53 protein-coding genes, 2 tRNA genes and 1 pseudogene (2 of these 56 only partly in view) are annotated in these 56858 nt (G+C 62.8%); 29 read left to right on the top strand and 27 right to left on the bottom strand.

The features are described from left to right. The 4 genes and pseudogenes from CK220_RS07020 to moaA form a co-directional block, all read right to left on the bottom strand. Nucleotides 1-770: the 5' portion of a DMT family transporter gene (locus CK220_RS07020; protein WP_095810844.1), read on the bottom strand. Its footprint begins 151 nt before the window's first position; only the first 770 of its 921 coding nucleotides appear in the window; the start codon lies at nt 768-770; its stop codon lies beyond the left edge, outside the window. 122 nt (nt 771-892) lie between these two features. Next, nucleotides 893-1200 (bottom strand): annotated as a pseudogene (locus tag CK220_RS32915) (hypothetical protein). A gap of 113 nt (nt 1201-1313) precedes the next feature. Continuing rightward, on the bottom strand, nt 1314-1808 hold the full coding sequence (locus CK220_RS07010; protein WP_095811153.1) for a hypothetical protein: 495 nt from the start codon (nt 1806-1808) through the stop codon (nt 1314-1316). A gap of 55 nt (nt 1809-1863) precedes the next feature. Beyond that, nucleotides 1864-2859 carry a GTP 3',8-cyclase MoaA gene (moaA, locus tag CK220_RS07005; RefSeq protein ID WP_095810843.1) on the bottom strand — a complete coding sequence of 332 codons (996 nt, stop codon included), beginning with the start codon at nt 2857-2859 and terminating at the stop codon, nt 1864-1866. A gap of 195 nt (nt 2860-3054) precedes the next feature. Between moaA and CK220_RS07000 the strand changes: the two genes are divergently transcribed. Further along, nucleotides 3055-3408: a DUF971 domain-containing protein gene (locus tag CK220_RS07000; protein WP_066989863.1), complete on the top strand. Its 354-nt coding sequence runs from the start codon at nt 3055-3057 to the stop codon at nt 3406-3408. Between the two features lie 82 nt (nt 3409-3490). Next, complete coding sequence (locus tag CK220_RS06995) at nt 3491-4102, top strand: pyridoxamine 5'-phosphate oxidase family protein (RefSeq protein WP_095810842.1); 612 nt, start codon at nt 3491-3493, stop codon at nt 4100-4102. Nucleotides 4103-4263: 161 nt separating this feature from the next. Here CK220_RS06995 and CK220_RS06990 read toward each other — a convergent pair whose 3' ends face one another. Beyond that, on the bottom strand, nt 4264-4716 hold the full coding sequence (locus tag CK220_RS06990) for a MarR family transcriptional regulator (RefSeq protein ID WP_095810841.1): 453 nt from the start codon (nt 4714-4716) through the stop codon (nt 4264-4266). A 47-nt stretch (nt 4717-4763) separates the two neighbouring features. On the opposite strand from CK220_RS06990, the gene CK220_RS06985 reads away from it, so the two are divergent. Beyond that, complete coding sequence (locus CK220_RS06985) at nt 4764-5672, top strand: alpha/beta hydrolase (RefSeq protein WP_095810840.1); 909 nt, start codon at nt 4764-4766, stop codon at nt 5670-5672. Between the two features lie 53 nt (nt 5673-5725). On the opposite strand, the gene CK220_RS06980 is transcribed toward CK220_RS06985, so the two are convergent. Then, nucleotides 5726-6127, bottom strand: a complete 402-nt coding sequence (locus CK220_RS06980; RefSeq protein WP_095810839.1) for a rhodanese-like domain-containing protein — start codon at nt 6125-6127, stop codon at nt 5726-5728. Between the two features lie 344 nt (nt 6128-6471). On the opposite strand from CK220_RS06980, the gene CK220_RS06975 reads away from it, so the two are divergent. Continuing rightward, entirely contained in the window at nt 6472-8346 is a 1875-nt protein-coding gene (locus CK220_RS06975) for a murein L,D-transpeptidase (RefSeq protein WP_095810838.1), read from the top strand. Here the strand turns inward: CK220_RS06975 and CK220_RS06970 are convergent. Both CK220_RS06970 and CK220_RS06965 read right to left on the bottom strand, forming a co-directional pair. Then, nucleotides 8338-8814, bottom strand: a complete 477-nt coding sequence (locus tag CK220_RS06970; protein ID WP_095810837.1) for a hypothetical protein — start codon at nt 8812-8814, stop codon at nt 8338-8340. The two genes, CK220_RS06975 and CK220_RS06970, sit on opposite strands and share 9 nt — an antisense overlap. Nucleotides 8815-8920: 106 nt before the next feature. Beyond that, entirely contained in the window at nt 8921-9178 is a 258-nt protein-coding gene (locus CK220_RS06965) for a PepSY domain-containing protein (RefSeq protein ID WP_095810836.1), read from the bottom strand. Nucleotides 9179-9586: 408 nt separating this feature from the next. Between CK220_RS06965 and CK220_RS06960 the strand changes: the two genes are divergently transcribed. Then, the gene (locus CK220_RS06960) at nt 9587-11368 is read left to right on the top strand and encodes an adenylate/guanylate cyclase domain-containing protein (RefSeq protein WP_095810835.1); all 1782 of its coding nucleotides are present in this window, start codon (nt 9587-9589) and stop codon (nt 11366-11368) included. A 120-nt stretch (nt 11369-11488) separates the two neighbouring features. Then, nucleotides 11489-15763, top strand: coding sequence for a cytochrome P450 (locus CK220_RS06955; RefSeq protein ID WP_095810834.1), 4275 nt, complete (start codon nt 11489-11491; stop codon nt 15761-15763). A gap of 16 nt (nt 15764-15779) precedes the next feature. Here CK220_RS06955 and CK220_RS06950 read toward each other — a convergent pair whose 3' ends face one another. After that, nucleotides 15780-16466, bottom strand: a complete 687-nt coding sequence (locus CK220_RS06950; protein ID WP_095811152.1) for a Crp/Fnr family transcriptional regulator — start codon at nt 16464-16466, stop codon at nt 15780-15782. Between the two features lie 459 nt (nt 16467-16925). Between CK220_RS06950 and CK220_RS06945 the strand changes: the two genes are divergently transcribed. Beyond that, nucleotides 16926-17132 (top strand): hypothetical protein, encoded by a 207-nt coding sequence (locus CK220_RS06945; RefSeq protein ID WP_095810833.1) that lies wholly within the window; start codon nt 16926-16928, stop codon nt 17130-17132. Nucleotides 17133-17171: 39 nt separating this feature from the next. Beyond that, entirely contained in the window at nt 17172-17342 is a 171-nt protein-coding gene (locus CK220_RS31815) for a hypothetical protein (RefSeq protein WP_176479013.1), read from the top strand. 84 nt (nt 17343-17426) lie between these two features. Here CK220_RS31815 and CK220_RS06940 read toward each other — a convergent pair. Together CK220_RS06940 and CK220_RS06935 are read right to left on the bottom strand one after the other, a co-directional pair. Further along, nucleotides 17427-17501, bottom strand: a tRNA-Val gene (locus CK220_RS06940). A gap of 125 nt (nt 17502-17626) precedes the next feature. After that, nucleotides 17627-18307 (bottom strand): phosphoglycolate phosphatase, encoded by a 681-nt coding sequence (locus CK220_RS06935; protein ID WP_095810832.1) that lies wholly within the window; start codon nt 18305-18307, stop codon nt 17627-17629. 152 nt (nt 18308-18459) lie between these two features. On the opposite strand from CK220_RS06935, the gene rpiA reads away from it, so the two are divergent. The 3 genes from rpiA to gor all read left to right on the top strand — a co-directional run bounded on the left by rpiA (nt 18460) and on the right by gor (nt 21317). Continuing rightward, nucleotides 18460-19191, top strand: coding sequence for a ribose-5-phosphate isomerase RpiA (gene rpiA / locus CK220_RS06930; RefSeq protein ID WP_095811151.1), 732 nt, complete (start codon nt 18460-18462; stop codon nt 19189-19191). Next, nucleotides 19178-19813 carry a DUF2059 domain-containing protein gene (locus CK220_RS06925; RefSeq protein ID WP_095810831.1) on the top strand — a complete coding sequence of 212 codons (636 nt, stop codon included), beginning with the start codon at nt 19178-19180 and terminating at the stop codon, nt 19811-19813. The genes rpiA and CK220_RS06925 overlap by 14 nt, the downstream gene beginning before the upstream one ends. A gap of 115 nt (nt 19814-19928) precedes the next feature. Next, nucleotides 19929-21317, top strand: coding sequence for a glutathione-disulfide reductase (gor, locus tag CK220_RS06920; protein WP_095810830.1), 1389 nt, complete (start codon nt 19929-19931; stop codon nt 21315-21317). Nucleotides 21318-21369: 52 nt separating this feature from the next. Here gor and mgtE read toward each other — a convergent pair whose 3' ends face one another. The 4 genes from mgtE to CK220_RS06900 form a co-directional block, all read right to left on the bottom strand. Beyond that, complete coding sequence (gene mgtE / locus CK220_RS06915; protein ID WP_095810829.1) at nt 21370-22734, bottom strand: magnesium transporter; 1365 nt, start codon at nt 22732-22734, stop codon at nt 21370-21372. A 278-nt stretch (nt 22735-23012) separates the two neighbouring features. Then, on the bottom strand, nt 23013-24905 hold the full coding sequence (locus CK220_RS06910) for an ABC transporter ATP-binding protein/permease (RefSeq protein ID WP_176479012.1): 1893 nt from the start codon (nt 24903-24905) through the stop codon (nt 23013-23015). A 502-nt stretch (nt 24906-25407) separates the two neighbouring features. Next, nucleotides 25408-26088 (bottom strand): DsbA family protein, encoded by a 681-nt coding sequence (locus CK220_RS06905; protein WP_095810827.1) that lies wholly within the window; start codon nt 26086-26088, stop codon nt 25408-25410. Nucleotides 26089-26128: 40 nt separating this feature from the next. Next, nucleotides 26129-27949: an extracellular solute-binding protein gene (locus CK220_RS06900; protein ID WP_095810826.1), complete on the bottom strand. Its 1821-nt coding sequence runs from the start codon at nt 27947-27949 to the stop codon at nt 26129-26131. Nucleotides 27950-28233: 284 nt separating this feature from the next. On the opposite strand from CK220_RS06900, the gene CK220_RS06895 reads away from it, so the two are divergent. Further along, nucleotides 28234-28863 carry an invasion associated locus B family protein gene (locus CK220_RS06895; RefSeq protein WP_095777677.1) on the top strand — a complete coding sequence of 210 codons (630 nt, stop codon included), beginning with the start codon at nt 28234-28236 and terminating at the stop codon, nt 28861-28863. A gap of 73 nt (nt 28864-28936) precedes the next feature. On the opposite strand, the gene hspQ is transcribed toward CK220_RS06895, so the two are convergent. Together hspQ and CK220_RS06885 are read right to left on the bottom strand one after the other, a co-directional pair. Continuing rightward, nucleotides 28937-29260, bottom strand: coding sequence for a heat shock protein HspQ (gene hspQ, locus CK220_RS06890; RefSeq protein WP_066989816.1), 324 nt, complete (start codon nt 29258-29260; stop codon nt 28937-28939). 218 nt (nt 29261-29478) lie between these two features. Continuing rightward, nucleotides 29479-30690: a UbiH/UbiF family hydroxylase gene (locus CK220_RS06885; RefSeq protein ID WP_095810825.1), complete on the bottom strand. Its 1212-nt coding sequence runs from the start codon at nt 30688-30690 to the stop codon at nt 29479-29481. Nucleotides 30691-30788: 98 nt separating this feature from the next. Between CK220_RS06885 and CK220_RS06880 the strand changes: the two genes are divergently transcribed. The 8 genes from CK220_RS06880 to CK220_RS06845 all read left to right on the top strand — a co-directional run bounded on the left by CK220_RS06880 (nt 30789) and on the right by CK220_RS06845 (nt 39085). Then, entirely contained in the window at nt 30789-31682 is an 894-nt protein-coding gene (locus CK220_RS06880) for a DUF2182 domain-containing protein (protein WP_095811150.1), read from the top strand. A 13-nt stretch (nt 31683-31695) separates the two neighbouring features. After that, a complete protein-coding gene (locus tag CK220_RS06875) occupies nt 31696-32310 on the top strand; it encodes a DUF1326 domain-containing protein (RefSeq protein ID WP_095810824.1) in 615 nt (204 codons plus the stop codon). Beyond that, the gene (gene pcsA, locus CK220_RS06870) at nt 32307-33125 is read left to right on the top strand and encodes a phosphatidylcholine synthase (protein ID WP_095811149.1); all 819 of its coding nucleotides are present in this window, start codon (nt 32307-32309) and stop codon (nt 33123-33125) included. Before CK220_RS06875 ends, pcsA begins: the two co-directional genes overlap by 4 nt. A gap of 41 nt (nt 33126-33166) precedes the next feature. Continuing rightward, nucleotides 33167-34144 carry a quinone oxidoreductase gene (locus tag CK220_RS06865; RefSeq protein ID WP_095810823.1) on the top strand — a complete coding sequence of 326 codons (978 nt, stop codon included), beginning with the start codon at nt 33167-33169 and terminating at the stop codon, nt 34142-34144. 215 nt (nt 34145-34359) lie between these two features. Next, on the top strand, nt 34360-35937 hold the full coding sequence (locus CK220_RS06860) for an ABC transporter ATP-binding protein (RefSeq protein WP_176479011.1): 1578 nt from the start codon (nt 34360-34362) through the stop codon (nt 35935-35937). After that, nucleotides 35934-37046, top strand: a complete 1113-nt coding sequence (locus CK220_RS06855; RefSeq protein ID WP_095810822.1) for an ABC transporter permease — start codon at nt 35934-35936, stop codon at nt 37044-37046. The genes CK220_RS06860 and CK220_RS06855 overlap by 4 nt, the downstream gene beginning before the upstream one ends. Further along, nucleotides 37046-37966, top strand: a complete 921-nt coding sequence (locus tag CK220_RS06850) for an ABC transporter permease (protein WP_095810821.1) — start codon at nt 37046-37048, stop codon at nt 37964-37966. The genes CK220_RS06855 and CK220_RS06850 overlap by 1 nt, the downstream gene beginning before the upstream one ends. Nucleotides 37967-38017: 51 nt before the next feature. Further along, nucleotides 38018-39085 carry a BMP family ABC transporter substrate-binding protein gene (locus tag CK220_RS06845; protein ID WP_095810820.1) on the top strand — a complete coding sequence of 356 codons (1068 nt, stop codon included), beginning with the start codon at nt 38018-38020 and terminating at the stop codon, nt 39083-39085. A gap of 69 nt (nt 39086-39154) precedes the next feature. Here the strand turns inward: CK220_RS06845 and rimO are convergent, their stop codons facing one another. The 6 genes from rimO to CK220_RS06815 form a co-directional block, all read right to left on the bottom strand. After that, the gene (gene rimO / locus CK220_RS06840; RefSeq protein WP_095811147.1) at nt 39155-40468 is read right to left on the bottom strand and encodes a 30S ribosomal protein S12 methylthiotransferase RimO; all 1314 of its coding nucleotides are present in this window, start codon (nt 40466-40468) and stop codon (nt 39155-39157) included. 142 nt (nt 40469-40610) lie between these two features. Next, on the bottom strand, nt 40611-41270 hold the full coding sequence (locus CK220_RS06835; RefSeq protein ID WP_095810819.1) for a TerC family protein: 660 nt from the start codon (nt 41268-41270) through the stop codon (nt 40611-40613). A 278-nt stretch (nt 41271-41548) separates the two neighbouring features. Continuing rightward, a complete protein-coding gene (locus CK220_RS06830) occupies nt 41549-41956 on the bottom strand; it encodes a DUF930 domain-containing protein (RefSeq protein ID WP_176479010.1) in 408 nt (135 codons plus the stop codon). 824 nt (nt 41957-42780) lie between these two features. Continuing rightward, nucleotides 42781-42939 carry a hypothetical protein gene (locus CK220_RS31810; RefSeq protein ID WP_176479009.1) on the bottom strand — a complete coding sequence of 53 codons (159 nt, stop codon included), beginning with the start codon at nt 42937-42939 and terminating at the stop codon, nt 42781-42783. Nucleotides 42940-43605: 666 nt separating this feature from the next. Next, nucleotides 43606-44004, bottom strand: coding sequence for a hypothetical protein (locus CK220_RS06820; protein ID WP_095810817.1), 399 nt, complete (start codon nt 44002-44004; stop codon nt 43606-43608). Nucleotides 44005-44161: 157 nt separating this feature from the next. Continuing rightward, a tRNA-Ser gene (locus tag CK220_RS06815) sits at nt 44162-44251 on the bottom strand. Nucleotides 44252-45039: 788 nt separating this feature from the next. Between CK220_RS06815 and CK220_RS06805 the strand changes: the two genes are divergently transcribed. The 8 genes from CK220_RS06805 (at nt 45040) to CK220_RS06770 (ending at nt 53336) form a co-directional block, all read left to right on the top strand. Then, nucleotides 45040-46308 (top strand): septal ring lytic transglycosylase RlpA family protein, encoded by a 1269-nt coding sequence (locus CK220_RS06805; RefSeq protein WP_095810815.1) that lies wholly within the window; start codon nt 45040-45042, stop codon nt 46306-46308. Between the two features lie 83 nt (nt 46309-46391). Then, a complete protein-coding gene (locus CK220_RS06800; protein ID WP_095810814.1) occupies nt 46392-47570 on the top strand; it encodes a D-alanyl-D-alanine carboxypeptidase family protein in 1179 nt (392 codons plus the stop codon). A gap of 72 nt (nt 47571-47642) precedes the next feature. Next, nucleotides 47643-48317, top strand: a complete 675-nt coding sequence (tmk, locus tag CK220_RS06795; RefSeq protein ID WP_095810813.1) for a dTMP kinase — start codon at nt 47643-47645, stop codon at nt 48315-48317. Continuing rightward, nucleotides 48314-49369, top strand: coding sequence for a DNA polymerase III subunit delta' (locus tag CK220_RS06790; protein WP_095810812.1), 1056 nt, complete (start codon nt 48314-48316; stop codon nt 49367-49369). The genes tmk and CK220_RS06790 overlap by 4 nt, the downstream gene beginning before the upstream one ends. A gap of 134 nt (nt 49370-49503) precedes the next feature. After that, on the top strand, nt 49504-51051 hold the full coding sequence (gene metG, locus CK220_RS06785) for a methionine--tRNA ligase (RefSeq protein WP_095810811.1): 1548 nt from the start codon (nt 49504-49506) through the stop codon (nt 51049-51051). Next, nucleotides 51051-51845, top strand: a complete 795-nt coding sequence (locus tag CK220_RS06780; RefSeq protein ID WP_095810810.1) for a TatD family hydrolase — start codon at nt 51051-51053, stop codon at nt 51843-51845. Before metG ends, CK220_RS06780 begins: the two co-directional genes overlap by 1 nt. A gap of 1 nt (nt 51846) precedes the next feature. Next, on the top strand, nt 51847-52668 hold the full coding sequence (locus CK220_RS06775) for an MBL fold metallo-hydrolase (protein ID WP_095810809.1): 822 nt from the start codon (nt 51847-51849) through the stop codon (nt 52666-52668). A 74-nt stretch (nt 52669-52742) separates the two neighbouring features. Beyond that, nucleotides 52743-53336 (top strand): chloramphenicol phosphotransferase, encoded by a 594-nt coding sequence (locus CK220_RS06770; RefSeq protein ID WP_095810808.1) that lies wholly within the window; start codon nt 52743-52745, stop codon nt 53334-53336. A gap of 249 nt (nt 53337-53585) precedes the next feature. Here CK220_RS06770 and CK220_RS06765 read toward each other — a convergent pair whose 3' ends face one another. Beyond that, nucleotides 53586-53813, bottom strand: a complete 228-nt coding sequence (locus tag CK220_RS06765) for a hypothetical protein (RefSeq protein WP_095810807.1) — start codon at nt 53811-53813, stop codon at nt 53586-53588. Nucleotides 53814-54014: 201 nt separating this feature from the next. Here CK220_RS06765 and CK220_RS06760 point away from each other — a divergent pair, with 201 nt between their 5' ends. After that, complete coding sequence (locus tag CK220_RS06760) at nt 54015-55532, top strand: winged helix-turn-helix domain-containing protein (RefSeq protein WP_245429014.1); 1518 nt, start codon at nt 54015-54017, stop codon at nt 55530-55532. Nucleotides 55533-55554: 22 nt separating this feature from the next. Here CK220_RS06760 and CK220_RS06755 read toward each other — a convergent pair whose 3' ends face one another. The 3 genes from CK220_RS06755 to CK220_RS06745 all read right to left on the bottom strand — a co-directional run. Next, nucleotides 55555-55947: a GFA family protein gene (locus CK220_RS06755; protein WP_095810806.1), complete on the bottom strand. Its 393-nt coding sequence runs from the start codon at nt 55945-55947 to the stop codon at nt 55555-55557. Between the two features lie 177 nt (nt 55948-56124). Beyond that, on the bottom strand, nt 56125-56535 hold the full coding sequence (locus CK220_RS06750) for a hypothetical protein (RefSeq protein WP_095810805.1): 411 nt from the start codon (nt 56533-56535) through the stop codon (nt 56125-56127). 3 nt (nt 56536-56538) lie between these two features. Next, nucleotides 56539-56858: the final stretch of an aldose 1-epimerase family protein gene (locus tag CK220_RS06745; RefSeq protein WP_095810804.1), read on the bottom strand. 556 nt of this gene lie beyond the right edge of the window; 320 of the gene's 876 nt are visible here — the last part of the coding sequence; its start codon lies off the right edge, out of view — the gene reads right to left on this strand; it ends in the stop codon at nt 56539-56541.

Genomic DNA, 56858 nt, shown 5'->3' with positions numbered 1-56858 from the left:
ATGACCAGGCCGAGAAGGATCGACCACAGCAATGCGGTGTAGCGGAAGGGCGCGATGAAGGAGATGTCGCCCGAACGCATCGCCATGATGATGAACTGATAGCCGATGAGCACGAGCACGGCGGCCAGCGCCAGCAGCCCGGTCGCCTTGGCGGTCATCGGCGTCCAGCCGCCCATCGGCGAGAGCAGCAGCGCACCCAGGATCGTCATGGCCAGTGCTGTCGCGGTCGATACCAGCATGGTCGGGATCGCTTGCGGGATGCGCTTGGTGGCGAGATCGCGTACCGCGCAGCAGGCAACGCTCGTCAGCGCCAGCAGCGAATAGACGCTGAAACCCTCGAAGCCCGGCCGCACGATGATCAGCACGCCGGCAAAGCCGACGCCAATGGCGAGCCAGCGGCGCCAGCCGACGCCCTCGCCGAAGAACAGCGCAGCCCCCATCGTCACGGCCAGCGGCAGCGCTTGCAGAACGGCGGAGACGTTGGCGATCGGCAAATGGGCAAGGGCAACCAGGAACGACACAGTCGCGCCGGCTTCGCCGGCGACGCGCAACGCGACCATCGGCTGCAGCATGGCGCGCGGATCACCAAGCGCGCCGCGGCGCCAGGCGAGCAGGCCGACGAAGAGCGAGGCGAAGGCGCCGCGCACCAGCATGACCTGCGCCATGTTCATCGATTCGGAGGAGAATTTGGTGATCGCGTCGTTCAGCGTGAAGCCGATCATGGCCACGACCATGAACAGTGCGCCGCGAAGATTTGGCGAAAGGGGCAAGGGCGCTTCCGGGTTATGTTCTCTCGCAAGCGTCTAACAGCCAGCGGCAAAACAGCAACGTCAAAGAAATGGGCCACAGGAGGATCCTGCGGCCCTCAATATCGGCTGCAATCCCGGAGCGATTATTTCGGCGTCAGCGTCTCGGTGCCGTTGCCGTTCTGGGCGATGGTCCACAGGCCGTGCAGCGAGCCGTCCTTCTCCACCTTGTAGACGACGAGGCCGATTTCCCTGCCCATCACATAGCCGGCGGAAAAGGCATTGTCGTTGCGCATGCAGATGCCGTCGGAGGACGAGCCGCCTGTTTCCCAATGGATCGTGCAGGTTGTGTCGCTGGTCAGCCGGCGACAGTGTAGGTGCCACCGATCGACTGAGCGGCCGCAGGCGCCAAGGCAAGTCCGAGCATTGCAAGCGAAGCCAAATATTTGCGCATGAGAATTCCCCCTAAATGCGAAAATCGCTTCGTGAGGCTAGGCCGGAACAAGTCGGTGGTAAATCGGGTGGGAGTCGGCGCCGATGGTTTATCTCCACCGCGCCGGGCGCAGCTCAAGGGCCGCGCAGGCTGGCGGCGATCGCACCGGTCAGCGGATCGTATTTCGCCTTGAGCGATGCAGGATATTCGATCCAGACGGTGCGGATGACGCCATCCTTTCCGAACAGGCGCCGATCGTAGAAGACCTTGTCGCCCTTGATGCCCGAAACCACCGCCCAATTCTTGCCGGTCTTGCTGTAAGTGATCTTGTAGCCCGGCCCGGTGTTTGCCTTTTCTTCGGCGACGAAGCCCTTCGGAGTGTCGTTGTCGATGTTATAAATGCCGGAGCAGGTCAGGCTGGCGCCGTCGGGCGCGCTCCATTGCTGCCCATCGCCGTTTTCTGGCTCGGGCAAGCGGTCGCTGAAAATCTCCTCGGGAAAGGTGCAGGACGTGCCGAAGCGCGCATTGACGTAGGTGAACGGCTTCGTGATTGCCGTTGTCGTTGCAATCGTCAGCAACGAGAAGGCGATCACCAAAGGCGCGCCCTGGACCAGATGAAAACGCTTCATGATGCCCCCCACGGTCCGTGACCGTGGCTGATCCTGCACCAAATCGGAGCAAAAATCAGCCGCCAGTGACGCTCATATGGCGCGATACGGAGGGGCGGCTGGTGCGGCGATCGATGACGAAATCATGGCCCTTCGGCTTGCGCCCGATAGCCTCGTCGATGGCCTCGCCGACCAGGTCGTTGCTTTCGGATGCTCGCAGCGGTGCCCTCAGGTCGGCGGCGTCCTCCTGGCCGAGGCACATATAGAGCGTGCCGGTGCAAGTCAGCCGGACGCGGTTGCAGCTTTCGCAGAAATTATGTGTCATCGGCGTGATGAAGCCGAGCCGACCGCCGGTCTCGGCGACATGGACATAGCGGGCAGGGCCGCCGGTCTTATAAGGAATGTCGGTCAGCGTGAACTGGCGCTCAAGCGATGCGCGCAGCAGCGACAGCGGCAGATACTGGTCGGTGCGGTCGGCGTCGATCTCGCCCATCGGCATGGTCTCGATGACCGTCAGATCCATGCCGCGACCATGCGCCCAGCGCAGCATCTCCGGTATTTCAGCGTCGTTGAAGTCGCGCAGCGCCACGGCATTGAGCTTGACCTTCAGGCCCGCCGCCTGCGCGGCGTCGATGCCTTCGATGACCTTGCCGAGATTGCCCCAGCGGGTGATCCGGCGAAATTTGTCGGCGTCGAGCGTGTCGAGCGAGACGTTGATCCGCTTCACGCCGCAATCGGCGAGCTCGACGGCAAAGCGCGACAGCTGCGAGCCGTTGGTGGTGAGCGTCAGCTCTTCCAGCGCGCCGCTCTCAAGATGCCGCGACAGCTGGCGAACCAGATGCATGATGTTCTTGCGCACCAGCGGCTCACCGCCGGTCAGCCTCAGCTTCCTGACGCCCTTTTCGATGAAGACGCTGCAGAGCCGGTCGAGCTCCTCGAGCGAGAGCAGATCCTTCTTCGGCAAGAAGGTCATGTCCTCGGCCATGCAATAGGTGCAGCGGAAGTCGCAGCGGTCGGTGACCGACACGCGCAGATAGCTGATCTTGCGACCGAAGGGATCGATCATGTCCATTGCAAGCGCTTCCCGTGGCCTGAGCGGCGTCGTTATATACGGCTATGTGATACGATCCAACCGCGCATTCAAGATAGAAGGTCCCGATCTTTGGTAACATTCCCCGACCGACATTGCATGTCGGCTGCCTTCTATCACCTTTCCGCACTGCGCGAAGCGGCGTAGGGAAGGGGCGCAACGCATATAGGAAGAAACATGACGGCGCCGAAGGAACTCAGGGTCTCTAAAGACCGCAAGCTGCTCACTGTAACCTTTGCCGGGCATCAGCCGTTCGAATTGCCGGCAGAGTTCTTGCGCGTTGCCTCGCCTTCTGCCGAGGTGCAGGGCCATTCGCCGGATCAGCGCGTGACTGTGCCCGGCAAGCGTAATGTGGCGATCCTGAAGATCGAGCCGGTCGGCAATTACGCGGTGCGCATCACCTTCGACGATTTCCACGACACCGGCATCTTCACCTGGAACTATCTTCACACGCTCGGGCATGAGAAGGACGAGCGCTGGAACGCCTATCTCGCCGAGCTGGCCGAGAAGGGGCTCAGCCGCGACCGCTAGCCTGGCGCCAAGACGTTCGACTGGCTGTCGTCAAAGCGTCATGGACAAAGAGTAGCGCCACATAAGGTCAGGAGGCGAAAAGATGTCGCTCATCACATCGGTCGAACAGCTCGAAGCCCTCTACGGCCTCCCTGGCGAGGCCTCGGTCGTCAAGGAACTCGACCATGTGATTCCCGAATATGCCGCCTTCATCGAAGCCTCGCCTTTCGTGGCGCTGGCGACCTGCGGGCCGGAGGGGCTGGACTGTTCGCCGCGCGGCGATCTTGCCGGCTTCGTGCGCCTGGTGGACGAAAAGACGCTGATGATGCCCGACAGGCGCGGCAACAACCGCGCCGATTCGCTGAAGAACATCATTCGCGATCCGCGCGTCGGGCTGCTTTTCCTGGTGCCGGGTTCCGGCACGACGCTGCGCGTCAACGGCCGAGCCCATATCACAGCCGATGCCGAGCTTTGCGCGTCCTTCATGGTCGATGGCAAGCCGGCACGGTCGGTCACCGTCGTCGCCGTCGACGCGGTTTATTTCCAGTGCGCACGAGCCATCGTGCGCTCGGAGCTCTGGAACCCGGCAAAGCATGTCGACCCGAAGTCGCTGCCGACGCCCGGCCAGATCCTCGAGATCACCAGCTGCAAGAATATCCATGGCGCCACATATGACCAGGAATGGCCGGAGCGGGCAAAGAAGACCATGTGGTGACAGGTGCACCGAGGTGAGGCCGGCCTGTAAATGTCGGGCACCTGCGCTTCCGGCGGCTCACGTACCTTAGGTACGCTCCGCTCCGCTCTCGGAACCCGCCGTTTTCGACGCGGCCTGACCGAAATCTCGGCACACCTGTACTAAGTCTCAGCAAAGCAGGCTCAGGCTTCCTTCAGGACATCGGCGATCTTGCGCATCTGCTCGCCGATCATGTCGCACTGCTCCGGCGTCGACTGGCTCATCGCCTTCTCGATGAGGGCCATATGCACTTTCAGCGCTCGCATCAGCAGGGCCTCGCCGGCTTCGGTGAGGTTCAACCGCAGCACGCGCCTGTCCTTTTCGTCGCCCTCGCGACGCAGCAGGCCGCGAGTTTCCAGTTGCGGCAACAGCATCGTGATGTTGGAGCGGCCGACCAAGAGCTTGCGGGCAAGGTCGTGCTGCGACATCCCGGGATGACGGTAGAGATTCATCAGCACGTCGAGCTGCGCCGGTTTTAGGTCGAGCGGCACCAGCTTCGCTGCCAGCGTGCGCTCCAGCACATGGCAGGCGAGTGCCACCGCAACCCAGTTGCGAAAGCGCGGATTGTCCCAGGGCAGCTCTTGCTTAATGTTCATGTTTGAACTATTATGTTCACGCTTGAACGAATGGTTGGACCGACACTATGGCATCATTTGGATTGAAGGTCATCCGAGGCGTCTTCGGCGCGGCCGAGCATGTCGCGCCGCGTCTCGGTGGCCGCGCCGCGTTCGAATTGTTCTGCCGCACGCCAAACGTCAAGGCCTTGAGCGATGGCGAGCGCCGCGCGGTCGAGCGCGCTGCAGGTTTCATGGCCGAGGCGCGCCATCACAGGCTGAAGACGAAGGCGGATTGCGTTGCGGTGCATGAGTTCCGGCCGGGGCCGGGCAGGGGCTCTCGGGGCACCGTTCTCGTCATCCATGGCTGGCGCTCGCGCACCGAATATATGCGAACTCTGATCGATGGGTTTCGCGACGCCGGCTACAAGGTGGTCTCGCTCGACCTGCCGGGCCACGGCCGTTCGCTCGGCCGACATCTCAACATGGTGACCGCGGTCGACGCCGTGCGAGTCGCCGGCGAATGGTTCGGCCCCTTTGCCGCCGCCGTCGGCCATTCGTTCGGCGGCGCTGTCGCGGCCAATGCGGTTGCCGCTTCGGTCAAGGGCACGCCGCCGCTTGCGGCCGAGAAACTGGTTCTGATCGCGGCGCCGAGCTCGCTGCCAGCGATCTTCGACGATTTCAGCCACCGGCTCAATGTGGGGCCGCGCTCCCGGGTCGCCATGGCGGATCGGGTGAAGCATTTGTCGGGACGGCCGCTCAGCGACTTCACGGGCGACCGCCAGCTCGCCGAAGCTCCGGTGCCGACGCTGATCATTCATGCGCCGGACGACAGAGAAGTCCATGCCGATCACGCAAAGCGCTACGCGGGAGCCGGCGATCATGTGAGCCTGCATTGGGCCGAAGGGCTTGGCCACCGCCGCATCCTTGCCGACAAGGATGTTGTCGCGCGCGCCGTGCGCTTCGTCGCCGAGGAACGGCAACCGGCGCTGCATTGAAAATGACTGCGGGAGAGGCTGCTGCCGTCTTCCGTCCGTAGTTGCGAATGGGCTCAGTCGGCCTTCTTCTTCTGCCCTGGCTCGACCGGCAGGCCGGCAGCCTTCCAGGCTGTGTAGCCGCCAAGGATGTGTTTGACCGGCGCGAGACCCATGTCCTGTGCCGTCTTGGTCGCCAGCGCCGAACGCCAGCCGCCGGCGCAGAAGAAGACGAAGGTCTTGCCGGAGGCGAAGAACGGCTTGTGGTAAGGGCTTTCGGGGTCGATCCAGAATTCGAGCATACCGCGCGTCACATGCTTGGCGCCAGGGATCTTGCCGTCGCGCTCGACCTCGCGGGGGTCGCGCAGATCGACGAAGATGGTGCCGCCATCCTCCAACAGCCCGGCCGCTTCCTCAGGCGAAACCACCTCGATCTCGGCATTCGCCTCGTCGAGAAGTTCGCGATATCCCTTCCTCACTGCGCATCCTCCAGGCCATGGCTCGCGGCCGCCGGAATTTCGATCACAAAGACCGCTGTTTGTCACGGGCCGATGTTTGTCAGGCCTGAGCGCAGGCCATGGTCGCCCAGGCCGCCATGCGCCAACGCCTGATAGTTACCGAGGCGTCTGAAACCGGGAGCGGCCCTGCCGCATTGTGTCTCACAGGGATGTGAAACTGTTCTGCAACACGGTCGCGGAAATTTATGGAAGCTTAACGGAATCAGTATGAATCGGTACAGTCGCGCCTTACATCCGCCATGCGGAGGGCGGGACCGTCTAGCGGCGCGGAACGGGAAACCGGTTTCAACCGGTGCGGGTGAAGCATGAAAATCCTCGGGAACAAAAAGGCCGTCATGCCGATTGCGATCGCGGCGGCACTTGCCTTCGGCCAGCAGCCGGCGAGCGCGCAAGGGCTGTTCGACATGCTGTTCGGCGGCGGCATCCGGCACAATCCCCAAAGAGAATTTCCGCCGCCGCCGACACCGCGCAAGGTGCAGCCTGGCACAGGCGGTGGCGTCAGGATCAGCAGCCCGACCTACAATACCTACAGGGCCGACAAGCTTGTGCGCGTCGACTTCAAGTCGCTGCTGCCCGCTCCGCCGCCCGCGACCGCGCAAGATGCTGCCTTTGTGCCATCCGTGACTGGAAGCGCGTTCCGCGACGCGCTGGCAGGCCTGAGCGACTATGAACTCTTTGCCGAGCCTGATATCGCCAAGGCGCTCATCGCCTACTATTCGGCCAATCCGGATTTCATCTGGGTGACAGGGGATGCACCCAACAGCAGGGCGCAGGATGCCGTGCGGGTGCTTGGCGAAGCGGCGACCTACGGCCTGACGCCTGCCGATTACTCCGTCGATGTTCCGGCGGCGGCCATGAATGCCGCCTCGCCAGAAGAGCGGGCCAAAGAACTGGTTCGCTTCGAGATGGCGCTATCGGCGCGCGTGCTGCGCTACGCCCATGACGCCCAGAGCGGCCGAGTCGATGCGAACCGCATGACCGGCTATTACGATTTTCCGGCCAAGCCGCTCGATCTCGAAGGCGTGCTGAAGACGCTGGCGCACACGCAAGAGGTGCGCACCTATCTCGAATCGCGGCACCCGCAGAACCCGGAATATCAGGCGCTGCGCGTTGAATTGGAGTCGCTCCAGGCAAGCGAGGAGAACGAGATCGTCGTCGATCCGAAGCTGCTCCTGAAGCCCGGCGAAAGCAGCCCGGAACTGCCCAAGCTTTTGACCTTGATCGCGCGCAACCTCGATGACGAGATGGGCGGTGACTTTGGCGAGACCCTCGCCCGGCTCGGCAAGAGCGAGGTTTACGATCCTGAACTGGTGCCGGTGATCAAGGCGGTGCAGAAGCGGGCCGGCATGAAGGGCGACGGCGTCATCGGCCCGCGCACCGTCGCCTCGCTCGCGGGAACCTCCAAGGCCGACAAGATCGAGAAGGTCAAGGTCGCGCTTGAAGAGCTGCGCTGGCTCCCCTCCGATCTTGGCAGCCCGCGCGTCTTCATCAACCAGCCGGCCTTCACCGCAAGCTACATCGACAATGGCGCGGAGAAGCTGAAGACCCGCGTGGTCATCGGCAAGGTCACCAACCAGACCGCATTTTTCTACAACCAGATCAAGCAGGTCGACTTCCACCCCTATTGGGGCGTGCCGCAGTCGATCATCGTCAATGAGATGCTGCCGAGGCTGCGCAGCGATCCGGGCTATCTGGACCGCGCCGGCTATGAGGTGACGGATTCCAGTGGCAGGCGAGTTCCCTCTGCGGCGGTGGACTGGGGCGCCTACGGGGCCAAAATCCCGTTCAGCGTGCGCCAGCAGCCGAGCGAGGCCAATGCGCTTGGCGAGTTGAAGATCCTCTTCCCCAACAAGCACGCCATCTACATGCACGACACGCCGCAGAAGTCGTTCTTCGAGCGCGACATACGCGCGCTGAGCCATGGCTGCATCCGCTTGCAGGACCCGCGCGGCATGGCGGCCGCTGTGCTCGGCACCTCGGTCGATGACATCGCCGAGAAGCTGAAGCACGGCCACTCGACCGAAAACGTCACGCGCGTCATCCCGGTCTACGTCGCCTATTTCACCGCTTGGCCGGACATGTCCGGCAAGGTCGAATATTTCGACGACGTCTACGATCGCGATGCCAAGCTGATGCAGGCGCTGGATGCGACCGAAGCGGTGCGGGCACCGTCAACCTAAGCGCTCGATGAGCGGGCGCCTGAAACCGGCGTCGCGTCCGGCAATCAGCCAATAAACGAAACCGGCCACCAGCCCGGCCGCGACAATGATGCCAAGGTCGGCCCAGCGTTCCGGATCGTCCGGCGCGTCCGGCCAGAGCAGCATGAAACCGGCGGCCGCAGCCACGCCGCCGAACAGCACGTGCAGCCAGAAGCTCCGCAACGAGAAGAACTCGGCAATAAGCGCAAAGACCAGAGTCTGCATGCCGGTCACCACGATCGTCAGGAAATAGACGAACATGCCGAGCGGCGGCACGACCAGCACGGCGACGGGCGTGAACTGCATCAGCTCGAAGTAGCTTGGGGCGTTGGGCAACGAGCTCAGCACTACATAGATCGCCACCAACGCGACCAATCCGACGAGCACCGCGACCAGATAGCCGGCGAGCACCATCAGGACGCGCTTCAGAACGTAGCCAACCATTGCCATGCACCCCCGTGCCCGCAATCATGGCGCGCAATCAGCCATCAAACGTGCGTTGACGCAAGTCTCGGATAGGCAAGGGCGGCCCAGCTGCGGGCAGCCGTTTCAGGCGTTACTTCGGTTCGCCGGTGACCGGATCATAGGTGATTTCCACCTTGGCTTTGTCGGTCGTGTAATAGGTCACGGTATAGCCGTCGCTGCTCCAGTCGACCGCCTTCACATATTGGAAGTCGCTCCGCTTCTCGACCTTGGTCAGGATTTCCGAGAGCTTCTTGGCATTTTGCGGCGGCAGCGCTTGCGCCTCGGCCGCGAAAGCCGACCCGCCGACAAGGAAGAATGCGATACCGCTTGCCAAAACAACAGCGCGCATGACTGCCCCTCAATCTCGTGTTGGCATGAACGCGCTAAAAACTCGAATCCTGGCCCGTTGGTTCCGCCACCAGCGGGCAACGCCTTGCTCCACGGTTGGTCCGTCACGGCCGGCGCGACCTTATCCGCGAAAGCTAGAATAGGTAAAGCGTCAGGATTCCAACAGGTAAGGAGGTTTCTGCAACATAGGACTTGAGGTAACGAACGGTTAACCGCGGCTTGGGCCGAAACCGCCTTCCATTAGCTGTTCGTGGTAGAGCTTTCGGCCAGACCCTGTTAGAGTCCCGGACCAACAGGGTGGCAACGGCGCGCCGAGCCTGCCGGGGATCTTCCAACGGCAAACGGCGAAGTGTTTTTTGGAGCGGAAGTCGCCTGTTCTGGACCGAAAACAGGGACCGGGGGCTCAACCATGGCTGAACGGAACTATACCCGTCAGCTTGCGACAATCATTTCTATCGACGCCGTTGGTTTTTCACGGCTGATGGGCATCGACGACGAGCGCGCCCTCGCGGCCTTCGAGGAACGGCGCGATATCATCACCGGCAGCTGCGGCGCCTTTGGCGGCCGCACGTTTGGCGTTGCCGGCGACAGCATCATGGCCGAATTCGGCAATCCGATCGAAGCCTTGCGCGCGGCGTTCGATTTCCAGGACCGGATCATGGCGCTCAATGCCTCGGCCGCGGATGAGATGCGCATGCCGTTCCGGGCCGGGATCAACACCGGAGACGTGATTGTCCGCGAGGGCCGCCTCTATGGCGACGACGTCAACATTGCCGCGCGCCTCCAGGAATTCGCTCCGCATGACGGTCTCGCCATTTCAGAGACGACCTGGCACCACGTGAAGGACAAGACGGCGGCGGTTTTCACCGACCTTGGCGAGTTCATGCTCAAGAACATCGCCTTGCCTGTACGTGTGCTGATCGCCGGACGCGGCGGCAACGGCGCGGCGATGGCTGCGCCCCTGGTCGCCAGCCCTACCGCTCCCGCCCATGACAGACTCGCACCAAAGGGCCCGCCGGCAATCGCGGTGCTGCCGTTCCACGGCAACGGAAGCGAGCCTGACGTCGGCTACATGGCCGACGGCATTGCGGAAGACATCATCTACGGCCTGTCCAACACCCGCTGGCTTTCGGTGATCGCGAAGGGCTCCAGCTTCCAGTTTCGCGACGACCAGCTCGGAACCAGGCTCATCGGCAATGCGCTTGGCGCGCGCTACATCGTCGGCGGCACGCTGGCGCGCCACAGCGGGCAGATACGCCTCAACGCCTCGCTGACCGATTCGTCGAACGGGCGCCTCGTCTGGTCGCAGCGCTTCGACCGCGACCTCATCGACATCTTCAGCCTGCGCGACCAGATCGGCAGCGAGATCGTTTCGATCCTCGACAAGGAGGTCGATCGAGCCGAGCAGGTGCGAACCTTCCAGGTGCCGTGGGAAAGCCTCGAGACCTGGCAGTTGGTGCGGCGGGGCCGCTGGCACATGAACAGGCGCACGCGCAAGGACACCGAGATCGCGCTCGAATTCTTCGAGAAGGCGTACCAGGAAGATCCGAATTCCAGCGCCGTGTTGAACGAGCTGGCATGGTGGTATTTCTGGCGGGCATGGCTGCGCTTCGGCGACAGCGACGACCTGGCCAAGGTCGAAGAATTTGCGCGTCAGTCGCTCTTGATGGACAGCCTCGACGCGCGCCCGCACGCCTATCTCGGCGCGGCCGACATCATGCGCGGCCAGCCGGCATCCGCGGCGGAGCATCTCGCCGAGGCGATCCACATCAATCCGAGCTTTGCCTTCGCCCGCTCGGCAATGGGCAGCGCGCGCCTGCTGCTTGGCGATGCCGCCGGCGCGATCTCGTTCTTCCTGGATACCGAGCGGCTGAGCCCGTTCGACCTCTACCGCTTCCACAATCTGGGGGAGCTGGCTGCCGCATACTGTTTCGTCGAGGACTGGCCGGCAGCAATTGCGGTTGCCGATCGCTCGCTCAACCTTTCGCCGGGCTATTTCTACGCCAGGTTCCTCAAAATCGGCGCCTTGATGCGGAGCGGCCGCCTTGAGGAGGCCGAGCGGGAACGCGCCATTCTGGCAACCAGGCATCCCGATTTTTCCGAGCAGCGGATTCGCTGGATACCGTTCGTCGATCCCGCGAAGAACAACTTCCTGATCGCCAATTTCGGCCAGGCCAAGTCCATTGCATGATTGCTGGAACCGAAGACAGATGATTGTGAAAAAAATCACATACGCCGGACCGAAGCAAACCTAGGCCAGACAATAGCCGGCATCGCAGTGACGTGGACAGCCGGGGGGGCTCGAACGCGCATGATCAAGTTGAAGTATTTCGCTGCTGTCCGCGCTGCCCAGAAGAGCCAGCGCCCTGTCGCTGAAATGCCGCCCTTCGCTATCGACCGGCTTCATGCCAAGGGACTTGCGTCCCGCATCGCCGGCTTCTTTCTCAGCGACCCGCGCTGGCTGCTGGCGCTGCTGCGCCGCTTCTGGCCAAACTTGGCCTTCGGTAATTTCCTGCTTGTTACCAAAGGCGCCGATGTGCGCGACATTTTGGAGCGCGGCGACGAGTTCGAGACGCCGTACGGGCCGGAAATGGCCGAACTGGCCAGGGGATCGAACTTCATCCTCGGCATGCAGGACGGGGCCGCCTACCGGCAGATGAAATCGGCCGTGCTGAGCGCCTTTCCGCCGGCGGAAGTCGAAGCCGCCGTCAGGCCGATCGCCGAGCGTCATTCGCGCGACATCATGACCCGGGCCAGCCCCGGCTTCGACGCCATCGCCGGGCTGATGAAGATCGTTCCGGTACGCATCTGTCGCGACTATTTCGGCCTCGAGATCGACGATGAAACGGAGTTTGCCGACTGGTCGATCGCGCTCAGCGCGCTGTTCTTTTCCGATCCGACAGCGAGCCCAACGACACGTCAGCTCGCGATCGTCGGCGGCGATCGTCTGATCAAGGTCATCGACCGCTCGATTGCCGCGGTCAAGGACAGGGGAGGGAAGGACGAACGGCCGCTGGCGCGCCTAGTCGCGCTCATGGATCAAGGCCGCCTGTCGCAGCCCGACATCCATTCGATCATGCTCGGCATGATTGCCGGCTTCGTTCCGACCAATGTGCTTGCCGGAGGCAATTGCCTGGACCTCATCCTGTCACGGTCCGACGCCAGGCAGGCTGTCGACGCAGCCATTGCAGCGGGCGATACCGGCAAACTCGATCGGGCGATCTTGGAAGCTATGCGCTTCAAGCCGATCTGGGTCGGACCGTGGCGCTACACCGCCCGTGACGCGGTCATCGGCCAAGGCACGCGCCGAGAGCGCCTGGTGAAGGCCGGAACGGTGGTAATGCCGGCAACGCTTTCTGCCATGTTCGATCCGGAAATCGTGCAAAGGCCAAACGAATTCGACATCTCGCGGCCTTATCGCGACTACATGGTGTTCGGCCACGGCATTCACCTGTGCATCGGGGCCGAGATCGCACGCATTCAGATCGGCGAATGCGTTCGCGCCCTGTTCGGCAAGCCCAAGCTCAGCCGCGCGCGCGGCAGAGCCGGCAAGATGGTCAATGTCGGCGCCTATCCGGCGAGCCTCCATGTCGATTTCGAGCGCTCGCCGCTTTGCCGCACGGTCGACCAGTCGATGGTCACAGTGGTTTGCCCGATCAGGCGTGCGGTGCCGCTTGATGCGGTGCGCGACAAGGTCGGCGCCCTTGGCAATCCGGCGATCGACGAGGTGGGCAATGCGCTCGACAATGTCGGCACGGTCCATTTCGCCAGCCTGGCTGTCGCCGCCACCGGCAGGGACGAGAAATCGGACCTCGAGACCGGCGCGCTCGTACTCGAAATCTCCGGCGACGGCAGCACCGACGATGTCATCGGCGCCATCACGCAGGCCATAGGCCACCGGCTGCTGCCGATCTTCAGGGCCGTGTGCGGTCTGCCCGATGGCGCCTCGCTGGAGGACTTCCTCAAGAAGCATCACATCGAGATCTCGCCGTCCTTCGGCAGCACGGCAGGACTGGTTTTTTCGGGAACGCCTGGCCATTCGGTGCGCCGCATCCTGGCCGAGGCCGAGCTTGCCGACAGCGTGCGCGAGATCGTCGAAAGGCCGCGCGCGGGTACGGGCAACGCCCTTGCCGTGCTCACCGAGGCGCGCCGGCATGCCCAGTCGCTGGGACAGTTCGGCTGGGCCTTCGAGCCGGCTGAAAGCCTGCTGGAGCGGCCCCCGGGCCGCTGGTGGCGGGCCTTGACGACGACACTGCTTGCGCCGGCTGTGCTCGCCATTGTCGCGATCGTCGTCGTTGCCTGCTGGCGCATGACCTATGTGCTCGTATTCGGCAACCCTCAGGGCGTCACCTTCACCAATGTCGCAATTGCCGGCACCGCGCTTCTGCTGGCGGTGCTGGGGCTGCTCGCGATAGCCCTGCTGTTCATCGGCTTGTGCTTCCTCAGCCTGCGGCGTCTCGAGGACAAGGACCGGCCGCAGAACACGCCGGTCGATATCGGCGCGCTGGACAGGATCCTCGCCAATGAGGACCACTGCGCGCAAAACCATCTCACCGCGATATCGACGATGAAGGCCGGCACCTTGCGGCGACTGGCGCTGAGGCTTTCCTTCTACCTGATCTCGATATCGGCGCAGAAAGTGTTCAAGCCGGGGTTCCTCGCCACCATAAACACCATTCACTTCGCCCGCTGGGTCCTGCTGCCGGGTACCGACAAGCTGATGTTCTTCTCCAACTACGGCGGCAGCTGGGAAAGCTATCTCGAGGACTTCATCGCCAAGGCCTCCGAGGGCCTGACCGGCGTGTGGAGCAACACCGAAGGCTACCCGCGCACGCGTTGGCTCTTCCTCGACGGCGCGCGTGACGGGGACCGCTTCAAGCGCTGGGCACGGCGTCAGCAGGTGCCAACCCTGTTCTGGTACTCTGCCTACCCGCATCTCAACACCCCGCGCATCCGTATCAACTCGAGGATCCGACGCGGCATTGCTTCCGCCACCGGCAGCGAGGCCCGCAACTGGGTGAGCCTGTTCGGCTCGCTGCAGCGGCCGCAGGCAAGGCCGGCGGCAACCGTCGCCCGCGAACCGGCGCCTTCGCCCGTCGAAGAACTGGAAGCGGGCGAGATCCAATCCATTTTCTTCGGCCCGTTCGGCGCGCTTGGCCACGCGCATATGCTGGCGATCCGGGTGCCGGAAGAACTGCCGGCAATGCAACGGAAGGCGTGGCTGGACTTCGTTATCGACAAGACGAGTTTCGGCGACGGCGTGCCGGCCGGACGCGCCATGACGGTGGCCTTCGGCCCCGACGGGCTTCGCCGGCTCGGGCTGAAGGGCGGGGTCGACGACGATCCGCTGGACACATTCCCAGCTGCCTTTCGCCACGGCATGGGCAATCCAGAACGCAGCCGCATCCTCGACGACACCGGCCCCGACGCGCCTGACAAATGGCAGTGGGGTTCGGCCAGGGCGCCGGTCGACGCAGTCGTCATCTGCTACGCCGCGGAGCGGGCGGTGCTGAAGGGGGAGGTAGCGGCCGCGAAGCGAAAGACGACAGGCGCGGGGATGAAGATCGTTGCCGAATTGCCGCTTGTCGTGAACCGCGAGCCAAAGAAAGAAGGCGCGATAACGCAACATGCCGGCAACGACGGCAAGCCGGAGCGCGCCCGCGCCTATGAGCATTTCGGCTTCGCCGACGGCGTCTCGCAGCCGATCGTCAGGGGTACGTCGCGCGCCAACAAGGGTGCCGCGCCGATGCACCTGGTCGCGCCGGGCGAGTTCCTGTTCGGCTATCGCGACGAGCATGGGTTCTATCCCGCCTCGCCGTCCGTCAAGGCAGCGCAGGACCGGACCGGCATCCTGTCCCAGGTGCGGCGCAACCGGCAGATCCCCGGTCAGCCCCCGCCGCCGCGCGATTTCGGCCGCAACGGCTCGTTCCTGGTCGTGCGCCAGTTCGAGCAGCATGTCGAGTTGTTCGATGACTACTGCAAGCACGCCGCCGCACGGGCTGTGCGTGAGACTGGCGACGACGCCATCACGCCGCGCTGGGTCGCGGCCAAGATGCTCGGCCGCTGGCAGGACGGCAGTTCGCTGGTGCGCAACCCCGATGGCCGCCCGGGTCGTGGCGTCGACAACGACTTCGCGCTTGGCGCTGAGGACCCGCAGGGCCATCGCTGTCCGCTCGGCTCCCATATACGCCGCTCCAATCCGCGCGACTCGCTTGGCGAGGATCGCGAGACGCAGATCAGGATCGGCAAGCGCCACCGCATCCTGCGCGTCGGCCGCACCTATGAGAAGAAAGACCGCAGCGGGAAGGTCGAGAAAGGGCTTCTCTTCATGTGCCTCAACGCCGACATCGAACGCCAATACGAGTTCATTCAGCAGACCTGGGTCTCGTCGAGCTCGTTCCAAGGCCTTGTCGGCGAAAAGGATCCGACGATCGGCGCGCGCGACGGCGGCGGCCGGTTCTCGATTCCGTCCTGGGAAAAGGTGACGGTGCTCAGGGACAGGCCGCAATTCGTCAGCACGAAAGGCGGCGGCTACTTCTTCATGCCGAGCCGGTCCGCGCTGCGCTACCTGATTTCGCGGCTCTGATTCGGGTCAGAATCGTTCAGTCGTCGTCCTGCGAATCGGCGATGTGGTTCAGCGCGGCGGCATTGGTGATGCGCAGCCCGCCACGTTTGATGGCGATCATGTGCCGGTTGCGCCAGTCGTTGAGCGTCTTGTTGACCGACTCGCGCGTCGCGCCGAGGAATTCGCCAAGCTCCGACTGTGAAATCGGGATCCAGCCGGCGGGGTCGGCCATTACGCCACTGAGGAACACCAGCCGTTTCGCCAGCCGGGCCTCGATGCCGAAGAAGGCCTGGTCGCCGAGCTCGCCGCTGATCCAGCGCAGCCGTGTGCACAGGAGCTCGATCATGGCGCGCGCCAGCGGTGGATTTTTTTCAATGCGGTCAAAGAGTTGCGCGCGACTGAGCGAAACCAGCTCGCATGCGGTGAGGCAGATGGCAGTTGCCGTACGCGGGCGTCCGTCGAGCGCGCCGATTTCGCCGATCAGGCTGCGTGACAGCTCGATGTTGGCCACCAGCTTCTGCCCGCCCGGTGAATAAAGCGAAATTTCGACCGTGCCGCTCATCACGCCATAGATGCGGTCGGATGCGTCTTCCTGGACGAAAAGGTGCTGACCGGCGGCATAACGTTCGACCTTGCAGCCGCCGAACAGCAAATCGAACTGGCGCGGATCGATCCGCGCCAGACGCGGCAGGGTACTCCTGTCATCTGCGCCGGCTGTGGACATGATGCGATTCCGCCTCTCGTTGAGCGGAAATTGTATGACAAGTGCATGCTCGATCAAAGCCTGTCTCCTTTCGTGGCTATTACGGCAACACACGACGGCCTTCGGAAGATCGGGCGCCAGACGTGCGCTGCCGACATCAAATTGGCCGGCAACTTTCCCTTGCAACGGGAACCGGAGGGCGCTGGCGGACGCGAACCGATCTACGAAACGCCGTCCGCGCGCGTGGCGGGAGGTGACCGACGCGCGCGAACAGCAAATCTGAAAATGGCTAGGTGATCGAAGTTCCCTGCCGAGGACCGACCCACTTTCAGGTCCGGAAGCCGTTTTGAGCCCATGCATTCAAGCAGAGGTCAGTGCCACCCGGTGCGATATCTGTGCGCGACGCCCTCGCGGTGTATGTGAAGGCGATCACAGAGAAGCGTCGCCAATGCCCAGCAGCTCCTTCCCGCCGCGCCCTACGTGGACCATGCCGACGGTCCGACCGACGAACTCAGCGCCTTCGAACGCAATGTCGGCATGCCGCTCTCGGCGGCGCTGAATGGCGAGAAGGGCAGCGGCCCGGCCGTCGATACCGGCCGCCGCGCAGCAGGCACCACATTACGGCAGTGCTTCAAAAGGCAATTGCGGAAAATCGAAAACCGATCTATGGAGCACGCGGCTGATTGAGGGCGGCCGTCCATCCTATTTGCATAGGTTCGTCGCCCCATGCCCGATAACTTCTCGCGTGTAATCGCATTTCTTGCCGTGGTTATGGCCCTGCTGTTTGCCGGGCTGCATTTCCATCAGGGCAACATCATAGCCACGCTCTATTTCATGACCGGCGCCGTTCTGGTGACGGCAGTAACGCATTTGAACGTGCGCCGAGGCCTGATCTAGGCGGCCTCTGGACGCGAGCTGCCTGCAGCACGAATTTGAAGGGGTCTATCGCGGCGGATCATCCAACTGTCTCGGGAAGTTGGATGGTGGGCGATGCAGGGATTGAACCTGCGACCCCACCCGTGTGAAGGGTGTGCTCTCCCGCTGAGCTAATCGCCCGCTCGTTGCCCTAAGGCCGAAGCGAGCCGCGATATAAGGGAGGCGGGTGCGCGAAGTCAAGGCAATGTGCCGACGTTGTCCCGCGGATTGACTTCGGGTTCCTGCCGGCTCGACCTGGCCGCCGCTCAGCGCGCCGCCGCGATCAGACGCTGGGCCAATTCCGGCGTCAGCGTGTCGAAATGCGAGATCACCAGCGTCGGTTCGAACTCGCGCACATGACGATCCGTATAGCCGAAATCCACCGCGACCACCGGAATACCGGCCGCCTTGGCGGTGTCGATGTCGGTTTGCGAATCGCCGACCATCAGGGCGTTGTGCGGATCGCCGCCAGCCAGTTTGATGGTTTCGGTCAGATGGCGCGGGTCGGGTTTGCGAAAGGCAAAAGTGTCCTGACCGCAGATCGCGGCAAAGTACTTGTCGAGACCGAGCGCGCCCATCAGCGTCGCCGAATTCGCTTCATACTTGTTCGTGCAAACCGCCATCAGATAACCGGCGGCCTGGAAGTGGTCGAGGGCCGCGACGACGCCGGGGTAGGGGCGGGACTTGCCAGGAATGTTGATCGTGTAATGGTCTAGGAAAAGCTTCAGCAGCCGGTCGTGCTCTTCCGCCATCAGCGCCTTGTTTTGCGCCGCATGCGCGCGTTCGATCATGACGCGGCCGCCATGGCCGACGTAGCGTTTGAAGCCGGCTTGGTCGACCGCGGCAAGCTCCGCGGCCGCCAGGCTGTGGTTCAGGCTATCGAGCAGATCCGGCGCGGTGTCGATGAGCGTCCCATCGAGGTCGAACACGATGATCGGTCGGGTCATGGCCAGTCCTGAATGATTGAAGTGCCGCAGCCGATACAAGCTGCGCGGCGGTCAAGCAAGCCGCCTCCATCGGTCCACAGGCAGAGCCTTTGACGGGACAAGCAAAAATGCTAGGAGCGCGCCAAACCATGGAAATCGGGGACGGCAGCGGCATGGACGCAAGGCAGTTGAAGGTCGAGGCCGCGCGTGCGGCGCTCGCCCATGTCAGCAGCGGCATGCGGCTCGGCATCGGCACGGGCACGACCGCAGACGAGTTCGTCCGGCTGCTCGCTGAAAAGGTCGCGACCGGCCTTGGCATCATCGGCGTGCCCACATCCGAGCGCACCGCGGCACTCTGCCGCGAGCTTGGCGTGCCGCTGTCGACGCTCGAGGAAACGCCCGAGCTCGATCTCACCATCGACGGCGCCGACGAGATCGACCCCGCGCTGACGCTGATCAAGGGCGGCGGCGGGGCGCTCCTGCGCGAGAAGATCGTCGCGGCGGCGTCGCAGCGCATGATCGTGATTGCCGACCAGTCCAAGATGGTCGAGACGCTCGGCCGTTTCCCGCTGCCGATCGAGGTCAATAAGTTCGGCCTGCGCGCCACCGAGATCGCGGTCGGCGCGGCGGCGGCAAGCCTCGGCCTTGCCGGCCCGGTGACATTGAGGATGACGGGAGGACAGCCATTTGTTACAGACGGCGGCCACTTTATCCTCGATGCATCTTTTGGCCGCATTCCGGATACAAGAGCGCTTTCGAATGCTCTCTTCGCCATTCCAGGCGTCGTCGAGCACGGTCTATTCATCGGGCTGGCGTCAACCGCCGTCATCGCCGGCGGCGACGGCATCCAAACCGTCCATGCCGCCCGAAAACCAGGGAGTTCTATCGACCATGATGTTGCATAAACGGGTTCGCCGCCTTTCGACCATTCTGGCGGCCTCAGCGGTGCTTGCGCTGTCCTCGCCGGCGTTTTCGCAGGATATCAGCGAATCGCACCTGAAGGCCGCACGGGCCGCAGTTGCGGCTATCCACGCCACCGACCCGTTCGACAATATCCTGCCGCAGGCGGCGGCCGCGCTTGAGAACCAGCTGATCCAGAAGAACCCCGACATGCAGGAGCTGATCGGCAAAACGGTCACCGAGAAGGCCATGGGCTTGGCGGCGCGCCGCGCCGACCTGGAGAAGGAGGCGGCGCTCGCCTACGCCAAAGTGTTCTCGGAAAAGGACCTCAACGATATCGCCACTTTCTACAGCTCCGATGCCGGCAAGAAGCTGCTGGACAGCGGCCCGGCGGTCACGCGCGACCTGGTGAAGGCGGCCGACATCTGGCAGAACGGGGTCGCCCGTGACCTCGCCCAGCAGGTCGGCGAAACGCTCGCCGCCGCCGCGAAGGCCGCGGCTCCGGCCAAGCCTGCGAAGGATGCGACCGCTCCCGCCGACGGCTCCGCTCCTGCCGACAATTCTGCTCCTGCAGACGACCAGGCTCCTGCCGACAACTCCCCTCCGGCTGACAATTCGCAGAACTGATCCGTTTCAAGCGGCCGATGGCCGACTGGACTAGAAAAGCCCGGGTTTCCGGGCTTTTCTTTTGCCTGCTGTCAGCCTACCTCTGACACACTTCCATTGCGCAGGAGCCCTTTCGATGGCCGGTTACGACTATGATCTTTTCGTCATCGGCGGCGGCTCTGGCGGCGTGAGGGCGGCTCGTGTGGCTGCCTCGCTCGGCAAGCGCGTCGCCATTGCCGAGGAGTATCGCTATGGCGGCACCTGCGTCATCCGCGGCTGCGTGCCGAAGAAACTCTATGTCTATGCCTCGCAATTCCCGGAACATTTCGCCGATGCCGCCGGCTATGGCTGGAGGGTGCCCGAGGCAAGCTTCGACTGGCCGACGCTGGTCGCCAACAAGGACAAGGAGATCGCCAGGCTGGAGGCGATCTACAAGAGGAATGTCGAGGGTGCGGGCGGCGAGGCCTTCCACTCGCGCGCCGTGCTGGTCGATCCGCATTCCGTCTATCTCACTGCCGAAGACCGCACTGTCAGCGCCGACCAGATCCTGATCGCCACGGGCGGCCGTCCGGCTCCGCACCCGGCGCTTTCCGGTCACGAATATTGCATCTTCTCCAACGAGGCCTTCGATCTCAAGGAATTGCCGAAGGCGATCATGATCGAGGGCGGCGGCTATATCGCCGTCGAGTTCGCCAACATCTTTCATGGACTGGGCGTCGACACCACGCTGGTCTACCGCGGCCGGGAGATTCTTTCGCGCTTCGACATGGACCTCCGCCGCTCGCTGCACGAGACGATGGAGAAGAAGGGGATCAGGATCCTCTGCCATTCGATCTCGGAACGGGTGCGCAAAACGCCGGAGGGCAGGCTGGACGTGCTGCTCTCCAGTGGCCAAACGCTGACCGTCGACCAGGTCATGCTGGCGATCGGCCGCATCCCGAATACGGAGAATATGGGCCTCGAAGGGGTCGGCGTGGAGCTCGGCAAGACGGGCGCGATCGTCGTCGATGAATTTTCCCGCACCAGCATCGACAATATCTGGGCGATCGGCGACGTCACCCACCGCGTGCAACTGACGCCGGTGGCGATCCACGAAGCGATGTGTTTCATCGAGACAGCCTTCAAAGGCAATCCGACAGCGCCAGACCATGACACCATTCCGACGGCCGTGTTTTCGCAGCCGGAAATCGGCACCGTCGGCCTGTCCGAGGACGAGGCGGTCAAGCGCTTCCCTGACATCGAGATCTATCGCGCGTCTTTCCGTCCCATGCGGCACACGCTGTCGGGCCGCGACGAAAAGATGCTGACGAAGCTGGTGGTCGACGGCGCGTCGCGGAAAGTGCTCGGCGCCCATATCCTGGGACCTGACGCCGGCGAGATGGCGCAGCTTCTCGGCATTCCGCTGAAGGCGGGGCTGACCAAGGACGATTTCGACCGCACCATGGCCGTTCACCCCACAGCGGCGGAGGAGCTGGTCACCATGTACAAGCCGACCTATCGCGTGAAGAACGGCGAGCGCGTTTGAAGCCAAGCCGGGAAGGCGCCGCCGGCCATGTCAGCGGCGCGAAGCTTCCTGGCTAGAGGAGCGTGCCGCGCAGGATCACCAGAGCCACCGAGAAATAGATCACCAACCCGGTGACATCGACCAGCGTGGCGACGAACGGCGCCGAGGCGCTGGCCGGATCGAAGCCGATGCGCTTCAACGCGAAAGGCAGCATCGATCCCGACAGCGAGCCGAAGGTTACGATGCCGATCAACGCCGCACCTACAGTCGCCGCGATCAGCATCCAATGCGGGCCATAGTCGTAAAAGCCGAAATACTGCCAGAGCGCGATGCGACAGACGCCCACAATGCCGAGAATCGAGCCGAGCACCACACCTGTCGGCAGCTCGCGCAAGGCGACACGCCACCAGTCGCCAAGGCCAATCTCGCGCAACGCCAGCGCGCGGATGACGAGCGAGGTCGCCTGCGAGCCGGAATTTCCGCCCGAGCTCATGATCAGCGGGATGAAGAGGGTGAGCACGATCGCCTTCTCCAACTCGCCCTCGTAGCTCTGCATGGCGTTCGCCGTCAGCATCTCGCTGAGGAACAGGGCGCAGAGCCAGCCGGCCCGCTTCTGGATCATGGCGAGAAAGCCCATCTTCATATAGGGCTCGTCCAGCGCCTCCATGCCGCCGAAACGATGAACGTCTTCGGTCGTTTCCTCGACCATGCTGTCGATGATGTCGTCGACGGTGACAATGCCGAGGATCTTGCCGTGATCCACAACCGGCACGGCGAGCAGATCGTATTTGGAGATCGTCTGCGCCAGCGTTTCGCGATCAGTCAGCGGCGTGACCGTCACCGGCATGCGATCCGGCGCCACCGACAGGATCGAGTCCTGGGGCTCGCCGGTGATCAGCCGGCGCAAGCCCGTCGCCCGCAGCAGGAGCTGCGTCTCCTTGTCGGTGATATAGATCGCATAGACGGTCTCGCGCGTGCGCTCGACTTTGCGGATGTAGTCAAGCGTGCGGCCGACGGTCCAGTCCGAAGGCACGCTGACGAACTCGGTCGTCATGATCGAGGCGGCGCTGCCTTCGGGATAACCGAGAATCGAAAGCAGCGTCGCGCGCAGCGGTGGGGCAAGCGCGCCAAGCAGTTCCGAGCGCGCAGGCTCATCGAGCTCGCGCAGGATGTCGGCTGCGCGGTCGACCGACATGGCGGTGAGCAGCTTGCCTGCCTTGGCGCGCGGCAGCGCTGCGGCGAGCTCCGGCGCGCTTTCGAGCTCCGGCTGGTCGAAGATTTCGACCAGACGCTCGAACGGCACCGCGCAGAGCAGCTCGATGGCCGTCTCGCGCGGTTCATGGTTCAGGGCCTCGACGACGTCGGCGACGTGATCGTTGGCAAGAACACGGGCGACGACGACCGCTTCGTCGTCCAATACGGGTGCGAATTCGTTCATGACTCACTCCTTGCCGTCCGGCAGGACGTGAGCCGTCAGGTCACGTCAAGGCGGACGGCGGTTGCGTTCGACTGTGACTATCGCCAGGCATGGCGGGTTGACCTTTCTGCCCGCGGGTTTCGGTTTGGAATTCTGCGAGCGCGCGCAACATAGGAGCGCGTTCTGCGGAGTCAATCGCGAAGGAGGGCAAAACGGCTGCGGAGAGGGTAAATCGCGAGACTGTGATCGAAGGCGGCGGCCGCCAGGCCGTGGCGACGCTCAAAAGCTTGGTATGACTGCTATTTCTGCTTCAGCCGGCGTGAGAAGCGCAGCCACTTTTCCTCGACCGGCCGCGGCTGAGCAAGGATGGTGGTGAGCTCGCGGGGGAGGCTGGGGACAAGCGGCTTCTTGGTGGCGACCCCGTCGCTTATCGCAACCACGCTGTGGTAGAACTCCTCGCCGAAAAGGGACCTTGGCGGCATCGCCTCATGCATGACGCTGATCACCGTGGCATCGGGGCAATTGTCCTTGATCGCCTGATGGAAGGCGATCTTGCCTTCGGGATCGAGCGCGCCGGTCGCCTCGTCGAGGAACAGCAGTCCCGGCTGCTGCAGAACGATGCGTGCGACCACCAGTTTCTGTTTCTGACCGCCGGACAGAATCTGGTCCCAGAGCTTTCCCTCGCGGCTCTCATCGGCCATGTGTTCGATGAAGTCGCCGAGGCCAGCCTTGTGCAGCGCCGACGCGACTTGCGCGTCGGTATGATCGTGCTCGGAACCCGGCAGGCAGACCAACTGCTTCAGCGAAACCTGCTGCAGCTTGACCTCCTGAGCGGCGTAGAAGCTCTTCACCCCCTCCGGGAAGACGATGGTGCCCCGCCCATAAGGCCACAGCCCGTTGATCGCCTTGATCAGCGAGGTCTTGCCGCTGCCGGACTCGCCTTTGAAGAAAGTCCACTCGCCGCGACGGAAGCGCAGGTTGGCGGCACTGAGGAACGGGGTTGCATCCTCGCCCTGGTGCGCCAGTTCCAGTTTCTGGATGGTCAGGCCGAAGACCGGGTTCTGGCTGGCATAGCTGAAGTCGGAGCGGCCGGTCTGCCGGTAGAATTCCTGCGGCTGCTGGACGTTCTCGATGGCGTTGGCGAGCTCGGTCACGCGCTGGCTGTTGGCTCTCAACGTCGCGATATTGGGCATGACATGGATAAACCACGAACATTGGCTGATCAGCGAGGCGACCATCTCGGAGCCGGTGATGTAGCCCTTGAGGTCGAAGCCGTTGTGAATGAAGGGGACAAGCCCCGGCGCATAGGCGACAATGCGGGCGCCAATGAAATTGTAGATCAGCTCGAACGACATGTAGCTCGAATTGACGACGTTCAGCCGCGACCATGTGCGGTCGATGTCGACATAGAGCCGGTCGTGCATGGTTTTCTGGACGTCCTCGCCGCGCGACGCCGCGACATGGAAGCTGCGGCGCAGGAAGGTGATCAACTCGCCGCGATAGCTGCCTTCAGCCTGCTGCATGCGGACATTGAGCCGTTCGAGCATGGAGCCGAGCTTTACCGCGATCCAGGTGTTCAGCGGCACATAGGTGGCAACCGCTAGGAAAGCGAGCACAGCGCTGCCGTAGCTGCCGAGGAACTCCAGCCCCTTCACCTCGACAGAGGTTTGAATGAGGTTCTGGCCGACGAAAAACAGCGATGTGGCAACGGCGAGCACGCCCATGGCGAGGCCGATGGCGCCGCCGGTCATGTCCTTGATGGATTCCTGGATACGCTGGTCGATGTTGTCGGGGGCCGCGAGCGCGCTGACGGACGAACCGTGCTGGGCATGAAAATGCGTATGGTTGGTATCGAGCAGCGCTTCGTTGAACTGGCTGTTGAGCCAGCCGCGCCATTTGCGATGCAAGGTCGCCGAGACGAGGCTGCGAACGCCTGTCAATCCGGCATCCTTGAGCACGACGAGGAGGATGACTATGCCGGCATTGGTCAGCAGCGTTTCAAGCGGCTTGGTGTTTGCGGCATCGTGGAAGAAGGCAATCGAGGTGGTCAGATCTCCCAGCGCCATCGCGAACCAGACGCCGGCCTTGCTGGACAGCGTCGTGAGCAGCGCGATGACGAGGGTGAGGGTCCAGGCTTCCTTCCAGCGGTTGGAGAACCAGTAGGCTCGCATCAGCCCCCAGAATGTGCGCATCGACGATACCGGCGTCAGGGGCGAGGACCTTGCCGCCTCGCTGGATGGTTGCTCCGGTACTGTACGTCGCGGTCTACCGACCCGAATCACGATCCCGCCCGAACCTTTCTAGTTTTGTTACATATGGTAACACCAATTGATCATTTTCCATTAGTTTTCTGCCCCCGAATGTGAACAGGGTTACCCGCCGTGGCATGAAGGCAACAGAAATGCTTTGCCGGCTGATATCTATCGGAGGGGAATTCGTGTTTTGTTTCAGCCGTTTGGGAGCAGAGTTTCGGCTGGAAAGGTCTTTCCCCAGGGGAAGCCAAAAACACGGTTTTGTGAAGGGATATTCAGCCCGATCTGCGGCTGGTCCACGGCTGAAGCGCCTGGAAAACTGCATTCAGGAGACCTGTGGCCCCCTCGAATCGACCGCTGTAGACCACCCGTGGTCGGGGAATGTCGTGCCCCAGCAGTCACCATTCTGCGTCGGCGAGGCGAAGGGTGATGTGAGTTTGGTTTAGCCCGCTGTTTCCAGTTCGCCGCGCGCCTTGGCCGCAGCGACCTGGCGGATGGCGTCGGCAAGCGTGTCGGCGTGCTGCGCGCCCATGACGGCATATTTGCCTTCGAGCAGGAAACACGGCACGCCGGTGATGCCCATGCGCGAAGCGGTGGCGATCTCGTTGCGCACGGCCTCGACGTCGGCATCCGTCGGCAGCAGCGTCTCGACCACGGAAGCGTCCATGCCGGCTTCGCGGGCTGCATCGGCCAGGACGGCGTGGTCGCCGAGATTGGCGCCTTCCTCGAAATTCAGCTGGAAGAGGCGCCGCACCAGCCGGTTCTGCACGTCCTCGCCGGCAGGCCCCGCCCAACGGATGACGCGGTGGGCGTCCAGCGTGTTAGGGGCGAACTGGATAGCGCCGAATGCGAAATGGATGCCTTCCGCCTCGCCGAGCGGCTCAATGCGCGCATGGATCTGACGGATGCGTTCCTCGCTGCCGAATTTGCCCAGCATGTATTCGCGGCGATCCATGCCGCCTTGCGGAATGGTCGGATCGAGCTGGAACGGCCGCCAGCGCACGTGCACGTCGACATCGCCGGCAGCGGCGATCGCCCTGTCCAGCCGCTTCTGGCCGATGAAGCACCAGGGACAGACGACATCGGACACCACATCGATGGTGATCGAGTTCTCCGCGCTCATGCTCGTCTCCTTGCTTGGTCCGTGTCAGGCGGGGTTTGCGTCAGTTGGGCTTTCGCCACCATGTCGGCAACTGATAGCCGAATATGGGCGTCTTTTGCGGATGTTCCAGGTAGCTCCAGTAAGCCAGCCACTGCTGCGTGTTGTATTGCATGGGCACCATGTAGTTGCCCGATATCAGCAGCCGATCGAGAACGCGCACCGCGGCGACATAGTCTTCCTTCGTGCGGGCATTCAGCATCGCATTGATCGCCGCGTCGACCGCTGGGTCGGCGACGCCCGCCAGGTTGAATGAACCTTCCTTCTTTGCCGCAACGGATCCCCAGCGCCCCACCTGCTCGCTGCCGGGCGAGAGCGAATTGTTGAAACCGCTTGTGCCGATCAGAACCTCGAAGTCGAAGCGCTGCTTGCGCGACTGGATCTGATCGCCGTCGAGGCCGCGGATGGTAACATCGATGCCGATCTTCTCCAGCGTGCGCTGATACAGGGCCGCAAGCCGCTCCTCATCCTGCGATGACGTCATGATCTCGAAGCCGAAGGGATTGCCTTCAGGGTCGAGCATCCGGCCGTCATCTACGTGATAGCCGGCGCTTTTCAGGAGCTCGAAAGCCGCTCGCAGCACCTTGCGGTCCTGGCCGGAGCCGTCGGTGACCGGCGGTCGCCAGGTGCCGTCCATCACCTCGGCAGGCACGCGGCCGGGGTAGGGGGCAAGCAGCGCCTTCTCCCGCTCGTCGGCGGGATGGCCGAGCGCTGACAGCTCGGAGTTCTGCCAGAAGCTCATGGTGCGATTGAACTTGCCGGCGAACAGGTTTTTGTTGGCCCATTCGAAGTCGTAGAGCATGCCGAGCGCGCGCCGCACGACCGGATTGGAAAACTTTGACAGCCTGGTGTTGAACAGGAAGCCCGTCACCACGGGCGGAATGCCGGTGTCGAAATATTCCTGCTTCACGTCACCGTTGCGAAAGGCTGGGAAGGCGATATCGCGGTCGCGCTTGACCGGATCGGTCTCGTCGTCGAGCGCGCAGATGCCTTTCTTGAACGCTTCCGTCTTGGCATTGGCGTTGAGGAAATACTCGATGGTGATCTGATCGAAATTGTCGAAGCCGCGCTTCGATGGGATTTCCTTGCCCCAATAATTGGGATCGCGCTTGAAGATGATGCGCTGTCCAGGCTGCACCTTGTCCACGGTATAGGGGCCGCTGCCGATCAGCGGCTTCAGCGTGGTCTTGTCGAAGGTCTCCTTGTCGAAGGCGTGCTTGGGGATGATCGGCGTCAGCGCGACGATCAGCGGGAATTCGCGATTGGCCTTTTCGTTGAAGGTGAACTTCACGCTGTGGTCGCCGGTCTTCTCCAGCCTGGCGATCATGCTCATGCGATCGCTGTAAGGTGGGCGGCCCTTGTCTTTGAAGACATCGTAAGTGAACAGCACGTCCTCCGGCGTCACCGGCTGGCCGTCCGACCATTTGGCATTGGGACTGAGGTGGAACTCGATGCTCTTGCGATCCGGGTCCATGTCGGCGCTGTCGGCGAGCAGGCCGTAGAGGCTGAAAGGCTCGTTGTAGTTGCGCTGCATCAGCGGCTCGAAGACCAGGTTGCCGTAGACCGTGTCGATCATGCCGCGCGCGGTGGTGCGCAGGCTCTTCAGGATGAAGGGATTGAGATTGTCGAAACTGCCGACGACGCAATAGGTGACGTTGCCGCCCTTCGGGGCATCGGGATTGACGTAGTCGAAATGCGCATAGCCCGCAGGCAGCGCCGGCTCGCCCTGCATGGCGATGCCGTGCTTCGGTTCCGACAAGGCCGGAAGCAGCGAGAGGGCCAGAAACGAGGTCGCGGCGATCAGCCGAACGAGAACGCGGTCCATGACCGTCTCCTTGCCGGACAGCTTGGTGATTCGACATGCACCCTAGAGCATTTCGCTCCCCGATTGAATCGGCGCGCGCCGGTTGCTTGGTTCAGTCGGCCCCTCGCCGATGGGTCCCGTCCAGGGCAGGAGAAAGCGGCAAGAAAACGCGGAAACCGGGCTGGATTCGCCGCCGCTGGCAGTGTAACACGCGCTCCGAAGTCATGCTGTTGCCTCATTTGGGCAACAGGTAGCGGGACCACACGGCAGGAAGAAGCCGGTCCCCGGGATCATTTGAGAGGAAAGTGCACCATATGACGAGCAACGCGTATCGCCTTTCGGTGCTGGCCGCAGGCGTGGTCGGCGTTCTGGGCGCCGGGCTTTTCACGGCTTCGGCGCAGCAGCCGCCGCAGATTCCGCAGGGCTGGTTCAAGGCCTGCACCAAGCAGGAAGACGTCGACATCTGCAATGTGCAGAACATCGTCACCGCCGGCAATGGCCAGCTCGTCACCGGCGTTAGCCTGATCGAGCTCAAGGGCAAGGTGAACCGCAAGGTATTCCAGGTGACGGTGCCGACCGGCCGTCTCGTTCCTCCGGGCATCGGCCTGCAGATCGATTCGGGCAAGGCGCAGAAGCTCGATTATGTGATCTGCTTCCCGGATCGCTGCGTGGCCGAAGTGCCGCTGACCGACCAGCTTGTCGCGTCCTTCAAGAAGGGCCAGCAGATCACGCTCACCTCGGTCAATTTCCAGAACCAGCCGAACCCGATCAAGGTTGCGCTCACGGGCTTCAGCGGCGCCTATGACGGCCCGCCGCTGCAGCAGTCGGACATCGAGGACCGCCAAAAGAAGCTGCAGGACTTCGTCGCCAAGAACAACCAGGACTTCGCCAAGAAGCTTAAGGAAGAGCAGGACAAGGCGAAGACCGCCAACTGATCGTTGGAGCGTTTCTCCAGCATGCAAAAAGCGGGGCAGGCGCCCCGCTTTTTTGCTGCCGCCCGTCCAACCTTCAGTGTTTCGAGTGACCTTTCGGCTCGTAGCGCCCGTCGGGCAGCTTGTCGAACATCTCGCCGATCTGCGGGTGGCGGACCGGCTCGCCCGACCGATCCTCGAGCAGGTTCTGCTCGGATACATAAGCGATGTACTCTGTCTCGGAGTTCTCGGCGAGAAGGTGATAGAAGGGCTGGTCCTTGCTTGGACGCATGTCCGCTGGGATCGCTTCATACCATTCTTCGGTGTTGGCGAATTGCGGATCGACGTCGAAGATCACGCCACGGAACGGAAACAGCCGGTGGCGAACCACTTGTCCGATCGCGAATTTGGCCGTCTTCATCGCACTCACCACTTCGGTCCCGAGGCGCCGCAGCGGCTTGCGCACAGGGCGCCTAAGGTCTTGAATCTACACGTCACGCAGTTAAAAATCGACCCCGACTTTCGACTTGGTACGATTTGGCGCAGACGTGCTTCAATGCATGCCGCACCGATGCCTGCCACCAAGCTGCGTATCAGTAGGTGCAATGCTCGGCCGAAAGCGGTAGGTCCAAATGTGTCCTAACGCACGGCCTGTTTCCTGAAGCCGCCGGCAAGCGCTCGAAAACCGCTGCCCGGCCGCAGGCCTTCGCGCATGAAGAAGGCGCGCAGCGGCGCGAATCTGCCCAGCACGTTGAGGCCGGCGCTGCGCACAAGCTGCGCCGGCAGCATGTCGGACAGCAGCGACATGTTGAGCAGGTTCACCGCACTGCTGCGTGCCAGGATATCCGGACGGCGCCGCGTGTCGTAGGCGGCAAGGCTCAGCCTCGACCCTGGATCGTCGCGATTTTCGATGGCGATTCCAATCAGGTCGTCGATATCCCTGATGCCGAGGTTGAGGCCTTGTGCTCCGATCGGTGGGAAGACATGAGCAGCCTCGCCGACAAGCGCCACACGGTTTTGCGCGAAGCGACCGGGCGAGGCCGCCGAAAGCGGATAAATTTGGCGGCCGGGCTCGACCGAGACCCGGCCGAGCATCGACTGCATCTGCTCCTCGACCCGAAAAGAGAGCGTGGAATCGTCGAGCGCCGCCAGTTCCTGCGCCGTTTCCGGCTTCACCACCCAGACCAGGCTGGAGCGCTTGCCCGGCAGCGGCACCTGCGTGAACGGCCCGGTCTCGGTATGGAATTCGGTCGAGATGAAACCGTGCTCGCTGCGATGGCTGAAATTGAGGACGAGCGCCGACTGGGGATAGGGACGGGCGGAGGCCTTGATCCCGGCGGCCTCGCGCGCCGGCGACAGGCGCCCGTCGGCGGCAACCGCCAGCGATGCGGAGACCTCACTGCCGTCGGCGAGGCGAACATGTGCGCGATCGGTGTCGAGCCGCCAGGCATCGACCATCGACTTTCGCCACTCGATGCCGGGATTTGCAGCGACCCCCTTGGCAAGCACCGGGATCAGGACTTTGTTCGGCAGGTTGAGCCCGAACTGCTCTTCGCCGATTTCGCTGGCGCGGAAGGTGACGGTCGGGCTGCGGATCAGCCGGCGCGTTGCGTCGACGATGCGCATAACTTTCAGTGGCGCCGCCTGCGGTCTGAGTTCGTCCAGCACGCCCAGCCGGTCGAGCACCTTGAGAGCAGGGTTCATAAGGGCGGTGGTGCGGCCATCGCCGCCGGCGGCGTCGGGGCCAGCCAGCGTCACGGCAAAACCTGCCTCGGCAAAGCCGAGTGCCGCGATCAGGCCGGCCGGGCCGCTGCCGGCAACCAATATGCGGGCTTTGTCGTTCTGCTCCACGCCAGGCTTCCATGTTGATGGCGGCCCGTCGGCCTGTATGCGATATAGGGCAGATCGGCGGGCTTGATCAACGCGGCGATTCGGCCCATTCGATTGCCATGACCGGCCAGGAGCACGATTTTCGCCATCTCGACCGCGCCGGCCGCGCCACGGCGGGACTGGCGCGCAGCCCGCGCCTTGCCGTGATGCTCACCATCGGCGCGGGCGTCGTGCTTGCCTGGTTCATCCTCGCTGCCATGGCGATCCGCGCCGCCGAAAGTCGCCTTGCCGGCGGCGCTCCGGGCGACGCGCTGCTCAAAGACCTGCCGCGATTGCCGCTGCCGGATTTGCTCGACCGGTTCTTCGCTTTGTGCCTTGCGCCGGCACCGCTTTCAGGCTCGTTGGGGGCGCAGGCGTCGGCGCTCGTGCTGATGTGGTTCCTGATGGCGGTGGCGACGATGCTGACCTCGGCGGCGCCGATGATCCGCACCTATTGCGAGATTGCCGATACCGCCCGGATCAAGGGCGAGCCCGTCGTCCATCCGCTGGTTCTGGTGATGGGATACCTCGCAACCTGGCTTGCCGCGTCGGTGGCGTTCGCTGCGCTGACGCTGACGGTCTATGGCTTTGCCGCCGCGGGACAGGCGCTCGATCCTGTCGTCGGGGTTGCCGGGGCCGTCGCCTTGGCGATAGCGGGCCTCTATCAGTTCAGCGGCTTGAAGCAGGCGTGCCTCAAGAGATGCCGCAACCCGTTCTCGATCCTGTTTGCCAACTGGAGCGCGAAACCGGGGCGTGTCTTTCGCCTGGGAGTGGAGCAGGGCGTCTGGTGTCTCGGCTGCTGCTGGGCGCTGATGCTGGTCATGTTCGCCGTGGGCGCGGTGAACATCTTCTGGATGGCGCTGCTCGGCCTGTTCGCTTTGATCGAAAAACAGACCGCGGGCAGGGTGGCCAGCCAGGTTGCCGGTGCGATACTGCTTGTCTGGGCAGCCGCCCTGCTATTAGTTTCCGCGTGAGGGGGAGAATTCGATGACCGATAAGAGCTGGGCGATGAAGGGAGAGCTGGTACTCTCCTGCAATTGCACGGTTTTCTGCCCCTGCGTTCTGTCGCTCGGCAGCCACCCGCCGACCGAAGGCTATTGCCAGACTTGGGCCGGGTTCCGCATCGACGCCGGCCATTTCGGCGAGGTCGATCTTTCCGGCCTCAATCTTGGTCTGGTCATGGAAATCCCGGGCTATATGAGCCGCGGCAACTGGAGCGCCGGCCTGTTCATCGACAAGCGCGCCTCCATCTATGCGGTGAAGGCCCTAACAAAAATCTTCACCGGCAAGGCGGGCGGGACCACTTCGCTGCTGTCGATCCTGGTTGGAAACTTCCTTGGCGTGGAGCAGGTGCCGATCACCTATGAGATGCGTGACAGGACGAGAGTCTTCCAGATACCGCGGATTATCGACGGCGCGGTGACGCCGATACCCGGCAAGGACCGCGAGAAGGATACCATCATTACCAATTCCGAATACTGGATCGCCCCGGAAATCATCGTGGCGAAATCCGACAAAAGCAAGTTGCGCGCCTTCGGCCGCAATTGGAATTTCGCCGGACGTTCGGCCGAGATATGCAAGCTGGATTGGCGAGGCCCGTGAGCAAGAACACAGCGGCCCGGAAAGCGGCCAAGAAAATCGCAGAGCGGATTCCGCGGCCGAAGAAGAAAGTGACATGGCCGCAGGCGCGCGCTTTCTCCGTGCACCTGCTGACCGCGTCCGGCTCGTTCCTCGCCTTCCTGTCGCTGGTAGCGGCCAGCGAGGAGCGCTGGACGGCGATGTTCTGGTGGCTGGGACTGGCGCTTTTCGTCGACGGCATCGACGGTCCGATCGCCAGGAAGCTCGAGGTCAAGGAGATCCTGCCGACATGGTCGGGCGAACTCCTCGACAACATCATCGACTACGTGACCTACGTGCTCATTCCGGCCTTCGCACTCTACCAGCGCGGCTTGATGGGCGAGAACCTGTCGTTTCTGTCGGCGGCCATAATCGTCGTCTCCAGCGCGATCTACTACGCCGACACCGGCATGAAGACGAAGGAGAACTTCTTCAAGGGGTTCCCGGTCGTCTGGAACATGGTGGTGTTCACGCTCTTCATCATCGAGCCTGGGCAGTGGGTTTCCTTCGCCGTGGTCGTGGTCGCCGGCATTCTCACCTTCCTGCCGATCAGCTTCATCCACCCGGTACGGGTGGTGCGGCTCAGGCCGATCAATCTCGGCATGACACTGCTGTGGTGCGCCTTTGGGGCGCTTGCATTGGGGCAGGCCGCACTTGCCTCGTTCTATGACAAAATCGGGGTCCTGAGCGAGCAAGTCAGCATCTTCACCAAGGCCGGCATTACGGTGACCGGGCTCTATCTCGCCTGCATCGGGGGCGTCATGCAGATGTTCCCCAATCTTGGCGCCAGGAAATCCTGACTCTAGATCCAGCTTCCGTCCTTTTCCGGGAAAGTTCAGCAATGTCCAAAGCGATCCGAATTCACGCCCATGGCGGCCCCGAGGTCCTGACTTATGAGGATTCAGATCCCGGCCAGCCGGGCGCCGGGCAGATTCTGATCAGGCATACCGCGATCGGGCTCAACTTCATCGACGTCTACCATCGCTCGGGCCTCTACCCGCCGCCTGGCGGGTTTCCGCTGATCCCGGGCGGCGAGGCGGCCGGCGTGGTGCTGGCCGTCGGCGCCGGTGTCGGCGGGCTGCAGCCCGGCCATCGCATCGCCTATGCCGTCAATGTCGGCGCCTATTCGGAAAAGCGCGTGATCGCCGCCGACCGCGTGGTCAAGGTGCCGGACGGCATCAGCGACGAGCAGGCGGGTGCCATGATGCTGAAAGGCATGACGGCCGAATATCTGCTGCGCCGCACGCATAAGGTGAAGGCGGGCGACACGATCCTTTACCATGCCGCGGCCGGCGGTGTCGGCCTGATCCTCGGCCAATGGGCAAAGCACCTCGGCGCGACGGTGATCGGCACGGCGAGCTCCGTCGACAAGGTCGAACTCGCCAAGGCCCATGGCTTCGACCATGTCATCAATTACAAGGAGCAGGATTTCGTCGCCGGCGTCGCCGCCATCACCGGCGGCAAAAAGTGCGACGTCGTCTATGATTCCGTCGGCAACGACACTTTTCCCGCTTCGCTCGACTGCCTGAGGCCGCTTGGCATGTTTGTCAGCTTCGGCCAGTCATCCGGGCCGATCCCGCCTTTCTCGATGTCGCTTCTGGCGCAGAAAGGCTCGCTCTACGCGACCCGCCCGACGCTCTTCGTCTACAACGCCAAACGCGAGGACCTTGTGGCCTCGGCGCAAGCGCTGTTCGACGTCGTGCTGAGCGGCGCCGTCGAGATCAAGATCAACCAGCGCTATGCGCTGAAGGACGCGGCACAAGCGCAGTCCGATCTCGAGGGCCGCAAGACGACGGGCACGACCATCCTCATCCCGTAAGCCGGCTGCCTTGTTTTTCAGCGCCTTGCCGCGCCTCAAGGCAATGGTTTCCCCGAAAAGCTTACTGGTTTCCCTCTTGCCCTGAACAGGCCTATCTTACCCCTTGAGTTTCCGCTGGAATTCTTGAAGCTCTTTCAAGTTGCGTGCCGCTTTCCGACCGAAGCCGGCCGCGCATACGATACCAGCGGGAACACAGAACATATCCGGGTAACTGGATGGGAGGCACTGTGAGTGCAAATCATGACAGGGCGAACCTGCTGGAGGTTCGCGGCCTTACGAAGATTTTCGGCACGCTGACGGCGTGCAACCATATCGACCTCAACATCGCGAAGGGTGAGATCCACGCCCTGCTCGGCGAGAACGGCGCCGGCAAGTCGACGCTGGTCAAGATGCTGTTCGGCTCACTGGAGCCGAATTCGGGCGAAATCTTCTGGAACGGCCAGGCCGTCAGGATCACCAGCCCCGGTGTCGCCAAGAAGCTCGGCATCGGCATGGTCTTCCAGCATTTCTCGCTTTTCGAAGCGCTGACGGCGGCCGAGAACATCGCGCTCTCGCTGAACGACGGCTCGCCGATCAGCACCATTGCCGCGAAGGCGCGGGCACTCTCCTACAGCTACGGCCTGCCGCTCGATCCGGAATCGCTGGTCGGCGATCTTTCCGTCGGCGAGCGCCAGCGCATCGAGATCATCCGCTGCTTGCTGCAGACTCCGCAGCTCATCATCCTCGACGAGCCGACTTCGGTGCTGACGCCGCAGGAAGCCGACAAGCTGTTCGAAACGCTCGAGCGGCTTCGCGCGGAAGGCAAGTCGATCCTTTACATTTCGCACCGGCTGGAAGAGGTCAAACGCATCTGCGACCGCGCCACGGTGCTGCGCCATGGCAAGGTGGTCGGCCACTGCAACCCGCGCCAGGAGACGGCCGCATCGCTCGCCCGCATGATGGTCGGCAACGAGGTCAAGGCGGTGGTGCGCGCACCGGCCGAAGGCATCGAGACCGCGCCGGCGCTGCTGGAGATCCGCGGCCTTACCCGTAAGCCGGCTACGCCTTTCGCCGTTCCGCTCAAGAACATCAACCTCGCGGTGCGGGCCGGCGAAGTGATCGGCATCGCCGGTGTCGCCGGCAATGGCCAGGGCGAGTTCTTCGAATCCGTCTCCGGCGAGGTCCTGCAGCAGGATTCCGGTTCCGTGCGGATCCGTGGCAAGGATGCGGGCGCGCTCTCGATCACGGGCCGACGCCTGATGGGCGCCGCCTTCGTGCCGGAGGAACGCCTCGGTCACGGCGCGGCGCCGCGGATGAAGCTTTCGGAGAACCTTTTGCTGTCGCGCCATGCCACCGACGGCAAGTCCTTCGTCGGCTCCGGCGGCATGGTCAAGAACGCTTCCGTCTACAGCGCCGCCCAGCGCATCATCGCCGCGATGGACGTGCGCAAGAGCGCTGCCGATCCGGAGGCCGCGGCGCTGTCCGGCGGCAATCTGCAGAAGTTCATCGTCGGCCGCGAGCTCGACCGCAAGCCGAGCGTGATGGTGGTCAACCAGCCGACCTGGGGCGTCGACGCCGGTGCCGCCGCCCATATCCGCCAGGCGCTTATCGAGCTTGCCCGCAGCGGCTCGGCGGTTCTCGTCATCAGCCAGGATCTCGACGAATTGTTCGAGCTGTCGGACGCGATCGCGGTCATGCACAACGGCGAATTGTCCGCGCCCCTGCCCATCGCCGAGGCCACCTTCGAGAGGATCGGCCTGTTGATGGGCGGCGCCGAGCCCGGCCACGCCGAACACAGCATGGAGACGGCATGATGCGCCTCGAACTGGTCAAACGCCCCCAGCGCTCGGCGCTGTTTTCGGTGCTCTCGCCCTTCATCGCCTTTGCGCTGACGATGATTGCCGGCGCCATCATGTTCGCATTGCTCGGCGTCAATCCGCTCAATGCCTTCAATGTCTACTTCGTTCAGCCGATCAGCGAGGTCTGGCAGTTGCATGAACTGGCCATCAAGGCGGCGCCGCTGATCCTGATCGCCGTCGGCCTTTCGGTTTGCTACAAGGCCAACATCTGGAACATCGGCGCCGAAGGCCAGTTCATCCTGGGCGGCATCTTCGGCTCGATCATCCCGGTGCTGTTCCCCGATTTCGAAGGTCCGCTGGTGCTGCCGCTGATGCTCCTGCTCGGCATGGTTGGCGGCGCCCTCTATGCGGCCATCCCGGCGCTGCTGAAAACCCGCTTCAGCACCAACGAGATCCTGACCAGCCTGATGCTGGTCTATGTGGCGCAGCTCTTCCTCGACTGGCTGGTGCGCGGACCGTGGCGCGACCCGCAGGGCCACGGCTTCCCACAGACCATCCAGTTCGGCGACTCGGCCGTCCTGCCGGAATTGATGCCGGATGCCGGCCGCGCCAATTGGGGCTTCGTCTTCGCGCTGGTCGCGGCAATAGCGATCTGGCTGATGATGAGCCGCATGCTGAAAGGTTTTGAGGTCCGCGTGCTGGGCTCGAGCCCGAGGGCAGGGCGTTTCGCCGGCTTCGGCTTCAACAAGATGGTCTTCTTTACTTTCCTGCTGTCCGGCGCATTGGCTGGCCTTGCCGGTATCTCGGAAGTCTCCGGTGCCATCGGCCAGCTACAGCCGGTGATCTCGCCCGGCTATGGCTTCACCGCCATCATCGTCGCCTTCCTCGGACGGCTCAATCCGCTTGGCATCGCCGCGGCAGGCCTGGTGCTGGCGCTGACCTATCTCGGCGGAGAGGCGGTGCAGAGCGCGCTCGGCATCTCCGACAAGGTGGCGCGCGTGTTCCAGGGGATGCTTTTGTTCTTCGTGCTCGGCTGCGACACGCTCATTCATTATCGCATTCGTCTGATCGGCTTTGCCGCGCCACAACTCGAGGCCGCGCCCAAGCTGGAGGAGGCACGCTGATGGACATCACCGTCAACATCCTTTTGACCATCGCGACCGCGGCGACGCCGCTCTTGATCGCGGCGATCGGCGAACTCGTGGTGGAACGCTCCGGCGTGCTCAATCTCGGCGTCGAGGGAATGATGATCATGGGGGCCGTCGGCGGCTTCGGTGCCGGTTACCTCACCGGGTCGCCGTGGATCGGCCTGCTCGCCGCAATCGTCGTCGGCGCGCTGTTTTCGCTGCTCTTCGCCGTCATGACGCTTTCCCTGGCGACCAATCAGGTGGCGACCGGCCTGTCGCTCACACTGCTCGGGCTTGGCCTCTCCGGCATGATCGGCACCAGCTTCGTCGGCCAGCCTGGCGTCAGGCTGCCGAACCTCGACATCCCCGGCCTGAGCTCGATACCGGTCGTCGGCAAGCTGATCTTCGGCCAGGATCCGTTGTTCTACGTCTCGATCGCGCTCACCGCCGCGGTGATGTGGTTCCTGTTCAGGACGCGCACTGGCCTCACGCTGCGCTCGATCGGCGACAGCCACGCGTCGGCGCATGCGCTCGGCATCAAGGTCATCCACTACCGTTACCTCGCCGTGATCTTCGGCGGCGCCTGCGCCGGGCTTGCCGGCGGCCACCTGTCGCTTGTCTACACGCCGCAATGGGTCGAGAACATGAGCGCGGGACGCGGCTGGATCGCGCTGGCGCTGGTGGTCTTTGCTTCCTGGCGCCCGTGGCGGGTGCTGGCCGGCGCCTACATCTTCGGCGCGGTGTGGATCGGGCAACTTCATGCACAGGCTTTCGGCATTCCTGTGCCCTCGCAGTTTCTTTCTTCGCTCCCCTATCTGGCAACCATCGTGGTTCTCGTTCTAATCTCGCGCAACAAGCGGCTGACGATGATGAACACGCCGGCTTCGTTGGGGCAGCCATTTGTTCCGGATCGTTGACGACAACAAAAAAGACGGGAGCTCCAAGGCTTAACTCAGAGAGGTAACACGATGAAGAAACTGCTCATTGCGCTGATGACCACAGCCGCGGCCCTGTCGCTGGCGGCAACCGCCGAGGCGGCCGACAAGCTGAAGGCCTGCTGGGTCTATACGGGGCCGATCGGCGACTTCGGCTATTCCTACCAGCACGACCAGGGCCGCCTCGAGGTGGAGAAGGCGCTTGGCGACAAGGTCGAGACCGCCTATCTCGAGAACGTCTCCGAAGGCCCGGACGCCGACCGCGCCTTCGAGCGCCTGGCGCGAGAGAAATGCAAGATCATCTTCGGCACATCGTTCGGCTTCATGGACGCCGAGGTTAAGGTCGCCAAGAAGTTCCCGAAGGTGATGTTCGAGCACGCCACGGGCTACAAGACCGGCGACAATCTCGGCATTTATAACGCTCGCTTCTATGAAGGCCGCTATGTGCTCGGCCAGATCGCGGCCAAGGAATCGAAGAAGGGTCTCGCCGGCTACATCGTCTCCTTCCCGATCCCGGAAGTGGTGATGGGCATCAACTCCTTCATACTCGGCGCGCAGTCGGTCAATCCGGACTTCAAGGTCAAGATCGTGTGGGTCAATTCCTGGTTCGATCCGGGCAAGGAAGCCGACGCCGCCAAGGCGCTGTTCGACCAGGGCGCCGACATCATCGTCCAGCACACCGACTCGACCGCCCCGCTGCAGGTCGCCGAGGAGCGGAAGCTGCATGGGTTCGGCCAGTCGTCGGACATGATCAAGTTCGCGCCGAACGCGCAGCTGACCTCGCTCACCGACGAGTGGGGCCCGTATTACATCAGCCGCGTGCAGGCTGCCCTCGACGGCACATGGAAGCCGGACAATGTGTGGCTCGGCATCAAGGACGGCGCCGTCAAGCTCGCGCCTTTCACCAACATGCCTGACGACGTGAAGGCAATGGCGGAGGCGACCACCAAGAAGATCGCCGACGGCTGGAACCCCTTCACCGGCCCGGTGTCGAAGCAGGACGGCTCGCCCTGGCTGAAGGACGGCGAGGTCGCCGACGACGCCACGCTGCTCGGCATGAATTTTTACGTCAAAGGCATCGACGACAAGCTGCCGCAGTAAACAGCAAGCCTGACATCCGAACTAAAAGGGCGCCCCACCGGCGCCCTTTTCATTTCGTCAATCGGTTTGTCAAACGGCCGAGCCGTAGAGATCGTAGGCGTCGGCGCGCTCGACCTTGACCGTGACGATCTCGCCGGAGCGCAGCGGCCGGCGCGACTGGACATGCACGGAGCCGTCGATCTCGGGCGCGTCATATTTGGTGCGGCCCTTGGCCGAGGTGCCATGCGCCTCGTCGATCAGCACCGGCAGCCGCTTGCCGACCTTCCTGGCCAACTGCGTTGCCGAGATCTTCTGCTGGCGCTGCATGAAACGATGCCAGCGGGCTTCCTTGATCTCCTGCGGCACTTGTTCCAGGCCGAGGTCGTTGGAGCGCGCGCCCTTGACCGGCTCATATTTGAAGCAGCCGGCGCGATCGATTTTCGCCTCGTCCAGCCAATCGAGCAGCATCTGGAAGTCGTCTTCCGTCTCGCCGGGGAAACCGACGATAAAGGTGGAGCGGATGGCGAGATCCGGGCAGACCTCTCGCCAACCGCGGATTCGCTCCAGCGTCTTTTCGCCATGAGCGGGACGGCGCATGTTCTTCAGCACCTGCGGCGAGGCATGCTGGAAGGGGATGTCCAGATAGGGAAGGATCTTTCCCTCCGCCATCAGCGGAATGACGTCGGCAACATGCGGGTAGGGGTACACATAATGCATGCGGATCCAGATGCCGAGCTTGCCGAGCTCGTCTGCAAGGTCGAGGAACTTCGCTCGCACCTCGCGGTCGCCGAACATGCTCGTTTGGTACTTGATGTCGATGCCGTAGGCGCTGGTGTCCTGCGAGATGACTAGGATCTCCTTGACGCCGGCCTTGGCAAGCTTTTCGGCCTCGCGCAAAACGTCGGCGGCCGGGCGCGAGACGAGATCGCCGCGCAGCGCCGGGATGATGCAGAAGGTGCAGCGATTGTTGCAGCCTTCGGAAATCTTCAGATAGGCGTAATGCCGCGGCGTCAGCTTCACGCCCTGCGGCGGCAGAAGATCGATGTAGGGATCATGGCTGGGGGGAGCCGCCTCATGCACCGCCGCCATCACACTCTCATAGGCCTGCGGGCCGGTGATCGCCAGCACATTGGGGTGCTTCTCGCGAATGACCTCCGGCTCGGCGCCGAGGCAGCCGGTGACGATGACGCGGCCGTTTTCGGAAAGGGCGGAGCCGATCGCGTTGAGCGACTCGTCGCGCGCGGAATCGAGGAAGCCGCAGGTGTTGACGACAACGAGGTCGGCGCCGTCATGCTTGCGAGCGATCTCGTAGCCTTCAGCGCGGAGCCGCGTGATGATGCGCTCGGAATCGACGAGCGCCTTCGGGCATCCAAGGCTGACGAAACTGACACGAGGGGCAGACATAATCGTTTCCAGGTTTTTCGGGATCGGCGGCGCCATACCACACAAATTGCGGCATTGGTATGGGCTGGTTTCTTGCTGCGGCAAAACGCAGTGCGACGGACCAGATCGCCGGCCGGCCGAAGCCCGCGTCAGGTGGCGGCAGTCAGCTCACCGCGTTGTTGACGTGCGGCCAGACTTCCATCGCGCCCCTGTAGACCATGTCGAGCGCGACATAGAGGATGATCAGCAGGCCGACATAGGCAATCCAGCGGTAACGGTGCAGCAGCCGCGCAATGAAGCTGGCGGCAAGGCCCATCAAGCCGATCGACAGCACGAGGCCGACGATCAGCACCCAGAAATGATCGCGCGCGGCGCCGGCGACGGCCAGCACGTTGTCCAGCGACATCGACACGTCCGCGACGACGATCTGCAGCGCCGCCTGGCCAAGCGTCTTGCGCGGCGCTTTGCCGGCAACCGCCTCGTCGCTGTCGAGATCGGAATTGGCGAGCGCCTCCGTCGCCTCGTGCTCGTCGGCATAGGAGGTGCGCAGCTCGCGATACATCTTCCAGCATACCCACAGCAGCAGGATGCCGCCGGCGAGCAACAGACCGACGATGGCAAGCAGCTTGACGGTAACCGCCGCGAACAGGATGCGCAGCACTGTCGCTGCCAGCACGCCGATCAGAATGGCCTTTTTGCGCTGCTCCGTCGGCAGGCCGGCGGCCGCCAGTCCAATGACGATGGCATTGTCGCCCGCAAGCACCAGGTCGATCGCGATGACCTGAAGAAGGGCAGTCAGGCTTGCGGCGCTGAAAATATCCATCGTCTGGAGCCCTTCCTGTTTGCGGAATGCCGATCGTCGAATGTTCTAACGCTCGAGCGATTTACCGTTTGATTGGATCGCGTTCTAAGTCTTTGTTTTCACGCAATTCCAGCAGGAAAAACAGCTGCGCGCTTTTCCTGGAATTGCTCTACGTGCATGGTTCCTGCACGTCAAGCGAACTCACGAAAACAAGCGGTTGCCGCTCGTCTGGTTCCACTGGATTCAAACGAGTTTGCGGTTGGAAGGCCGATTTGCGCGCAGCCGACCGCGGCAGTCGGTCAATCGTAAAGATTGTATTTTGCCCAGTCGGTTTCAGGGATCTCGTCACCGATCTTATAGAGCAACTGCAGCACCCGCATGTGGTCGGGCGCGGTTTGGCATTTGAACTTCAGCCGGAACCATTGACCCTTGCTGCGAAAGGCGGCGCCGGGGCTCTTGATCGCGTCGGCGCTCATCTGGGGCGTGGCGAAGGCATAGGCCACCACACGGTCGGCCTTGAATTTGCGATCGTCGTGGCTGATCCGGTCGAGCACCTCGGCGTCGCAACGCTGTTCGAGACGAGTTTGCGGATCGAGTTTCAGCAGGCCGGCACGAAGTGCGTTGTCCATCGCCTTGGCCGGCCAGGCCAGCGCCAGAGGCGCCAGAACCATCAGGCAGAGCTTTTTCATGGGCGCGACAAGCAGCATATCTTGTCTGAGAAATCAACCAAACGCACGCGCTTGTGACATGGGTGCCGGCTCGGCTAGGCCAGCCCTGCGGCTCAGGCAATCTTGGCTTCGGCGACTGGGCTACTGCCTTTGTTCCGGATGTTCCGCGATGAAACGATTTCTGCTGCCCGGAGAACTTTCAAGCAGCCAAGTCAGACTTGGGTCGTATACAGCAGGGACTGTAGAGCCTCTTTTTCTTCTCGTCCAGCGACAGTATTGTTCCTTGGAAGTGCTTGAGCGCAATCCTGCCCAGTTTCGCAGGACCAGCCCCCGAACAGATTTGCGTGGGGATACTAAAACGAAGAACCGTCAGTGATGAGGTTTACCTGCTTTCCGGATCCGAGTGACCAATGGATGGTCTATGATGTATTTTTCGACCTTCCGGCGGAATTGTCGGGCCGACCGCTGCTTGGATTAACCCAAAAGGGCGCAGAGTATTTGACTGAGCAGGCGAACATAAGATTCGTGTCGACGTGCCCGACGATGGAAACCGGCCCGGTGGGGAGGCCGTTAGCCTGAAAGCACTTTACCAAAAATGTTTCGCTGCAGAGCAGCGCTATAGGTCCCGTGGTTTGCAAGATGATCCCACACGGAGAAACAGGCCGTGAGCGCGGCCAGAGCAAGAATCATGCGCATTGGAACTCCCCACCGCGCCCGAAAACGCCCAATGGTAAGTTCGTGTCAGATTGCAGGCTATTGCTAATATAGTGGGTAACCCTACACCGATCGCGGTATGCTACAGCAAGCGGAAGCAACGGCGCGCTTCGGGGGCTTCGCGCAGCCGCCGGCACTTTCGTGGTGACTCAGCGAGCGATCGCCAGTCCGATGCCAATGCCAACTCCCACGGCGACCCCTAAAAAGAGCTTGCTGGCGAAGTCCAGGGCGAACGCGCGCACAGCAGTAAAAATGCCTGCTCGGGGCTGCCTGAGAGCCGCCGCAAGGTCATCGAACATCGCTTCCATAGGTTGCCACCCGCGATTTCTTCGACCGGCAAGACTAGATCAGTTCTTGTGAGATGTGAATTCCTCCGGTCCATCAAAATTTAACGATCACGAAAGCTCGTTGGTAGGCACGTGTGGTAACGGTTGATTCAACCATTGCTGGTATATATCAAAGTCAGGTGGCGGCCCCGACAGAGGGCGGGGGGTGCTGGGCCTGCCGGAGCCGCCGGCGCGGGAGTGGGCGCTACCCGCGCTGTCCCAGAATAGGACAGCGCGGGTCTACAATTAGTTAAAGCTAATGGACTTTTGCCGCAGACCTGCCGCTTTATGTCGGCTGTCCGCCAGCGGTGTGTCCGCCGCCCGGCAACGTGCGGCTGAGGGGACGCAACCCGCCGACCGTGGGGCCATGAGTCTGGTGCGCTCCTGAGATTCAAGCGGGCTCTCACTGGACAAGGATCCTTGGACGCCATGTCCCTGTCGCGGGGCGGCCCGGCAGGCTGGCGGGGTAGGCCAGCAAACGCCGGGCCTGACCGGTGGGGCTCGGGGGCGAGACACAGCACCGGCTGCCTGATAATATACGCTTGTGCTGATATGGCCGGTACATATCCAGAAGATGATGCCGTAGTAGCCTAAAGGGGCCTCAGCGGAGCAAAGGACGCGGCGGAGCCGCCAATCTGCCGTAGACAGCTAGTGAAGCTTGCCCTTCGGAGGCTTGCCGGTCAGCCACTTCAATTTGACATTGTTAAGCTCTTGTTCGAGCTCCAGCGCGAGCCGGAGGATGGGGTCAGGAATCGAGATCACGTCTTTCCCGCCCTTTACCACCTGCGTCTTCGCCGAAAGCTCCGAGACTACTTTTGAACCGCCCGGTTTCGACAGCAGTCGGGACAGGTGCTCCCGCTGCATTGCGTGAACCTCTTCCAACAGGCTCAGAAATCTCAACGCATCCACTGTCGGCAGGCTGTTGGTTCTCAACCGGGCAATGCGCTCGTGCTGACGCGCGATGTGCTGCTCGCCATGTCGAACATGACGCTGCGCCATGCTGATGTGGTCTTCGAGAGACATGGCGCACAACGCGGAAACACGCATGTCGTTCCTTCGTCAAGGTTTTCGGCGGGACAATCGGATGGGCAGGGGACACCCAAGGCTCACCGGAATCAATACGCAAAGCGCGGTCGGGACAGATGGTCGTCTCCAACGAAGCGGTCGCCATGCGGGGGTGATATGCTGATTTCGTTTGGAATTGTGGCGGAGGGAGTGGGATTCGAACCCACGGTGAACTTGCGCCCACGCCGGTTTTCAAGACCGGTGCCTTAAACCGCTCGGCCATCCCTCCATCGTGATCTTTCAATCACTTAGACCATCGCTATCGGTCGATTTTGAGCAGTTGGCACCGAATTGGCACCGGAGGCGTTCCCGACCGGTTCGCGCTTCATTCCTCTAGTGCGGCGGTCAGGGCTGCGTCAACCACCGTGACGCGCCTTCCTGCGGTCGGGATGGACGATGCATTGCCCGGCTGCCTGGGTTGGCCGAGTGCTTTATGTCTGTGGCGAAAAAGTCACGCAACCAGAATATGCGGCGGCTCAACCATGGCGCGCTTATTATCCAGCCAAGCGAGGCGTATCGTCCTTAGCGGGCAAGGGGACGACCCAGACCGCAAGCGTCTCACTTCCTCCCGAACTAGCGCCCGCTACGGAAAACGTGGTGGGCGTCTTCTTGTACAGCCCGACGGCAACGCCTCCAGCAAGGGTCGAAAGCGTCTCCAACTGGTCCATGAAGCCATTGCTCAGATGGATGAGCGAGTTCATCCCTTCGATCTAGGCAGGCCTTGCGGACGCCCATGCTAGACTTCTGGTTGGCGCGGGCAATTCCAGCGCTGTGAGCGCCGGTTGGAAATGGAAGTCCCCTCCAAAAAGCTGCCCCTCCATCCGGCGCTCATCCAGGCAAGGCTCACCTCGGTGGCAGTTTTTTCCCCGCCATAATCTCGCCCGGTTCCGGCCATAATCGATTAACATCGTAATAAACATTTCATGTGCACAAGGGATTGGGGATCAAGGTGTTGTTGAATTCGGAGGCGCTTGGCTCCGAATGATGGTGGCGAGACTGTAGGGGACAATCGAAAACATGCAGACTTCGGCGCGCCCGCGTCTTCGTCGCGCTCCTGCTCTTGTGCTGTGCGCCCTGTCGGCTGTGCTGCTTGCCGCCTGTACGTCTACGCCGCAGCCGAAAGGCATGGTCGACAAGCGGCCGCGCTCCAAGGAATACTTTGCCGAATCCGAATATGGCGTGAAGGCGAGCCCGCGCGTTGCCTTCATGCGGCGCGGCGGCGGCCGCGACCAGCTCGGCAAGCCGTACCAGGTGCGCGGCAAGTGGTACTATCCCAAGGAAGATAAGAGATACGCCAAGGTAGGCCTGGCTTCCTGGTATGGCGATGCCTTCCACGGCCGGCTGACCGCCAATGGCGAAGTCTACGACACGATGCAACTCACGGCGGCGCACCCGACCATGCCGCTGCCGAGCTATGCCCGCGTCACCAATCTCGAGACCGGCAGTTCGATCATCGTGCGCGTCAACGATCGCGGCCCATACCATGAGGGCCGCATCATCGACGTCTCGGAACGTGCCGCGCAAATGCTCGACTATGGCAAGGTCGGCACCGCAAGGGTGAAGGTCGAATATGTCGGCCGGGCGCCGCTCGACGGCAATGACGACCAGTATCTGATGGCTTCCTACCATCCCGGCAACAGGCGGCCCGATCCGTCCGACGGCCTGCCGACGGGCGTGATGGTGGCCATGAACGGCCCGTCGCCCAGCCTGTCGATGAGCGATGCACCTCCAGCTGCCGTGCCGTTCCCCGGCCAGTTGACCAATTCGGGGCAAGCTTTTGCCGCGCAGCCCGGTCTGTCGGAGCAGCCGACCGCGCAACCGGCGATGTCGGGGCAAGCGCAAAGCGCCAGCGATGTCGTGCTGCCGGATTTCGGGCCGATCGTGCCGGAGCGGCCGCAGTTCAGGCTGCCGCCGAACTCGCCCTTTGCTATGGCGTCGCTGTCCTACGCGGATGAGCGCGTCAATCGCGCCGACGTCTTTGCCGCCCTCGACGGCAGCGGCATGTCGCCGGCCGACATCCTGCAGTCGTGGAAGAAGTCGAACGGCCAGGAACAGGCGCCGGCCTCCGATTATGTGGCCGCCGGCTCCTTTGACAATGCGGCGCAGGCAAACCGCGTGGCGGCGGCGCTCAAGCCTTTCGGCAGGACTGAAATCCAGCGTACCGAGCTCGACGGCAACGACTGGTACGCGGTCAACGTCTATCCGGATGGCCATGGCAGCATCGACGACCTGCTGCAGGCGGCCTGGTCGCACGGCGCGCCGGACGCATTGGTTGTGCGAAACTGACCAATTTCGCGCGCGCCGTTGATCCAGCGGAAAGAACCCTGATAGCTTATCGACGCCAGCACGGCTAAGTGGGTCGATATTTCATGCAGTTCCGCATCCTTCAGCCTTTCGCCGGATTGCTAGGCCTGGCGCTGATACTGCTTTGGGCAGCCCCGGCCGCCGCACAGCTTTTCGAGACCAAGGCGGCCCAGGCCTTCATGATCGACGCCGATACCGGCACGGTGCTTTTCGCCAAGGATGCCGACAAGCCGATCCCGCCGGCTTCGATGGCCAAGCTGATGACGATGGAGGTGGTCTTCAACGCCATCAAATCGAAGCGGATCACGCTCGACGATACTTTCGTGGTCAGCGAAAACGCCTGGCGCACGGGCGGTGCGCCGTCCGGCACCTCGACCATGTTCGCCAAGCTCAAATCGGCGGTCCGTGTCGAGGATCTGATCCAGGGCGTGACCGTGCAGGCCGCCAATGACGGCTGCATCGTGCTTGCCGAAGGCATGGCGGGCTCGGAGGCGAATTTCGCCGCGCAGATGACCGAGCGTGCCCGCGAGCTTGGTCTCTCGAAATCGACCTTCGTCAATTCGACCGGGCTGCCGGCGGATGGCCAGCAGACGACAGTGCGGGAACTCACGATGCTGGCGCTGCACATTTGGCGCGACTATCCCGAGTTCTTCCACTATTACGGCCAGCCCGACTTCACCTGGAACAAGATCTCCCAGCGCAACCGCAATCCGCTTTTGGCCATGGGTATCGACGCCGACGGCTTCGTGGCGGGGGCGAGCGAGTCCGCCGGCTTCGGCATTGTCGGCACGGTCAGCCACAACGGCATCCGGGTGATCGCGGCGCTGAGCGGGCTGGCGAGCGACCGGGAACGCTCCGAGGAGGCGCGCAAGCTGCTAGACTGGGGGTCGCGCTCCTTCCAGAAGACGGAGATCTTCGCCAAGGACGAGGTTGTCGGCGAAGCCGAGGTTTTCGGCGGCGCCAAATCCGGCGTGGCCTTGAAAGCCAAGGGCCCGGTGGACATCTTTCTGCCGATAACCAACCGCGACAAGCTGACCGCCAGGATTGTCTATGACGGTCCGGTGGCGGCGCCGGTGGAGGAAGGGCAACCGGTCGGGGAACTGCGCGTTTGGATAGGCGACACGCTCAGCCAGCGAACGCCGCTTTTCGCCGCCGAAGCGGTCAAGGTCGGAACGCTGCCGCAGCGTGCGCTTGACGCCGCCAAGGAACTGGCTGTCGGCTGGCTGCGTCAGAAACATTTGTGATCGGGCAGGCTCGTGGACCTTTTGCCCGACCGGAGCTATGACGGCGGCCAGCACGGGCGAAGGCATTCACGATTGGCGAGCGGATTTTTCATCACCTTCGAAGGCGGCGAAGGAGCCGGCAAGTCGACGCAGATCGAGCGGCTGGCAAGGCGCATGCGCGCCAAAAAATACGAGGTTCTGGTGACACGCGAGCCAGGCGGCTCGCCCGGCGCCGAGGCGGTGAGACATGTGCTTCTGTCCGGCGCCGCCGAGCCCTTCGGCCCGAAGATGGAGGCGATCCTCTTCGCCGCCGCACGCTCCGACCATGTGGAGCAGGTGATCCGGCCGGCGGTGGAGCGCGGCACGATCGTGCTTTGCGACCGTTTCATCGATTCCTCGCGCGTCTATCAGGGCGTCACGGGCGGACTCGATCCGGATTTCATGGAAGCGCTGGAAGCGGTCGCCATCAACGGCATGGTCCCCGACATGACGCTGATCTTCGACATCGATCCGGCCCAAGGCCTGAAGCGCGCGGCGGCACGCCGTGGCGCCGGCGACAGCGCCGATCGCTTCGAGAAGGAGACTTTGGCCATCCACCAGCGCCGGCGGGAGGCTTTCCTGGCGATCGCCGAGGCGGAGCCGGATCGCTGCAGTGTGATCGATGCGTCGGCCGATCCCGGAACGGTGGAAGACGTCGTCACCGCGGCCGTGTTCGCGGTGCTGGAGAAGCGGATGCCGGTGCAAAGGAAGCAGACGGCGCCGGCATGATCTTCGAACGCATCGCCCCCGAACAGCACGACACGCTGGACGGCGTTCCCGAGCCGTCGGAAACGTCGCGACTGATCGGCCACGCGCAGACGGCGGGCATGCTTGCCGCTGCCTACCGCGCCGGCAAGCTGCCGCATGCGCTGATCCTCGCCGGGCCGCACGGCATCGGCAAGGCCACGCTTGCCTTCCACTTGGCCCACCACCTTCTCAGATATCCCGATTTTGCGGCTGCACCCGAAGCGCTTGCGGTTCCCGATCCGGCGTCGTCGCTGTTTCGCCAGATCGCTACCGGCGCGCATCCCTCTGTGCTGCATCTCACCCGTCCGGCCAACGACAAGACCAAGAGCTTCAAGACGGTGGTCACCGTCGACGAGATCCGCAAGGTCAGCCGCTTCCTGTCGATGACCTCGCATGACGGCAGCTACCGCGTCGTCATCGTCGACCCGGCCGACGACATGAACACCAATGCCGCCAATGCCTTGCTTAAGAATCTCGAGGAGCCTCCGGCGCGCACCCTGTTCATCCTTATCGTGCATGCGCCGGGCAGCCTGTTGCCGACCATCCGGTCGCGCTGTCAGATGGTGCGGCTGACGCCTCTCGCGCCTGACGAATTGATGGCTGTGCTGGAAGGCATCGAGCCGCCGCCGCCGGTGGATCCCGCGGCGCGCGCCACTTTGGCCGAGCGGGCAGGGGGCAGCGCGCGCAACGCGATCCTGCTTACCCAGTATGGCGGGCTGGAAATCGCCGGCGCGCTCGACGCGCTGGTGACGGCGCAGAAGCCCGACATTGCCGCTGCCCATCGGCTTGCCGAGGCCGTTGCCGGCCGCGATCAGGCGATCCAATTCGATATCTTCAACCGCCGCGCGCTCGATCTTCTGTCGGCCGCCGCCAGGGAAGCGGCTTTAGCCGGCGAGCTCGCCAGGGCCAAAACGCTGTCCGACGCTTGGCACGAGGCGCTGAACACGATATCTGAGGCAGAGACCTACAATCTCGACAAGAAGCAGCACGCCCTGACCATAATCGACCGGCTGAATTCTGTGATGCGAATGTGACGGTTTTCTTGATGCATGCCGTTGCCCCAAAATCGGGCACCACTTTTGGGCGGCATGCATCGGGATGGCAATCGCCATGCCGATAGTTTATCCACCGCCACAACTCACATTCAGACCTTCATGACGGTTCATTCATGTCACGCGAAACATTCTACCTGACCACGCCGATTTTCTATCCGAATGGCAAGCCACACATCGGCCATGCCTATACGGTCATCGCCAGCGACGCTCTGGCCCGCTTCCAGCGTCTCGACGGCAAGGATGTGTTCTTCCTCACGGGCACCGACGAGCATGGCCTCAAGATGCAGCAGACGGCCGAGAAGGAAGGCATCGCGCCGATAGCGCTCGCCGACCGCAATTCGGCAATCTTCCGCTTGATGACCGAGACAGTCGGCGGCTCAAACGACGAATTCATCCGCACGACCGAACAACGTCACTACGCATCCTGCCAAGCGATCTGGAAGGCGATGGCCGCCAATGGCGACATCTATCTTGATCGCTACAGCGGCTGGTACTCGGTCCGCCAGGAAGCCTATTTCGACGAGAGCGAAACCACACTCGGCGACGACGGCGTGCGCCGCGAGCCGCTTGGCTCGCCGGTTGAATGGAACGAGGAGGAAAGCTATTTTTTCCGGCTGTCCGCCTATCAGGACAAATTGCTGGCACTTTATGAGAGCCGGCCCGACTTCGTCGGTCCAGCGGAGCGCCGCAACGAAGTGATCAGCTTCGTCAAGTCCGGCTTGAAGGATCTGTCGATCTCGCGCACCACTTTCAAATGGGGCGTGCCTGTACCGGGCGACGACAAGCATGTGATGTATGTTTGGGTCGACGCATTGACCAACTACATCACGGCCGCTGGCTATCCCGACACCAAATCCGAGCAATGGCGCTACTGGCCGGCCACGCATATCATCGGTAAGGACATCGTGCGCTTCCACGCGGTCTACTGGCCGGCTTTCCTGATGGCGGCCGGCATCGAATTGCCGAAGCGTGTCTTCGCCCACGGCTTCCTGTTCAACCGCGGCGAGAAGATGTCGAAATCGGTCGGCAATGTCGTCGATCCGTTCGCCATGATCGAGCATTACGGCCTCGACCAGGTACGCTATTTCTTCCTGCGGGAGGTGCCGTTCGGGCAGGACGGCAGCTACAGTCACGAAGCGATCGTCAACCGCACCAATGCCGATCTCGCCAACGGCCTCGGCAATCTGGCGCAGCGCTCGCTGTCGATGATCGCCAAGAACTGCGGCGGCGCGGTGCCGAAGCGCGGCGAGCTCACCGAAGCCGACACGGCGATCCTCGACCAGGCTGTGGAGGCGCTTGCGGTGGCGCGCAGAGCGATGGCGGAACAGGGCATCCATCTGGCGCTGGCGGCGATCTTCGGCGTGGTGGCCGACGCCGACCGCTACTTCGCGTCGCAGGAGCCCTGGGCGCTCCGCAAGACCGATCCGGAGCGCATGGAGACGGTGCTGTGGACGACGGCCGAGCTTGTCCGGCGCGTGACGGTGCTTTGCCAGCCCTTCATTCCCGGATCGGCCGCGAAGCTGCTCGACCTCCTGGCGGTGCCGGCGGACAAGCGCCATTTCGCGCATGTCCACGCGGACCACGCGCTGGTGCCCGGCACAGCGCTGCCGATGCCTGAGGGCGTGTTTCCCCGCTACGTCGAGCAGGACACCAAAGCCTGATGCTTGTCGACAGCCACTGCCATCTCGATTTTCCGGATTTTGCCGAGGAGCGGGCGGCCATCGTCGCCCGCGCTCTCGCAGCCGGGATCGGCCGCATGGTGACGATCTCAACGCGCGTGAAGCGTTTTCGGCAAATCCTTGAAATTGCCGAAGCTTTCAATGAGGTCTATTGCTCGGTTGGTACTCATCCGCACAATGCGGCGGAAGAGCTCGATGTGACCGCAGAGGAGCTGGTACGGCTTTCCAGCCATCCCAAGGTGGTGGCGATCGGCGAAGCCGGCCTCGATTATTTCTATGACCGCGCGCCGCGAGAGGCGCAGGCGCAAGGCTTCCGCACCCACATCGCCGCCGCGCGCCGGACCGGCCTGCCGCTGGTCATCCATTCGCGCGACGCCGACGACGACATGGCGGCGATTCTTCAGGAGGAGACAGGGAAGGGCGCTTTCCTCTTCATTCTGCATTGTTTTTCGTCCGGGCGCGAGCTGGCGAAAGTCGGCGTGGCGCTGGGTGGCTATGTCTCCTTCTCAGGCATCCTGACCTTCAAGAACTCGACCGAATTGCGCGCCATCGCCGCAGACGTGCCGCGCGAACGGCTGCTGGTCGAGACCGACGCGCCCTATCTTGCGCCAATCCCGCATCGGGGAAAACGCAACGAGCCCGCCTATGTCGCGAATACGGCGAAAGTGCTGGCCGAGACCATCGGCGTCAGCGAGGCGGAGATCGCCGACGTCACCACCGAGAATGTCTTCCGGCTGTTCACCAAGATGCCGCGCCCGGATGTGACGGCAGCCTGACATGGGCGACCGGCTGCGCCTTACCATTCTCGGCTGCGGCTCCTCGCCCGGTACGCCTCGCATCACCGGCGACTGGGGCAATTGCGATCCGGCCAATCCGAAGAACCGCCGCATGCGCACCGCTGCTCTTGTCGAGCGGATCGCAGGGAATGGTGGCCGCACCACCGTCGTCATCGACACCGGACCGGATTTCCGCGCCCAGATGCTGCTCACTTCGGTCAAACACATCGACGCGGTGGTCTATACCCATCCGCATGCCGACCACATTCATGGCATCGACGATCTGCGCGGCTTCGTGCTCGAGCAACGCCATCGTATCGATATCCATGCCGACCAGCCGACCATGTTGCGGCTGCGCCAGGCGTTCGGCTACTGCTTCGAGACGCCTCCGGGCAGTTCCTATCCACCGATCGTCAGGCCGCATCTCATAGACCATGGCAGGCCAGTGGTGATCGAAGGCGAGGGGGGTCCCCTCACCCTTGAGCCGCTGCCGCAGATCCATGGCGACATCATTTCGCTCGGTTTCCGCATGGGCGGGCTCGGCTATTGCCCCGATATAAGCGACTTTCCGGCTGCCACGGCCGAGCGGCTGCGCGGCCTCGACGTGTTGGTGATCGATGCGCTGCAGTACAACACCCATCCGAGCCATCTGTCGCTTGCCGAGGCACTGGGCTGGATCGAGAAGCTTTCGCCGAAAAACGCGGTGCTGACGCACATGCATGTGCCGCTGGATTATGCCGCCGTGATGGCCGAGACGCCGGACCACGTGGTGCCGGCCTATGACGGCATGATGATCGAAATTCCTTTCGAGTTAGAGCGATAGAGACGCCCGTTCGCTTTGGCGCTTAGTCGCTTAGTCTCCGGTCCGGTTCCCTTTGATGCTTCGGAAACTGATCGATGGTTCAAAATGTGTTTGTTTTGCTGCTTGGTTTCCCTGGCGTCGGCAAGCTTACCATCGCCCGGGAACTCGGCACGGTACTTCCCGGCCAGGTCATCGACAATCATTGGATCAACAATCCTATATTGGCACTGCTTGCCGATGACGGTCGCAGCACATTGCCTGATGCTGTCTGGGCGCAGACCGCGAAGGTCCGCCAGGCTGTGTTGGACACCATCGCAACACTTTGTCCTCCCGCCGCCAACTTCATCTTCACGAACTCCGGCGTCCAAGGAGACGCGAGAAGCCTGGCGTCCTACCAGCAGTTGAAAGACGCGTCGGATCGACGACGCGCTCACTTCGTGCCTGTACGCTTACTTTGCGATGAGGCCGAACTGGTTCGCCGCGTAATGTCGCCAACTCGACGTGACCGTCTCAAATCGATCGATCCGGAAGCCGCGCGCCACCGCAGCCGGACAGTCGCTGTCCTTCAACCGAAGCACCCGAACAGCCTGACGATCGATGTAACAGCGATCAGCGCGGCGGAGGCTGCTGCAAGGATCCACGAACACGTCAAGGACCGCGTTGACGCCTTTGAAGCTCGGTGCCCGTGAGAACTGCAGCGAAAATAGCCCTGTCGCGCTGGATATGTGAGTTCCATAATCTATCTTATGCGACTTTCTGATAGGGATTGCACAGAGGGAGATAAAGCTAATCGATGTGCCCCTCGCCGCGAGATCACTGCAGATCCGACAGCTCAGCATCAAGGACCAGCGCCTGCCGGGCCGTCGTGTCGAGCATGCAACTGACGATGATATTGCTCTCTCCGCGCTGCCAGCATCAACGTTGACGCCAGATCCGCGTTATCTCTGCCAGAAGGGCAGCTTGGCGATCTCTTTCTCGGCCTGCTCTTTCGTCAGTCCGATGTCGTCGATCAGATGCGGATTGGCCTCTGAGATTCGCTTGAGATCCCAGCGAAACCGTATCTGCTCGCGCCGGGTTGCGATCATGCCTCGCAGGCTTTTCAGGCTGTAGCGTCGGCGCGATGCCTGCCCGACCAGATGCGGGATTGATGCAAACGTGTCGTTCATGGCAACCTCCTATGGTTTGCGGCCCCATGCTTTTCGTAGGAGGCCTTCCACCTGAATGAGGTTGGATTCTGCAGGATGCGGGCTGCGCCGTAATTAAGGGCGGCCAAATAGTTCTCAAAACTTCCAAATCGGCCTGAGCGGTTCATCGGACATGACGAACTGCTCTACCCGTCTCACACTTTTCCTGGAATTGCTCTATAGATGCGCCGCATGCAGGGATCGCGCTTTGCCTTTGGCCCGTACGTGCTTGATTCAGCTGCGGGAACGTTGCTTCGGAACGATGTCCCCGTGGCCGCCGGCTATCGCGGGCTGAAGCTGCTTGCCGCGCTCGTCGAACGTTCCGGCGAAATCCTGGCCAAGGCCGAGCTGATGGACGCGGCATGGCCGGGAACGGCCGTCGAGGAAGGCAACCTCACCGTCCAGATCGCGCAGCTCAGAAAGCTGCTCGGCCCCGCCGCCGACGGCGGTGAATGGATCGCTACGGTGCCGCGCGTCGGCTATCGCTTCACAGGGGTCATCGAACAGCTTGGCGAGGCGAAACGAAAACCTTTGCCGCTGCCCGGCAAGCCGTCGATAGCCGTGCTGCCCTTCGTCAATTTCGGCAACGATCCCGAGCAGGAATCCTTCGCGGACGGGTTGACCGAAGACCTGATCACCGACCTGTCCAGGAACGCGGGACTGTTCGTCATCGCGCGCAACTCGGTCTTCGCCTACAAGGGAAAGGCGATGGATGTGCGCGCGATCGCCGAGGACCTTGGCGTGCGCTACTTGCTCGAAGGCAGCGCACGACGCGCGGCGGGACGTGTGCGCATCAACGCGCAGCTTGTCGACGCGGTGAGCGGTGAACATCTGTGGGCGGAACGCTTCGATCGCAGCCTGGAAGATATCTTTGCCGTTCAGGACGAGGTAACGGCCAAGATCGTGGAGGCGCTGCTCGGCCGGCTGCGCACGCAGCCGCCGCGCAATCGGCCCAAGAATCTCGAGGCTTACGATCTGTGCGTACGGGCGCGAAAACTGATCGACGACTCACCCCAGACGGCGCGGGAAGCGCATTTGATGCTGACGCGCGCGGTCTCGCTCGATCCGGAATACGCCGAGGCCTATCGCTGGCTGGCCATGAACCACTGGATGGGATGGGTGCATTGGGGCGAGCCCGTCGACCCCAACCGGAGCATTGCCTTGGAGCTGGCCCGCAAGGCTGTTACGATCGACCCCAACGACGCCGGCTGCCGCTGGGTGCTTGCCAACCTGCTTGCCTATGAGCATCGCTTTGACGAGTCGGATGCCGAATTTGCCAGGGCGTTCGAGCTCGACCCGAACGAGGCCGACGCCTGGGCGACATTGTCCGATATCGAGGTCCTAGCCGGGCGAATCGAGGAAGGCCTCGAGCACATTCGCAAGGCGTTCCGGCTCAACCCGTTTCCGCCGAGTTGGTACTATCTCACGCTCGGCGCTGCGCAATACGCAGCCCGCGACTACGAAGCCGCCATCGAGACGCTGCGCCGGGACGAGACCTATCGGACGAGCTCACGCCGTTTCCTGGCGGCAAGCCTTGCGCAGCTCGGCCGGTTCGAAGAGGCGCGCGCTGAGGTCGAGATGTTCCTTATCGCCAACCCGCATTTCACGACCAGCCACTGGGTCTGGACCGAGCCGTTCCGCGATGACGCGACGCTCGAGCATTTCGTTGATGGCTTCCGCAAAGCCGGACTTCCGGACTGAAGCCAGAATTGAATGGAGCGCCCTATTCTTCGAAGCGACTCGTTGCCTCGCGATCGCGCTCGTATCGCTTGCTGACTGGAAACGGCGGCAGCCATGACTCGCGACGGCTGATCCAGCTTTCGTAGGTCGGCACTAGCTGATCTGGGGCATCCAGGGTCCCGAGATGCACTTCGATCTCGTCCGCGGTGCGCGCGAAAACGGAGGAACCGCAGCGCGGACAGAAAAACCGCCCGGCATAGTCGCGCGTCTCACCGTCGATCGTAACCGCGTCCTGAGGGAACACCGCCGAAGCATAAAAAAGCGCGCCATGATGCTTGCGGCAGTCGAGGCAATGGCAGATGCAGACCCTGTATGGGCGGCCCGACGCGACAAGCCGGACTTTGCCACACAGGCAGCCGCCGGTGAATTGGTCCATGTTGCGTCTCCTTCAAAGCAAGCGGCCGGAACGTTTATAACGAACCGCGTTGGGACCGTCGATGAAGCCGCGCCAGCCTTTCGGCTGGCGCCCTACCCGTCCGTGCCGTATTTCTAACCATTGCTGCAGGCTCGCTGTCCAGCACGACGGTCGAAGCCGGACCCTCTGCCCCGCCCATTAGAAAAACGCGGCCAGAAACGCCGCTGCTTCATCCGAGATGCCGACGATCTTGTTCGTGGCCTGGCGATAGAATTTGAAGTTGAGCTCGGTCTCGGGCCTGCCATCGCTCCAGGCCTTGAACCGCTTGAGCTCGTCCCGACCCAATCGCCGCGTTGCCAGTGCGGCGCGGCGGATGGCAACACTGATGCGCGGCGTCTGGCGGTCGAGATCAGGCCTTTTGCGAATGGCCTCGGCGGACATGACGACGCCGCGCGCGACAAGCCCCTGCCCGCCCTCGTTCTCGCTGGCGAACACGAAGATCGTGTCGCCTTCGGCGATATGCTTGCCGCCGTACATGGTTTTGTGCGCAGCGAATGAGAATGTCTCCGCCAGCGGATCCTTGACCTCGGCCTTGATCGCGAACGCCATGCCTTACGGATCCCGGCTGACGGTGATCCGGTAGCTCAGCTTGCGCTTCACGCCCGGCGGGATCAGCATCAGGCCGGGCTTGTCGGCGAATTCGCCGTCGAAATCGACCGGGCTTGCAACGCCATGCCAGGGCTCGATGCACAGGAACGGCGCCCCGCCCGGTTTGGACCAGATGCCGAGTTCGTTGAATCCTTGCCACGACATTTCGATCGCCGGCCCCCGCCCGGCGGCATAGCGCACACCGGTGCTGGCGGGCCTGTCCAGAATGACCGCGTCGTCATCGAACAGCCGCTCGGAGAGCGCAAGCGTACTGCCTTCGATGG

The organism is Mesorhizobium sp. WSM3860, assembly GCF_002294995.1.
In the GTDB taxonomy this organism is placed as follows: Bacteria; Pseudomonadota; Alphaproteobacteria; order Rhizobiales; family Rhizobiaceae; genus Mesorhizobium.
This window is presented reverse-complemented; position numbering and strand designations above follow the sequence as displayed.

Excerpts from the sequence above, each read along its gene's own strand:
- CK220_RS06820 (WP_095810817.1), bottom strand. The coding sequence starts at position 44,004 with ATGCGTGTTTCCGCGTTGTGCGCCATGTCTCTCGAAGACCACATCAGC.
- CK220_RS06935 (WP_095810832.1), bottom strand. The coding sequence starts at position 18,307 with ATGACCCGACCGATCATCGTGTTCGACCTCGATGGGACGCTCATCGAC.
- mgtE (WP_095810829.1), bottom strand. The coding sequence starts at position 22,734 with ATGAACGAATTCGCACCCGTATTGGACGACGAAGCGGTCGTCGTCGCC.
- CK220_RS06855 (WP_095810822.1), top strand. The coding sequence starts at position 35,934 with ATGATGCGCCTCGAACTGGTCAAACGCCCCCAGCGCTCGGCGCTGTTT.
- CK220_RS07000 (WP_066989863.1), top strand. The coding sequence starts at position 3,055 with ATGACGGCGCCGAAGGAACTCAGGGTCTCTAAAGACCGCAAGCTGCTC.
- CK220_RS06790 (WP_095810812.1), top strand. The coding sequence starts at position 48,314 with ATGATCTTCGAACGCATCGCCCCCGAACAGCACGACACGCTGGACGGC.
- CK220_RS06770 (WP_095810808.1), top strand. The coding sequence starts at position 52,743 with ATGGTTCAAAATGTGTTTGTTTTGCTGCTTGGTTTCCCTGGCGTCGGC.
- CK220_RS06910 (WP_176479012.1), bottom strand. The coding sequence starts at position 24,905 with ATGCGCACATTCTGGGGGCTGATGCGAGCCTACTGGTTCTCCAACCGC.
- CK220_RS31815 (WP_176479013.1), top strand. The coding sequence starts at position 17,172 with ATGCCCGATAACTTCTCGCGTGTAATCGCATTTCTTGCCGTGGTTATG.
- CK220_RS06955 (WP_095810834.1), top strand. The coding sequence starts at position 11,489 with ATGATCAAGTTGAAGTATTTCGCTGCTGTCCGCGCTGCCCAGAAGAGC.
- rimO (WP_095811147.1), bottom strand. The coding sequence starts at position 40,468 with ATGTCTGCCCCTCGTGTCAGTTTCGTCAGCCTTGGATGCCCGAAGGCG.
- rpiA (WP_095811151.1), top strand. The coding sequence starts at position 18,460 with ATGGACGCAAGGCAGTTGAAGGTCGAGGCCGCGCGTGCGGCGCTCGCC.
- CK220_RS06900 (WP_095810826.1), bottom strand. The coding sequence starts at position 27,949 with ATGGACCGCGTTCTCGTTCGGCTGATCGCCGCGACCTCGTTTCTGGCC.
- CK220_RS06965 (WP_095810836.1), bottom strand. The coding sequence starts at position 9,178 with ATGCGCGCTGTTGTTTTGGCAAGCGGTATCGCATTCTTCCTTGTCGGC.
- CK220_RS06975 (WP_095810838.1), top strand. The coding sequence starts at position 6,472 with ATGAAAATCCTCGGGAACAAAAAGGCCGTCATGCCGATTGCGATCGCG.
- metG (WP_095810811.1), top strand. The coding sequence starts at position 49,504 with ATGTCACGCGAAACATTCTACCTGACCACGCCGATTTTCTATCCGAAT.
- CK220_RS07010 (WP_095811153.1), bottom strand. The coding sequence starts at position 1,808 with ATGAAGCGTTTTCATCTGGTCCAGGGCGCGCCTTTGGTGATCGCCTTC.
- CK220_RS06765 (WP_095810807.1), bottom strand. The coding sequence starts at position 53,813 with ATGAACGACACGTTTGCATCAATCCCGCATCTGGTCGGGCAGGCATCG.
- CK220_RS06865 (WP_095810823.1), top strand. The coding sequence starts at position 33,167 with ATGTCCAAAGCGATCCGAATTCACGCCCATGGCGGCCCCGAGGTCCTG.
- CK220_RS06805 (WP_095810815.1), top strand. The coding sequence starts at position 45,040 with ATGCAGACTTCGGCGCGCCCGCGTCTTCGTCGCGCTCCTGCTCTTGTG.
- CK220_RS06755 (WP_095810806.1), bottom strand. The coding sequence starts at position 55,947 with ATGGACCAATTCACCGGCGGCTGCCTGTGTGGCAAAGTCCGGCTTGTC.
- CK220_RS06845 (WP_095810820.1), top strand. The coding sequence starts at position 38,018 with ATGAAGAAACTGCTCATTGCGCTGATGACCACAGCCGCGGCCCTGTCG.
- gor (WP_095810830.1), top strand. The coding sequence starts at position 19,929 with ATGGCCGGTTACGACTATGATCTTTTCGTCATCGGCGGCGGCTCTGGC.
- CK220_RS06830 (WP_176479010.1), bottom strand. The coding sequence starts at position 41,956 with ATGCTGCTTGTCGCGCCCATGAAAAAGCTCTGCCTGATGGTTCTGGCG.
- CK220_RS31810 (WP_176479009.1), bottom strand. The coding sequence starts at position 42,939 with ATGGAAGCGATGTTCGATGACCTTGCGGCGGCTCTCAGGCAGCCCCGA.
- CK220_RS06880 (WP_095811150.1), top strand. The coding sequence starts at position 30,789 with ATGACCGGCCAGGAGCACGATTTTCGCCATCTCGACCGCGCCGGCCGC.
- moaA (WP_095810843.1), bottom strand. The coding sequence starts at position 2,859 with ATGGACATGATCGATCCCTTCGGTCGCAAGATCAGCTATCTGCGCGTG.
- CK220_RS06925 (WP_095810831.1), top strand. The coding sequence starts at position 19,178 with ATGATGTTGCATAAACGGGTTCGCCGCCTTTCGACCATTCTGGCGGCC.
- CK220_RS06990 (WP_095810841.1), bottom strand. The coding sequence starts at position 4,716 with ATGAACATTAAGCAAGAGCTGCCCTGGGACAATCCGCGCTTTCGCAAC.
- CK220_RS06760 (WP_245429014.1), top strand. The coding sequence starts at position 54,015 with ATGCGCCGCATGCAGGGATCGCGCTTTGCCTTTGGCCCGTACGTGCTT.
- CK220_RS06970 (WP_095810837.1), bottom strand. The coding sequence starts at position 8,814 with ATGGCAATGGTTGGCTACGTTCTGAAGCGCGTCCTGATGGTGCTCGCC.
- hspQ (WP_066989816.1), bottom strand. The coding sequence starts at position 29,260 with ATGAAGACGGCCAAATTCGCGATCGGACAAGTGGTTCGCCACCGGCTG.
- CK220_RS06875 (WP_095810824.1), top strand. The coding sequence starts at position 31,696 with ATGACCGATAAGAGCTGGGCGATGAAGGGAGAGCTGGTACTCTCCTGC.
- CK220_RS06860 (WP_176479011.1), top strand. The coding sequence starts at position 34,360 with ATGGGAGGCACTGTGAGTGCAAATCATGACAGGGCGAACCTGCTGGAG.
- CK220_RS06985 (WP_095810840.1), top strand. The coding sequence starts at position 4,764 with ATGGCATCATTTGGATTGAAGGTCATCCGAGGCGTCTTCGGCGCGGCC.
- CK220_RS06950 (WP_095811152.1), bottom strand. The coding sequence starts at position 16,466 with ATGTCCACAGCCGGCGCAGATGACAGGAGTACCCTGCCGCGTCTGGCG.
- CK220_RS06750 (WP_095810805.1), bottom strand. The coding sequence starts at position 56,535 with ATGGCGTTCGCGATCAAGGCCGAGGTCAAGGATCCGCTGGCGGAGACA.
- CK220_RS06780 (WP_095810810.1), top strand. The coding sequence starts at position 51,051 with ATGCTTGTCGACAGCCACTGCCATCTCGATTTTCCGGATTTTGCCGAG.
- CK220_RS06905 (WP_095810827.1), bottom strand. The coding sequence starts at position 26,088 with ATGAGCGCGGAGAACTCGATCACCATCGATGTGGTGTCCGATGTCGTC.
- CK220_RS06800 (WP_095810814.1), top strand. The coding sequence starts at position 46,392 with ATGCAGTTCCGCATCCTTCAGCCTTTCGCCGGATTGCTAGGCCTGGCG.
- CK220_RS06995 (WP_095810842.1), top strand. The coding sequence starts at position 3,491 with ATGTCGCTCATCACATCGGTCGAACAGCTCGAAGCCCTCTACGGCCTC.
- CK220_RS06960 (WP_095810835.1), top strand. The coding sequence starts at position 9,587 with ATGGCTGAACGGAACTATACCCGTCAGCTTGCGACAATCATTTCTATC.
- CK220_RS06835 (WP_095810819.1), bottom strand. The coding sequence starts at position 41,270 with ATGGATATTTTCAGCGCCGCAAGCCTGACTGCCCTTCTTCAGGTCATC.
- CK220_RS06850 (WP_095810821.1), top strand. The coding sequence starts at position 37,046 with ATGGACATCACCGTCAACATCCTTTTGACCATCGCGACCGCGGCGACG.
- CK220_RS06775 (WP_095810809.1), top strand. The coding sequence starts at position 51,847 with ATGGGCGACCGGCTGCGCCTTACCATTCTCGGCTGCGGCTCCTCGCCC.